Consider the following 55835-nt stretch of genomic DNA (forward strand, 5'->3'; position numbering starts at 1 on the left):
GTGGGTCGACGCGTTGCGCAGCAAACCCTCCACCTGCATCCCGTATTTGAGAAGCCGGTCGACAACTTCCTCGTTGCGGGCTTCCTCGCGCAACCGTGGCTCTTCCTTCAAGGAATCCGCAATCGACATCGGCTTCACGCCCTCAACAGGGATCAGCTTACTCAGCCGGTCCACCTGCCCATAAGGCATCTGCAAAACCCGCCCGATGTCACGCACAGCCGCTTTGGACAAAAGCGCACCAAACGTAATGATTTGCCCGACTTTGTCGCGCCCGTATTTCTCCTGCACATAGCGGATCACTTCTTCGCGGCGATCCATGCAAAAGTCGATGTCAAAGTCCGGCATCGACACACGTTCAGGATTCAAAAACCGCTCAAACAGCAAGTTGTACCGCAGTGGGTCAAGGTCGGTGATCGTCAGCGCATAGGCCACCAGCGACCCCGCACCCGAGCCCCGCCCCGGCCCCACCGGAATATCTTGATCCTTGCCCCATTGGATAAAGTCCGCAACGATCAGAAAGTAGCCGGGAAACCCCATGCCTTCGATAATATCCAGCTCGAAATCAAGCCGTTCCTGATAGGCTTCAATGCTCACCGCATGCGGGATCACCGCCAAACGCGCCTGCAGGCCCTCGTTGGCAATCCGGCGCAATTCAGCAACTTCATCATCGGCAAATTTCGGCAGGATCGGGTCACGGCGATACGTGGCAAATGCACAGCGTTTTGCAATCTCGACTGTATTCTCAATCGCTTCCGGCAAATCGGCAAACAGCGTGACCATCTCTTCGGGTGACTTGAAATAGTGCTGCGCCGTCAACCTGCGCCGCCCATCTTGCTGATCAACATAAGCGCCTTCGGAAATACAGATCAGCGCGTCATGCGCCTCATACATCTCCGTTTTGGGAAAGTAGACGTCGTTAGTGGCCACCAACGGGATATCCATCGCATAGGCCATCTCGACAAACCCGCGCTCTGTCAGCCGCTCGGCTTCTGGCTGCCCCGCCTCGCCGGGGTGCCGCTGCATCTCGACATAAAGCCGGTCGCCATAAATGGCTTTGAAACCCGCCATCATCTCTTCGGCCGCGGGACGCTGCCCCAGCTGCAACAGGCGCCCAACCGGTCCCTCAGGCCCGCCGGTTAGACAAATCAATCCCGCGCTATGCGCCTCAAGCTGCTCGATTGTGACCTGCGGCAACTCACCCCCATCCTTGTCCACATAAAGACAAGAACTCAGCTTCATCAGGTTCTCATAGCCTTCTTCCCGTTGGCTCAACAAAACCACCGGCGCGGGCGTGGGCGCTGCCGTGCGCCCTGACGGGTCGTCATGTGGCATCTTCACAGACACCTGACAGCCCACAATCGGCTGAATCCCCGCACCCTGCGCGCCAACCGAGAACTCCAACGCGGCAAACAGGCTGTTTGTGTCGGTGATCGCCACCGCAGGCATGCCCATTTCGGCACACATGCCGGGCAATTTCTTGGTCCGAACAGCCCCTTCCAAAAGGGAATATTCGGTGTGAACGCGGAGATGAATGAATCGGGCTTGGCTGCTCATGGGCCCAAGCTATCGCAGCCCACGCGACGAGGAAACGCCCCATTCACCGCAAAGCGCGGCAACCGGACTTTTTGTTCGCCAAAATGCCTTGGGGTGAATGCGCCGAAGTCACAAAGGGGGTAAGCGCCCACCCCAACTGCCGCACCTGTTGCTCCGGTTAAGGTGAATCAGTTCAGGACCACCCTGTCGTAACTTCTGCAACAAAAGGAAACGCCAGGGATTTGCCAGCACCAACACCATCCGCCCAAAAATTATGCACAACGTCACCGCTAAACCCTGCAAGACTTTCAACACTTCATTGATAATTATCCACAACCGCATCTGCTTAACCCCTTGTTTTGCATACCTCGGCACACCGACAACCTTGCGCCCCATTTGCACTGCCCCCCTTTCCTTCGCCAAGTTTATCTTGCAGGAACGCCATGACGCTCCCTAGGGTGAATGCGCTCAAAGAAGCGGCAGTTCATGCCAGAGAGCAACCAACGCCGCCACATTCGCGGCACGCAGGGGGACCACATGACCACACCGCTCTTGTCGATCAAGGGACTGACCAAAGCCTATCCGGGCGTGGTCGCCAACGACGACGTCTCCTTTGACATTGGCCCCTCCGAAGTCCACGCGCTTTTGGGCGAAAACGGCGCCGGCAAATCCACCTTGGTCAAAATGATCTACGGCCTCGTGAAACCTGACAGCGGCCAAATGTTGTGGCAGGGCACTCCTTTCACGCCCTCAGATCCCAAAACCGCCCGCGCGTCTGGCGTGGCTATGGTGTTTCAACACTTCTCGTTATTTGACGCCCTCAAGGTTTCTGAAAACGTCGCGCTCGGCATGGAAAATCCGCCGCCGATGCGTGACCTCGCCCGCCAGATCCGCCGCGTGTCCGAAACCTACGGCCTGCCGCTTGATCCAAACCGCACCGTCGGTGATCTGTCCGCTGGTGAGCGCCAACGCGTCGAAATCATTCGCTGCCTGCTGCAAGATCCCAAGCTCTTGATCATGGACGAGCCAACCTCGGTTCTGACACCGCAAGAGGTCGAAATCCTCTTCAAAACGCTCAACAAGCTGCGCGATGAAGGCACCTCGATCCTGTATATTTCTCACAAGCTCGAAGAGATCCGCAAACTCTGCGATCACGCCACAATCCTGCGTCTGGGCAAAAACGTCGGAGAATGCATTCCCGCCGAAACCTCAGCCCGCGATATGGCGGAAATGATGGTCGGCGACACGCTGCAAACACCGACCCGCACCACCGAGCAAACCGGCGACGTGGTGCTGGACGTTTCCGGCCTGACGCTTGAGCCGACCAACCCTTTTGGCACCACGCTCAAAAACGTGCATTTCACCGTGCGCGCCGGCGAAATCCTTGGCATTGGCGGCGTTGCCGGCAATGGTCAGGACGAATTGCTCGCCGCCCTGTCGGGTGAATCTCTGACATGGCCGGACGCGGTCAAAGTCAAAGGTCAGGATGTGGCCAACCTCGGCCCCAACGCCCGTCGCGAACGCGGCATCCTCTGCGCCCCCGAAGAGCGTCTTGGCCATGCCGCCGCGCCTGACATGAGCCTAACAGAGAACGCGCTGTTGACCGGATCCATCCGCGAAGGTCTCACCAACCGCGGCTTCGTGAACTGGACCGCTGCCAACGATTTCGCCAAATCCATCATCGAACGTTTCGACGTCCGCACTCCCGGAACCCATGTGGCGGCGCGAGCGCTCTCGGGCGGCAATCTGCAGAAATTCGTGATCGGTCGCGAAGTGCTGCAACGTCCCGAAGTTCTGGTGGTCAACCAACCCACTTGGGGCGTGGATGCCGCCGCTGCGGCTGCCATCCGCCAGTCCCTGCTTGATCTTGCCGCCGAAGGTGCCGCGATCGTGGTGATCAGCCAAGACCTTGACGAACTTATGGAAATCTCTGACCGCTTTGGCGCGTTGAACGAAGGCCGCCTCTCAGACATCCGCCCCGCTGCTGGCCTGACGGTTGACGAGATCGGCCTGATGATGGGCGGCGCACATGGCATGGAAGTCGCCAGCGTCGGAGACCAGGAACAAGAAGGAGCAAGCGCATGATCGCGCTTCAGAAACGCCCCACACCGTCCCGCGCCCTGTCTCTCGCGACCCCGTTGATCGCCGTCTTGATCACAATGATCGCTGGCGGCCTGCTCTTTGCGGTGCTCGGCGAAAACCCGTTTGAGGCAATCCGCACCATCTTCTGGGATCCGGTCTTTGGCGAATTCGCCTTCTACTACCGCCCCCAGCTTCTGGTCAAAGCCGCGCCGCTGATCCTGATCGCCATTGGCCTGTCACTTGGTTTCAAGGCCGGTATCTGGAACATTGGTGCCGAAGGCCAATACATCATGGGCGCCATCGTCGGTGCTGGTGTGGGCCTCGCGTTTTATCCCACCGAAAGCCGTCTGGTTCTCCCGCTCATGATCCTCGCAGGCGCATTTGGCGGCTGGGTCTGGGCGATGATCCCCGCCTTTCTCAAAGTGCGGTTTGGCACCAACGAAATCCTTGTTTCGCTGATGCTGGTCTATGTGGCGGAACAATTCCTTGCTTCCATGTCGCTGGGGCTGCTCAGAAACCCCGAGGGCATGGGCTTCCCCGGTTCGCGCAACTTCTCCGACTACCCGGCGGCCAACAGCTGGATCAACGAGGCCGCAGGCCTGCACTGGGGCATGGCATTTGCCTTTATCGCCGTGATCTTTGCCTATGTGCTGCTCAACCGCCACATCCTCGGCTTCAACATCCGCCTGACGGGGGACTCGCCCCACGCCGCCCGTTTCGCAGGCGTGAACCCCACCCGCCTGATCCTGTTCTGCCTCGGCACGTCTGGCGCGCTGGCTGGCATGGCGGGTCTCTTTGAAGTCTCCGGCCCCTCCGGCCAGATCAACATCGACTTCGCCTCAGGCTACGGCTTCACCGCCATCATCGTCGCCTTCTTAGGCCGCCTGCACCCCGTCGGCATCCTGCTCGCAGCTCTGCTGATGGCGCTGACGTACGTTGGCGGCGACTTGGCCCAAGGCAACCTCGGCCTGCCCTCCGCCGCCATTCAGGTTTTTCAGGGTATGCTCCTGTTCTTCCTGCTGGCTCTGGACCTCCTGACCAACTACCGCGTTGTGCTTAAGAAGAGGGGGGCGGCGTGATGCTCGCGCAGGAAGTGAAATTCAGTCCAAGGGACATCCTTGTCTGCGGCGGCTCGTATTGCTTTTGGCTCTTGGTGGGGTGGTTCTGGACGTGGCTCTTTCTTGGAGCAAGCAGCTTCAACGCGTTACTCTTGCTCGTTTGTCTTGCGATTTTTTTTGGACTGTCGGCCATCCCCGCGGGATTTCTCGGTTTATTCCTGCGTCGCTGGACTGAGAAACGCAAACGCGAGGAGACTTCCAACTCCGAAAACGCGGCGCTTTGTGAAAGCCATCGAGCTAATGAAAAATCCCAGAAAAAGCTGGTCGCCGAGCTCTCCAAGATCGGCTTCACTCTCGGTATGATTGGGGCAACAGCCCGCGCCTTTTACACAAATTTCTTCGGAGGAGCCTTCTAATGGACCTTTCCGCAATCAACCCTGTCCTGCTGATCGCTTCCTTGATGGTCGCAGCCACCCCGCTTCTCCTCGCCGCGATCGGTGAGCTTGTAGTGGAACGCTCCGGCGTTCTAAACCTTGGTGTCGAAGGTCTGATGATCACCGGCGCCATCTGCGGCTTTGCAATCTCGGTGGAAACCACTTCGCCCATGCTCGGCCTTTTGGCCGCCATGCTCGGCGGCGCGGTGCTCTCGTTGCTCTTTGCCTTCCTGACCCAATTTGCGCTGGCAAACCAAGTCGCATCCGGCCTCGCCCTGACCCTCTTCGGCCTTGGCCTCTCCGCCCTCATGGGGCGCTCTTACGTGGGCGTCAAACCACCCGCTATGGCAAAACTTGACTTGCCCATCCTGTCTGACATCCCCGTGCTCGGCCCGATCTTCTTCAGCCACGACCCCGTGCTTTATTTCGGCATCGCGCTGACGGCAGCCGTCTATTGGTTCCTCAAAAAATCCCGCGCCGGTCTGATCCTACGCGCGGTGGGCGAAAGCCACGACGCCGCACACGCGCTTGGCTACAACGTGATCCGGGTCCGCGTGCTCGCCATCATGTTCGGCGGTGCCTGCGCGGGTCTTGGTGGCGCCTACATCAGCCTCATTCGCGTGCCGCAATGGACCGAAGGCATGACCGCGGGAATCGGCTGGATCGCCCTCGCTTTGGTTGTCTTCGCCAGCTGGAAACCCTGGCGTGTCCTGCTTGGCGCCTATCTTTTTGGCGGTATCAACGTCTTGCAGCTTAATTTGCAGGCGGCAGGCATTGCCATACCGGTCGAATACTTGGCAATGTCACCGTATCTGATAACCATCCTCGTTCTGGTTATCATGTCGGCCGACAAAAGCGGTGCACCCGCCGCGCTTGGCCGCACATTCCACGCTTCGCAATGAGGCACCAACTAAAAAACTGCCACTAACAGGGGGACTTCCCGATATGAAACTGACCAAACTGTTCACAAGCGCCGCAGTGGCGCTGGGTCTGGCGACCACCGCCATGGCCGACACCACCAAAGTGGGCTTTGTCTACGTTGGCCCAGTGGGCGACGGCGGCTGGACCTATGAGCACGACAAAGGCCGTCAGGCTGTCGAAGCTGCCTTTGGCGACAAGGTTGAAACCACCTTTGTTGAAAGCGTTCCAGAAGGTGCCGACGCCGAGCGCGTGATCACTCAGATGGCCCTGCAAGGTGCTGACCTGATCTTCACCACCTCTTTTGGCTACATGGATCCAACTATCAACGTTGCCAAAAAATTCCCGAACGTGAAGTTCGAGCACGCGACCGGCTACAAGCAAGCTGACAACGTGTCCGTTTACTCCGCACGTTTCTACGAAGGTCGCGCCGTTCAGGGTCACATTGCCGGTCACATGACCAAGACCAACAAAATTGGCTACATCGCGTCTTTCCCGATCCCCGAAGTTATCCGTGGCATCAACTCCGCGTATATCCACGCCAAGAAAGTGAACCCCGACGTCGAGTTCTCGATCATCTGGGCCTACACATGGTTTGATCCGGCCAAAGAAGCTGACGCAGCCAAAGCTCTGATCGAGCAAGGCGCCGACGTGATCCTGCAGCACACCGACTCCACCGCACCACAAGCCGCCGCTCAGGCCGCTGGCAACGTTGTGACATTTGGTCAGGCGTCTGACATGGGCGAATATGCTCCATTCCCTCGCGTGTCCTCCATCATCGATGACTGGGCGCCTTACTACGTGGCCCGTACCCAAGCTGTCATGGACGGCACATGGGAATCGGTCTCCACATGGGACGGTATCGGCGCTGGCATGGTTGGCATCGGTGAAATCTCTGACGCTGTTCCAGCCGACGTGAAAGCCTCCGCAATGGAAATGGTTGCGGCACTGGCCGACGGTTCCTACCACGCGTTCACCGGCCCGCTGAACAAGCAGGACGGCTCCGCATGGTTGGCCGAAGGCGAAACTGCACCTGACTTCGGTGACGACGGTCTGGCAGGCATGAACTTCTACCTCGAAGGTCTGACCGCTCAGATCCCGAACTGATCTTAAGCGATCCGAGAGACACGAAAGGCCCGCCAAACGGCGGGCCTTTTTCTTTGGCGGTTGCTTTTCTGGTGAGTTACTTAAAGGAGAAACTCTTCCCCTTATTGCGGCCACTCACGTAGCGGAAGGACTTCACGCCATTCTCGTCCTCGACAACAAAAGAATAATAGGGTTTGCCGTTCTTTTTGTAGCAGGTCACAACCCCGTTTTCTGCCACGCTATACGTGCCTTTCTCGCGTGAGCTTCCGTGGTTGAACGTGAAGCTGCCACCAGCGTCCCCACCCCCGCCAAAACTCGCAACCGAGCCGGCGTCAAATTCGAGTTTTCCAGATTGCAACGTTGTCAGAACTGCCTGCTGACCAAGTGTCCCGGCAATGGCCCCTGATGCCATCGCAACCGCCCCAATAACAGCGGCACCAATAGTCCTTCGAATGCTTTTCATATCATCACCTAAATCAATAATTACGTATTGAATCAGTAGCCTGCCAAAACCCACCCGACAACCCTGACGGGTCTCATGCCTTAAGAAATCGGGCCGCTTCCCTGTGGCAAACAAACCTTTTTGCCGCCGTCGGACAAAACCCTGCTAGCATTTCAGCATTTCAGCATCAAAACAGGATAGGGGCTCATGTCCGCGGCGCGTTTTTTCCTCATTCTTCCTGCACTGGCTTTCTTTTGCTCGATGGCGTCTGCACAAGACGCGAGGCCCTTCAACGGCCACTGGCAAGGCGTGTGGAAAGACAATAGCCGCACCGCCGTATCCGTGTTCATCCACATCCAATCAGGACAGGTGCGCGAATATGTCTGGGACGGGCGGCCGGTCGACGTCAGCACATCAGAGATGCGCAACGGAGATCCTCACCCGAATGGCGACACCACAAAAAACGTAAACCCGGACCCGCTTTTCGTCGGATGTTTCGGAACGTCTTTGCCAAACCAGCAAAAACTGGAACTCACTTATCCGGTGTTATGCAAATCTTCGTCCTATCGCGTGCGCTGACCGGCTAGACCCTGTCCTCCGCCGCCATTGCGCCGCCGCTTAGAGCATCCAGTAACAGCGCGCCCATCAGCCGGACCAACACGTCTTGTGCCCGCGCCTCGCCAACGATTTCGGCAACCATGCCTTCATAGGTCTCAAGTGCCACGCCCATCGCCGCATCCTCGCGCACGGCCTCACACGACTTGCCTCGCAGATAGTCAAACACCAGCGCCATTTCCGCGCCAAAATCCGCCTTCATCGCCACGGCCAGCGCTCGCAACCGGTCGGCCTCGCTGCCCTCTTCCGACAAGCGCACCTCCGGTTCCCGCGCCATCATCGCCTCGGTCGCCGCGAGAAACAGCGCCTGTTTGGTGGGGAAATAGTGATAGAGCGCACTCTTGCTCACCCCCAGCTCCGCGGCCATCTCCCGCATGCCCACGGCGCCATACCCCTTGGCCGAAAACACGCCTGCCGCCTTCTCCGCCAACGTGCGCCGATGCGCCTCGTGATCCACAATCTTGGGCATTTTCGTTTCCGTCCAACTGGTCGAAAACCTTTGACACATCTCCCCGACTCAGTCTAGGACGATTTTTATCGTCCACTTGGTCCACAAAGAAGGCACCCATGTCCACTGCACCCAATGGCGGCGTTGACCGCAGCCACGCGCCGTCCATCGCGCCAAAACTCACCTTCGCGGCCCTGCACGCTGCCATCCTCGCCGTCTGCGCATATCTCGCCTTTGCCCTGCCGTGGCCCGACGCCACCCGCGCAGCATTGCTGTTTGCCGCCGCCGCGCTCTACTTTGTCCGTCATCTGATCACGCTGTTTGTGCTGCTCAAACGAAACGTCGCCTTTTCCGAAGCGCTGGGCCTCGCCGCTTTCATGGCTCTGTTTGAAATTGGCTTCCTGCTTCTTGGTGCGGGCGCCCTCTCTGGAACCGCCACGCCGCTCGGCCCGCTCGACGCGCTGGCCATCGCCATGATCCTCGTTGGCTCCTACCTGAACACCGGCTCCGAAATGCAGCGGCACCGATGGAAAAAACACGCCGCCCACAAAGGTCAGTGTTACACTCAAGGCCTCTTTGCCCATTCGATGCACATTAACTATTTTGGCGACACAGTGCTCTTTTCCGGCTGGGCGCTGCTCACCGCCTCATGGCTCGCCGCCCCCATCCCGCTGTTCATCACTGCCGGGTTTGTCTTCTTCCACATCCCCGGTTTGGACACCTATCTTGCGCAACGCTACGGCGACACCTTCAAGGCCTACGCCGCCCGCACCGCAAAATTCGTGCCATACCTCTACTAAGACACCCCTACGAGGCACCACGCCCTTGCGCTTTTGCAAAAATGCACACCGACGCAATACCGACGTAAAGCAGCCGCGGTACCGCGGTGTAAAATCTCGCGATGCCATCGCCTTACCTCGCTCTGAGCGCTGACGCACATTGACTGCGTGTGCAAATCCCATTCGCAAGGCAGGGCCCGCGCGCTACACTTTCCCAAACAGGAGAAAGCCCATGCGCAAAATTCAGGCCCAAGGCGTGCACCACATCACCCTCACAGGGGCGGACCGCCAAACCTCCATCGACTTCTGGGAAGGCCTTTTGGGCATGCCCTTTATCTTTGACCAACCCAACCTCGACGACCCCAATGAAGGTCACCTTTACTTCGATCCCGGCGACGGCCGTCTGATCACCATCTTCACAAATGAAACCCGCCAACCCGACCCACGCCGCACCCCAACCGATCCGGGCTGCGTGCATCATCTCGCCTTCAACCTCAGCCGCGCTAGTTTCCTGCAAGCCGTTGCAAAGCTTGATGAAAGAGGCATCAGCCATTCCGGCACCAAAGACCGCGGCTTTATGGACTCGCTCTATTTCACCGACCCGATGGGCCTTCTGATCGAACTCGCATGCTACAAATTTGAGCCCCCTTTTGGCTGCTCACACGCCGACGTGATGATCCACGCCCACCGCCTGCGTGTCGCTGCGGGAGACTACAATATCCAAGAATCCCACCTTGCCGACGCCATCGAGCATCTGGTGCAATCCCGCCAAGACTCCCTGTCCACCACGCGCGGACCGGCCAATCCCTATTAGGCCACCCAACAGAGAGAAGGTGAGCGTTGGGGTATTCCACCCCGAGTTTAGCTGACCTGAAGGGGCCTTTTGGCACAGCGCTCCAAAGCCCCTTTCCCCGCTCGTTGAACCGTGGCAACGTCACCGCCATGACACAGCAGATTTCCAGCCCCAACGGCACCCCCGCCCGCCACTTTGCCTTTGGTTGCATGCAGTTCGGCGGCACCGCCGACGCCCGCGCCTCGCAAGAGATGTTTGAGGCCTGCCTCGCCGCTGGCATCACCCATTTCGACACCGCACACGGTTATACAGACGGCCAAAGTGAAGAAATTCTCGGCGGCATGATTGCCCCCCATCGCGACGGCCTCGTGATTGCCACCAAGGCGGGCTACACGGGCGGTGCTGGCACCGAAAACCTACGGGCGCAATTTGACATCTCCCGCAAGCGGCTGGGCATGGATCACGTGGATATCCTCTATCTTCACCGCTTTGATCCCAACACCGACCTCAACGCAACGCTCGACTGTTTCGCTGCTTTGAAAAGCGAGGGCAAAATTTCGCATGTTGGCCTGTCCAACTTCGCCGCGTGGCAAGTGGTCAAAGCGTCTTGGCTGGCCGAAAAACGCGATCTGACCATCGATGTCCTGCAACCGATGTACAATCTGGTGAAGCGCCAGGCCGAGGTCGAAATCCTGCCTATGTGCGCTGATCTCGACATCTTGCCCGCGACCTATTCGCCGCTTGGCGGCGGGCTGCTGACTGGCAAATACGCCGCCCAAGCACCGAGCGGACGCCTCGCCACCGATGACCGATACGCGGCGCGCTACGGGCTTGACTGGATGCACAATGCGGCCACGCAACTCTTTGATATTGCGTCCGAATTGGGCATGCATCCCGCCACTTTGGCGGTCGCGTGGGCCGCGCGTCACACCAGCCAGCCCTGCCCGATCCTGTCGGCACGCAGTGCCGCACAACTCGCGCCTTCTCTTGACGCGCTGTCCTTTGATATGGACGACACGCTCTACAACCGCCTCACCGCCCTCACGCCCACGCCGCCCCCGGCCACAGACCGTCTGGAAGAAGCATGACCGACTTCATCGTCATCGGAGGCGGCATCGCCGGCACCTCCGCCGCAGCCCGTCTTTCCGAGCTGGGACAAACCTTGCTATTGGAACGCGAAACCGCGCTTGGCTATCATGCTTCAGGTCGGTCCGCCGCGCTTTATGAAAGCAACTACGGCCTTGCCAGCACAGTCGCCCTGTCCAAAGCCAGCAGCGACTTTTTCCACCACGCCCACGGCGGTTTCCTAGGCCCGCGCGGCCTGATGTTTATCGCCGGTCACGGCCAGCAGGACGCCTTTGCCAAGGCCTGCGATGACTTCCATGTGGACCCGATCGACATGGACACCGCGCTCGCCAAAGTCCCGATCCTGAACCTGGACACCGTCGGTCAGGCCGCCTACCACGACGCGGCCTTCGACATCGACACCGACCGCATGATCCAGACATTTGCCAAGACTGTCCGCGACATCGGCGGCACCGTAAAAACCGGACAGGACGTCACCGCAATCACCCGCACGCCACACGGCTGGCAGGTCACGGCAAACGGCGAAACCCACAGCGCAAAAATGCTGTTCAATGCGGCTGGCGCTTGGGCCGACCCCATTGCCGAGATGGCGGGTATCGCCCCACTAGGCTTCACGCCCATGCGCCGCTCCATGGCGCGCATCCCTGCGCCTGGCGGTCACGACGTCTCTGGCTGGCCAATGATCCTCGACATCAACGAAACGTGGTATGCCAAACCCGACGCCGGAAGCCTGCTGGTCTCCCCCGCCGAAGAAGACCCGATGCAACCTTTTGATGCTTGGCCCGATGACATGGTTCTGGCCGAAGGCATTGCCCGTTATCAGGAATTTGTCACCGAAGAAGTCACCCAACTCACCAGCAGCTGGGCTGGCTTGCGCACCTTCTCGCCGGATCGCAACCTTGTGCTTGGCCCCGCCACGGACGACCCATCGTTCTTCTGGGTGGCCGGTCAGGGCGGATACGGCTTCCAATCAGCACCCGCCGCCAGCCAATTCGTCGCCGATCAGGTCGCGGGTCGCGCCTCTGAACTCGACCAAGCAACCCGCGACGCGCTTAACCCACAAAGGTTCGCCTGATGCCCCGCCGCCTCAACCTTCCCGACAGCGCCTCGGTCGCCACGCCGGGCGAGGGTGGCAAACTCTTCGCCCCCTCTGCAGCGCGCAACGTCGACGCCATCGCAAACTTGCTGACCGAAATCGCGCCTCCGACGGGTCATGCGCTCGAGATTGCCAGCGGCACCGGCCAGCACGTCGTTCATTTCGCTGCTGTCCTGCCTGGTCTCAACTGGCAACCCACCGAAATCGACGCCTCGCGCCGCGCCAGCATCATGGCCCATCTGGCGGAGGCCGATCTGCCAAACGTGGCGACGCCGATCCCGCTTGATGCCACCGCCGCAGGCTGGGGCGGGCGCCATGCAGGCAAAAACCTGATCACCCTGTCCAACTTGCTGCACTTGGTCAGCGCCTCCGAAGCCCAAACCCTTGTCACCGAAGCTGCACAGGCCTTGGCACCCGATGGTATCCTTATGATCTACGGCCCGTTCAAGCGCGGCGAAGCGCTGATCAGCGAGGGCGACAAATCCTTTGACGACAGCCTTCGCGCTCAGGATCCGGAGATCGGTTACAAGTCCGATGCAACTGTGCTGGGGTGGGGCAAAGCCGCGGGACTGATCCCACGCACGCCCCGCGAAATGCCCGCCAACAACCTCGCGCTTATCTGGCAAAAACCCTCATAACCGCAAATTCTCCAGCTTTTTTGCGGTTTTCCCGCCTTGATATGATCTGGGTCAATTTCATATTCGCCAAATAGAATACGAAACACACAAACCACAGACATCAAGGAGCCCGACATGAGCTGGAGCGACAAACTGAACGACACCCGCGGACAATTGCGTGGCCTGAACAAAGCCATCCCCGATACCACCCGCGCCTTTGGCGCCCTTGGAAAATCGGTCAAGGAAGGCGGCGTTCTGGACTTCAAAACCAAAGAATTCATCGCCCTTGGGATCGCTGTGGCCATGCGCTGCGAAGCCTGCATCGTGCTGCACTGCGAAACACTCGTGAAAGCAGGCGCCACCAAAGAAGAGATCGGCGACGTATTGGCCATGACCATCCAGATGGGTGGCGGCCCTTCGATGATGTATGCGGCCAAGGCACAAGAGTGCTTTGAGGAGCTATCTGTGGGCTGACAAGCCCCATCATGACGCATAAGGTTGGTCTAACATTTAGAAAAATTGGACCTCCTCATGCTTCGATCTATTTTGTCCAGCTGCCTCGTCGCTGGCGCTTTGGCCGGCCCCGTTCTGGCCGAAGACCTGTCCCAATGGAGCTTTGGCGCCGACGGAACCATCACCTTGGGCGACATTCAAGACCTGCGCACCCGCATCTTTGAAACCTTTGACGCGGATGGCGACGGCGCTCTCAACACCACCGAATACACCGCTTTTGATAAGGCCCGCGCCGAGGCGGCCGAACAATCGCAGTCCTCTTTCCTCTTGCGCTCGGTCGGCGGTATGAGCCGCCAGCATATCGATACAAATCTTGACGGCATGGTCACCCGTTCCGAGATGGATGCCGCATTGCTGGGCTGGTTTAATTCGGTGGACAAAAACGGAGACGGGTTGATTGCCAAAGGCGAATACTGATCTGGCGAAGTACTCTTGCCTTACAGCAAAAAAATTTCGAACTACTCGGACCACAGATAACGGGTTGCCCGACCTTGGCCGGAGCAAATAGCTAATCGCCTGCAGCCGATAACCACTGGGTTATGGCAAAACCTGCGCGTGCTCCGCCATCACCTATAGCGGACCTGGAAACCCGTCGCGGAAGACAGAATTCTAAAGGCTAAACCCGAAATGAATAAGTGACCCGAAAATTGCCGTTTAGAGGAGTTTCCAAACCCCAATCAAAGTTGAGAACACCCTCAAGAATTGAGTGGCAACGTCTGATCGAGACTATCCAGATGGGGCGACCTTACTTTGTCACAAACAGCTAAAAAAGGGGTTTCTGGAACGCATCGAGGCGCGCCGGTCTTCCAAAATACCAAGGTCAACGCGCAACTTGCAAAAAACCCCCGCCGCCCCTTAAGGTTGTTTCATTATCAAACCAGCAGCCCCTGGGGGGGGAACCAATGAAATTATGCAAAACAATTTTAAGCTTAGCACTCGCATTCACGGTGTCGGCGTGCGGCAAGCAAGCGACAATTTCTTTGCAAAATGCCACGGCCGACATAGGAATTCAGAATGCATCAAGAGATCCACTTGGACGCGTCTATGAGTGGGTTCCGGGATCAAGGCCAGCCTCGAGAGCCGCGCTGTTTCCGCAGATCACCGACGGAACCAAGCCGCCAAACGTCTATATTCGTAATTACCCCGAAGGCAAAACCGTAGCTTCACAGGTCAAAGGGTTCGTATCAGGCGCGAATTTCGCAATTTCTGACGCGCAAGTATTGGAGCTAGAAACTGAATCCACAAAATCCACGAGCATCGAGTACAGCAACTTCAAAATTATGGAGTTGGACAAAACCGTGACTGCCATGAACAACTACATTAATGCAGACCCGGATACCGCAAGGGACGAATGGGCGTTGGACAGCGCCATAGCATCACACAAAGATGACGACCCCACAAACGACGTATATTACGTTGTCGTTTACCAGAGCATGCTCGCAAACGAGAGCAAATTGGCATCTGGAAACATAACCGGAGGAGGCGTCAAAGTCCCCGTCAAGGGAGTCAAATCAGACGTTTCAGTGAAATTTACGAACGCTTCGTCGGTCCAGTGCGATGGTTTTCAACCGTGCTTTGTGAAGGTGCGGATTTTCAAACCCATTCTTACCCAAAACAATACGTATAGCTTTACAACTCGCGGTGTGCCCTATGATGATCGCGCGTTTGCACGCGCATTGTCCCAAAAATGAGAAGTGCCCCTGCCACTTAGGCAGGGGTCCCCAATTCACCCGTTTTGGCGAATGGTCTCGTTCTTCGGATCATATGGGCTGTCACAGGTCACCGTGGCCTCCCACAGCTTGTCCTGCATCTTGACCTTCAACTTGGTGCCTTCCACCGCCAGATCAGGCCGCACATAGCCCATGCCGATGGATTTCTCGAACGCCACCGAATAGCCGCCCGAAGTCAAACGCCCCACGCGCGATCCATCCTCCGCATATAGAACCTCACGGCCCCACGGATCGGCATCGTCTGGCCCATCAATCAACACGGTCACGCATTTGCTGCGGATGCCTTTGGCTTCCATCTCGGCTTTGCCGTGAAACTCTTTGGACAGATCGATAAAGCGTGGCAAGTCTGCTTCGGCTGGGGTCGCATCGCGGCCAAGCTCGTTGCCAAACGCACGATAGCTCTTTTCCTGCCGCAACCAGTTCTGCGCCCGCGCGCCCACCAGTTTCATGTCGAATTCAGCACCGGCTTCCACCAACAAATCCCACAGATAGTTCTGCATCTCGATCGGGTGGTGCAACTCCCAGCCCAGCTCACCGGTATAGGCCACACGGATCGCATTCACAGGACACATGCCCAACTCGATCTGACGCGCCGACAACCACGGGAACCGCTTGTTGGTCAGCGCTGTCGCGGGATCAGCATCCTTGATCACCTTGTTCAACACATCACGGGTTTTGGGGCCGGCAATCGCAAACACGCCCCACTGCGTGGTCACGTCCTGAATTTCGATATAGCCGAATTCTTCCATCTTATCTTCGGCCGCTTTGCGCAGGTAATCTGCGTCATATTCCGTCCAAGCGCCCGCCGACACGAGGTAATAGTTGTTCTCGCCATTGCGCACGATGGTGTATTCCGTGCGCGTGGTGCCATGGCTGGTCAGCGCATAAGTCAAATTGATGCGCCCGATCTTCGGCAACTTGTTGCAGGTGAACCAATCCAGGAACGCCGTCGCACCGGGTCCTTTGACCACATGTTTGGTGAACGCCGTCGCATCAATCAGACCAACACCTTCACGGATCGCTTTGGCCTCATCAACGGCGTGCTGCCACCAGCCGCCACGGCGGAAGCTGCGCGCGTCATGGTCAAAATTGTCGGGTGCATCCAGCGGCCCGTAATAGTTCGGACGCTCCCAGCCGTTCACCCACCCAAACTGCGCACCCTTTGCCTTTTGGCGATCAAACGCCGGCGCTGTCCGCAACGGCCGTGCCGCAGGGCGCTCCTCATCAGGGTGGTGCAGAATATAAACGTGCTCATAGCACTCTTCGTTTTTGCGTGCTGCAAACTCGGTGGTCATCCAGTTCTGCGAATACCGCTTTGGATCAAGGCTCGCCATGTCGATCTCGGCCTCGCCATCGACCATCATCTGCGCGAGGTAGTAGCCCGTGCCACCAGCAGCCGTGATGCCAAACGAGAACCCCTCCGCCAGCCACATGTTCCGCAAGCCCGGCGCAGGGCCGACCAACGGGTTGCCATCGGGCGTGTAACAGATCGGGCCGTTGAAATCGTCTTTCAGACCGCTGTCGGCACAAGACGGAACACGTTCGGCCATCGCCATATACTGATCCGCAATCCGGTCCAGATCGAGCGGGAACAGATCAGCCCGGAAACTGTCCGGCACACCATGTTCAAACCGTGCAGGCGCACCTTTCTCGTAGATCCCCAAAATCCAACCGCCACGCTCTTCGCGGGCATAGGATTCATTGTCGGCATCGCGCACCACAGGATGCTCCGGATTGCCCGCCTCGCGCCATTTCACCAACTCAGGGTCCTGATCCATGACAATAAATGTGTGCTCGACAGGAATCGCCGGCATCTTGATGCCCAACATCTTCGCCGTGCGCTGCGCGTGGTTGCCGGATGCGGTCACAACATGCTCGGCGGTCACCACAACCTGCTCATCGCTCGCGATCAGGTTGCCGCCCTTTTCGACCATCTTGGTCAGGGTCACTTCCCAAGCATCGCCGTTCCAATGGAACCCGTCCGCCTGCCACTTGCGCTCGATCATCACGCCCCGCTGGCGCGCGCCTTTGGCCATCGCCTGTGTCACGTCGGCGGGGTTAATGTAGCCATCCTCGGTGTGATAAATCGCACCCTTCAGATCACCGGTCTCAATCAGCGGCCAGCGCGTCTTGATGTCATCCGGCGACAACCATTCATAGGCCACGCCACAGGTCTCGGCGGTCGAGGCATAGAGCATATACTCGTCCATCCGCTCTTGCGTCTGCGCCATACGCAGGTTGCCCACCACAGCAAAGCCCGCATTCAATCCGGTCTCTTCTTCCAACTGTTTGTAGAAATCGACGGAGTACTGGTGAATGTGGGTTGTCGCATAAGACATGTTAAAGAGCGGCAGCAACCCCGCCGCATGCCACGTCGAACCGGACGTCAACTCGTCGCGCTCGATCAACATCACATCGTCCCAGCCCGCCTTGGCAAGGTGATAGGCAATCGACGTGCCAACGGCACCGCCACCGACAACAAGGGCTTTTACATTGGTTTTCATCGCTCCGGCGACTCCCTGCAAACTGGTCTTTGGCGCAACTCTATCGAACTGGCGCAAAATCGCAGGGTCCAGCCGACGCTTGATATCGCAATTGCGACGCCACGTTGCGGCAAAAAGCCTTGCTGCATCGCGGCGTGGACGGTAGACCCCGAAACCAACTTTCAGGGAGACAGGCGAGAATGCTGATTTGCCGCTCTGTAGCAGACTGTCGCGCCGCCATCGCGGATGTGCGCGCCAAAGGCCAGATCATCGGCATGGTGCCCACTATGGGGTTCCTGCATGAAGGCCACATGCGCCTTGTGGCCACAGCGCAAGACAATGCCGACGCCGTAGTTGTGTCGATCTTCGTGAACCCCAGCCAATTTGGCGACGCCAGCGATCTTGACGCCTATCCCCGCAATGAGGCCCGCGATCTGGCGATGCTAAAGGACGCCGGCGTCGCGCTGGTCTTTATGCCAGACGTCGAAACCATGTATCCGGCGGGTGATGAAACCATCGTCGAAACCACCCGCATGGCCAACATGCTGCATGGCCTCGTGCGTCCCGGCCACTTTCGCGGCGTGGCCACTGTTGTGACGCGGCTCTTCAACATCGTGACGCCTGATGTCGCCGCGTTTGGCGAAAAAGACTACCAGCAGCTGCAGATCATCAAACGCATGGTTGCGGACCTGCACATGCCGCTCACAATCATCGGCGCCCCAACGGTGCGCGAGGCCGACGGCCTCGCCATGTCGTCGCGCAACGTGCGCCTCTCTCCTCAAGACCGCGCTGCGGCGTCTGTGATTTCCCGCGCCTTGACCGCCGCCGAGACCGCAGCTTCCGGCGCAACGGTGGACGATCTGCACGGGTTGATCTCAGACACCATCAGCACAGAGCCGCGCGCTTCTCTCAAAGGGCTGGACATTGTCGAGGCCGAAACGCTGAATGCCATCGACGGGCCCCTCCAGGGCCCCACCGCCATCATGATCTCCGTCGCATTTGGCGACATTCTCTTGATTGACCAAAGGGTTGTCACACCATGAGCACACAGACCCCCATTCGCCGTACCACGGTCCCGCAAATCGCCAACCGCAAAGGTGGCGAACCGATTGTCTCGCTGACTTCCTATCACGCGCACACCGCAGCCATCGTCGACAAATATGCGGATTTCATCCTTGTGGGTGACAGCCTCGGCATGGTGATGCACGGTATGGAAAGCACCGTTGGCGTGCCGCTTGATCTGATGATCATGCACGGCAAGGCCGTTGTGCGCGGCACCAAGAAAGCGCTTGTGGTCGTGGACATGCCCTTTGGCACCTACGAGGAAAGCCCTGCCGTGGCCTTCCGCAATGCCGCCAAAATCATGAAAGAAACCGGCTGCGGCGCGGTGAAACTCGAAGGCGGCAAACGCATGGCGGAAACCATCCGCTTCCTGACCGAGCGCGGCATTCCTGTGATGGCCCACATCGGCCTCACCCCACAATCCAGCCACGTCATGGGCGGCTTCAAAACACAGGGCCGCGACGAGGACACATGGGCGATCCACGAAGAGGACGCGCAAGCCGTATCCGAGGCCGGCGCTTTTGCTATCGTGCTTGAGGGCATGGTCGAGCCGCTCGCCGCCAAAATCACCAAACAGGTCGCCATCCCGACCATCGGAATCGGCGCCTCAGCTGATTGCGACGGTCAAATTCTGGTGCTCGAAGACATGCTCGGTCTGAACGAATGGACTCCGAAGTTTGTCAAAGTCTACGGCGACCTCGGCCCCGCCATCGAACGCGCGGTGGATCAATACGCCAAAGACGTCAAGGACCGCTCTTTCCCGGGCGAGGATGAGGTGTATCGCTAAATACGCGTACCCCTGCGTAACCTTCAGCACACACGTAAAAAGTGTTTTGAAATCCGCGCCTTTCATCTAGTGTCTCAAAAAATCGAGGCAGGGAAAGAACATGCGTGGATTTCTGAACGGCGAAAGCTCTGTGGCAAAAGTCTACTGGCTGGGCTTTGTGCTCACCGGCTTCGCCTTTACAGCTCTCTATCGTTACATAAATTACCTCTATCTAACATCGGCAGAAACCGGCTTTGAATGGGTCGAGCTGGCGCATAACGTCCTCATCGCATTCAATGTAGTCTGGATTGCGGCCCTGCTGCGCGCCGTTGTTAAATCCGCATACAACAACAGGACGCCCGGTGGTTGGGGTTGGACGGCCATTGTCATCATGAGCCTGAACCTAGCCTACACATCCTATGTCGGGTGCACGCTCTTCTTCCCCAAAACCTACACGCCTTTGTTTGTGCTCAAGCTAGAGATCCATGAGCTCAACAAGCAACTCCCACAACGTATCGACGAAGAAAACGTCCTGACCCGCATGTTCCTCGAAAACAAGGTTCTGATCACCCACACGAAGGTAGACTACGAAGCCGACGACCTAATGCAGGAACATCTGGATTGGGAATTCTCAACCGAGGTCGAAAGCAGTCAGGAGCTTTGCGAAGACTTGGAAGGGTATTTTCGTGCCGGTCTCAAAGCAAGTCGGGCCGTTTACTTCTTTACAAACACAACACTCTCGACGGAGTTGACCGCCGAAGAATGCACAGCCTACCTCGCAACCCGAAACTAGTGGGAGACCCGCGCTGGAACGCACGGGTTTTCCACTCAAAAATCAACGAGTGCAGGGCAAGTCGGCGTTTTTGTGTTCTGTGCCGGCTGCGCCATTCAAAAAATCTTGCCCGGGTTCATGATCCCATCCGGGTCGATCGCTGCCTTCACCGCCGCCATCACGTCCACAGCGCCGCCAAGCTCCTTGCGCAGATAAGGCTTCTTGCCCTGCCCGATGCCATGCTCGCCCGTACAGGTGCCACCCATGGAAATCGCCAATTCATTGAGCCAACTGACATAGCTTTGCGCGTTCGCCACTTCCTCGGCGTTGTCCATATCCACAAGCGGCAGCATATGGAAATTGCCGTCTCCGACGTGGCCCACCACGGTCGAGATCAACCCCAGCTCGTCGGCCTTGTCTTTCGCCGCCGTCACGCATTCCGCCAACCGCGAAATCGGCACGCAAACATCGGTGGAAATGCCCTTCGCACCGGGGCGCAACGCCAAAGCCGCCCAATACATGTCGTGGCGCGCCTGCCACAGCTTGTTGCGATCCTCCGCCTTGGTGGTCCATTCAAACCCGCTGCCGCCAAATTCCTCGGCAATCGATCCAAACATTTCCGCCTGTTCTGCCACGCCAGTCTCCGATCCGTGGAATTCCAGCAGCAACAAATGTTCCTCAGGCAAATCCAATTTGGAATAGGCATTGGCCGCCTGCACCGCCAGCGTGTCCAGCAATTCAATCCGCGCCACTGGAATGCCGTATTGGATTGTCATCATCACCGCCTGACAGGCCGCATCGATGGTTTCAAACGAACAACGCGCCGACGACATCGCCTCTGGAATACCCTGCAGCTTCAATGTGATCTCGGTGATCACCCCAAGCGTGCCCTCTGCCCCAATCAGCAGGCGGGTCAAATCATAGCCCGCGCTTGATTTCTTGGCCCGTGTGCCGGTGCGGATCACCTCACCGCTGGGAAGCACCACTTCAAGCGCCAGAACGTTGTCTTTCATCGTGCCATAGCGCACCGCATTTGTGCCGCTGGCCCGCGTCGCGGCCATACCGCCCAACGACGCATTGGCACCCGGATCAATCGGGAAAAACAGCCCCTGATCGCGCAGATGGGTGTTCAACTGCTCGCGCGTCACACCGGGCTGGATCACACAATCCAGATCCTCGGCGTGCACTTCTTTGATGGCGTTCATCTCGGTCAAGTCGATGCAAATCCCGCCAGCGGGCGCATTCACATGCCCCTCCAGCGACGTGCCCGTGCCATAGGCAATCACCGGCACCTTGTGAGTAGCGCAGACTTTCACAATCGAGGCGACCTCTTCGGTCGACTTGGCAAAGACCACCGCATCCGGCGCCTGTGTCTCAATCCAGGTGGTCGTGTGCCCATGTTGTTCGCGGATCGACTGGCCGGTTTGAAAGGCCTCGCCAAACTGTTGTTTCAACACGCCCAAAGCGGCAGTGATGCCTTCTTCGTTCCGCGGCAAATTCCCTGCAGCCCCCATGACCGACCTCCCCTTTCGATATCTCATCGAAAGGGGTAAGCCTCCACTCACGCAGGGTCAAGCGGGCTACTCTCCAAAGGCAAGACCTTCGCGGCGATTATCAGCGCCGCCTTGCAAAGTTTCGCCAATCGAAATCGCATGCACACCGCTGTTCAACCCACGCACTTTGACCTCATAACCGGCCTCTTCCAGCGCGGCTTTCATCGCCTCATCTTCAAGGTCATATGTGCCAAACCGATTTACCCGATTGGGCAAGTCAATCGCGGCCTGCACATCCATGCCCCAATCCAGATGGGCGATAATTGTCTTGGCGACATAGCCGATGATCCGACTACCACCGGGGCTTCCGACTACCAGCACCGGCTTGTTGTTTTTTAAGACAATTGTCGGCGCCATTGACGATCGTGGCCGCTTGCCCGGCTCAACGCGGTTGGCAATCGGCACACCATTCATGTGGGACCGGAACGAGAAATCCGTGAGTTCGTTATTGAGCAGGAACCCACGCGCCATCACGCGGCTGCCAAACCCGTTCTCGATGGTGGTCGTCATCGACAACGCGTTGCCATAGCTGTCCACAATAGAGATGTGCGAGGTCGACGGCTGCTCAAACGTTGGACCATCGGCAAAGTTCAAGGCGTGATCAAACTCTGGCATCCCCGCCTCGACCTTCTCCAAAGCTTTCGGCTGTTTCAGCAGCTCGGCCCGGCTTCTGAGATACTCTTCCGCCAACAAACCATTCACCGGAACCGGTACATAGTCGCTATCAGCAATGTAGCGGCCGCGATCCGCAAACGCCAAACGCGACGCATCCCCGATCAACCGCCACGCCTTGGCGCTGTCCGGCCCCATCTTTGCCAGATTGAAACTGTCCAGCGTGCCCAGAATTTGCCCAACGGTCAGGCCGCCAGACGAGGGTGGCCCCATGCCGCACACGTCATGCCTGCGATAGGTCGCACAGACCGCCGGACGTTCCTTGACCCGATAGAGCGCAAGATCCACCGCGCTCAGCACGCCCGGATTGTTGGCCTCCTGCACCGCGTCCACAATGTCGGCGGCAATCTCGCCGGTATAAAAAGGCGCCGCGCCTTCATTTGCCAAAATGCGCAAGCTCTCGGCATAGTCCAGATTGAACAATGTTTCGCCCTGCGCCAATGGCGTGCCACTTGGGAGGAAATAGGCCGCCGTCACCGGATGTGACGCCAGCCGCTCCGCATCCCGCGCCACCGAGGCCGCCATCCGACGCGACACCGGAAAGCCCTTCTCGGCATGACGAATGGCTGGTGTAAACAGGCTTGGCCACGCGCTGCGCCCCCATTTGCGGTGCGCTTCCTGCATCAACATCGGCGTGCCCGGAACACCAACACTGCGCCCGCCAACCACGGCCTCAAAAAATTTCAGCCGCTCGCCATTGTCGTCCTGAAACAGGCGCGGCGTGGCCGCCAACGGCGCGGTTTCGCGTCCGTCCAGCGTGGTCACTTCGCCCGTGGCCGCGTCATACCAGACCAGAAACGCCCCGCCGCCAAGGCCCGAGCTTTGCGGTTCCACCAAACCCAAAACAGCCTGTGCGGCCACCATCGCGTCCGCCGCGCTGCCACCTTTCTCCAAGACCTTGGATCCTGCCCGAACGGCCAGCGGATGCGCCGCGGAAATCATCCACTTGTCGGCACTCTTCGGCTGGCCCTTTAGCTTGCGCTCCGCCGAGCCTCTGAGCATTGGCGGCACATTGGCCCCCAATTGGGTCGACACTTCCGGCGCAACACCGTCGGCTGCCTCTTGGGCCCACGCGCCGGTGGTCGCCACCGCACCCATCGCCAGCGCCGCAGCAATTGCTGAAATTCGTGAAAACATGACAAAGCTCCTGAAGACTACCTGACCAGCTTAGATCAGGATCAGCCGTCTTCAAAACCTTCATTCTCAAACGACAAAAGCGGGTAGTCACACAGCACTTCATGCACCGCACCCGACGGGGTGAGTGTCGAGCGGAACAGCGAAAACTGCGTGATGTCCAGCGGCCCGATCTGCGCTGTGGCCCCGCGCGAAATGGCGGCCTGAAGCCGCTCGGGGGACTGTCCGCCGTCTTTGAGTCGGCTCAGCGTGACATGCGGACGCCACCGACGCGATGCAGACGCGATACCGACGCGATGCAGACAGCGCTTTACGGCCGCTTGCAGGTCTCGCAAAACCGGGTCCGGCTCAGCCAATACCGCTAAGGCGCGGGTGCGCACCCCGCCAAATAGGTCCACGCCTTTAAACCTCAATTCAAACACAGGGTGTCGCAGGTCCTCAAGTTCTTCATGCAGCGCGTGAAGAAGGTCCTCGGGCTGCTCGTCAAGGAAAGCCAGCGTCAAATGCAAATTGGAAACCGGCACCGCGCGCCCTACTGCCATCCGCTCCTGCAAATCCAGAAACGCATCTGCTTCCGGCCCGCTCAGATCAATGGCTACAAAGGCCCTCAAAGGCTCAGAGCATGGCCGGCACAACCAGGTCCGGCGGGCGATGCCCATCATCGAAGGTCTTGATATTGATGAGAACTTTCTCACCCATCTCGATCCGCCCCTCTATCGTGGCAGACCCCATATGCGGCATCAAAACCACGTTGGGCAGCCCGCGTAAGTCGGGATGAATTTCCGCACCATGTTCATAGACATCCAGTCCCGCACCCGCGATCTCACCGGATTTGAGCAGGCGCACCATGGCATTTTCGTCAATCACTTCACCGCGGGAGGTGTTGATGATCACCGAGCCGGGTTTCATCAACTTCAACCGCCGCGCATTCAGCAGGTGGAAGGTCGACGGCGTGTGCGGACAATTGACCGAAATCACATCCATCCGCGCCAGCATCTGGTCAAGGCTTTCCCAGTAGGTGGCCTCAAATTGTTCTTCAATTTCAGGACGTAAGCGCCGCCGGTTGTGGTAATGAATTTGCATCCCACACGCCTGAGCGCGCCGCGCAACGGCGGTGCCAATACGCCCCATACCAAGGATACCCAACCGCATGCCGCTGACACGGCCGCCCAGCAATGCCGTTGGCGCCCAGCCATCCCATTCGCCGGTCTGCATCCGCAACAGGCCCTCACCAATCCGCCGCGTGACCCCAAGGATCAACGCCAGCGCCATGTCCGCCGTGTCATCCGCCGAGACCCCCGGCGTGTTGGACACAAGAACCCCACGTTGCCGAGCCGAAGCCACATCGATGTGATCCACCCCGGCGCCATAGTTGGCAATCAGCTTGAGCCGCTCTCCGGCCTGCGCGATCAGATTTGCGTCGATCTTGTCGCTCAGTGTCGGAACCAACACATCCGTCTGGCGCATGGCCTCGGCCAACTCTTCGCGGCTCATCGGTGTATCGTCATCGCGCAATTGCACGTCAAAGAGCTCACTCAGCCGCGTTTCAACCGCTTCCGGCAAGCGTCGCGTCACGACAACACTCAGACGTTGCTTGGGCATAGATTGGCCTCCCGGTCTTTCCAAATCAGCGCGTTGCTGTCACAGTGCCCCACACATCGACGGGGCACAAGAACCCCCGCGAGGTCCAGAGCAGAAAATGTCAGGCAAGATGGTCTTGTTAGGTCGAAAATTGCGCATAATTCTAAGCGCGGCGCTGATTGCAGCGCTTTCAACTGCCGTGGCGGCAGAAGAAAAACGTGGGCCGGTCACAAACCTGCCCTTGCCGCGCTATGTGTCGCTCAAGGCGCCCAAAGCCAACGTGCGCCGCGGTCCCTCCAGCACGCACCGCATCGACTGGGTGTTTACCCGCCGCAACATGCCGCTACAGATCACCGCTGAATATGAACATTGGCGCCGAGTACGCGACATCGAAGGCGCGGGCGGCTGGGTGCACTATTCGCTCCTGTCAGGCGTGCGCACTGTCATCGTGCAAACTGATTTGCTGCCGCTGATGGCGCGCCCGGCGGAAAACACACCCGTCACGGTCAACTTGGAGCTGGGTGTGATCGCCCGACTGGAAGAATGCACCATCGACTGGTGCAAGCTCAACGCAGGCGGCTACAAAGGTTGGACACCCAAGGATCATCTTTGGGGTGTTATGCCTGACGAAATCCGCGACTAAGCGCGGCCTTTCGACAGGCGGATTTCATCAGCTGGAAATGCTGTCGCGGATCGCTTGCATGTTTGCGCCGTAAACCTCGGCAGCTTGCACCGATCCCCCCTTGAACACAGCGGACCCCGCCACCAGCACATCCGCGCCCGCTTCGGCCACCAAAGGTGCGGTCTGGGGCGTCACACCGCCGTCAATCTGGATATGAATTTCACGATCCCCGATCATCTCACGCACTCGGCGGGTTTTCTCAACGCCGGAGTGGATGAATTTTTGCCCGCCAAAGCCAGGGTTCACAGTCATCACCAACACCATGTCAGCCAGATCAAGCACGTCAGAAATGGCTTCAACCGGCGTGCCGGGGTTCAGCGCAACACCCGCTTTCACGCCCTGCGCTTTGATCGCCTGCAATGTGCGGTGAATGTGCGGACCGGCCTCGACATGCGCGGTGATCATGTCCGCGCCTGCCTCTGCATAGGCTTCAATGTAGGGATCCACAGGCGAAATCATCAGGTGCACATCCATGAAGGTTTTCACGTGCGGGCGGAACGCTTTCACAGCCGGTGGGCCAAACGTGAGGTTCGGCACAAAATGCCCGTCCATCACATCTACATGCACCCAATCCGCGCCCTGATCTTCGATCGCACGGATTTCCTCGCCAAAGTTGGCAAAATCCGCCGATAGGATCGACGGGGCAATTTTGATGGAACGGTCAAAGGACATGGATGTTTCCCCTCGGTGAGGCAAGAATTTAAAGACCCAGCAAACCGCAAAAGCGACACGATTCGACAGTGGTGGGAAAATGCGGCGTGCCACGTCAAAGTGCAACGGCCTTTGGCAAGATTGGCAAAATCTCAAACAGCCTAATTTTTCACCACAACATCATCTATTGCCAAAATTTTAACCAAGTCACTCCACCTCCTCCCCCGTTTCAGGCACGGAACGCCGGTGGTTGCCTGTTCATTGGGCAATTGCACCTCCACGATCCCGTCAAACCGACTGGAGAGCACCATTCCGGCACTTGCCACCATACCGATAGAGACCCAGCCGCGCGCCGTGGGCACCGCTTTGGTGCGCAGCAAGTGTCGCGACGGGCAAACCGTGCTTGACGATTTCCGCTTGTCCGGCTCTTCCCGCGTGCTATTCCCGCGCGGCCGCAGCAGCCTTGAGGCCGTCTTGCTGAACACATCCGGTGGGCTGACGGGCGGCGACCAGTTTGACACTGAAATCGTCGCAGGCATCAAAAGCCAAGTGACCGTGACCACACAGGCGGCAGAGCGCGCTTATCGCAGCATCGATCGCAAACCCGCGCGGGTGCAAACGTGCCTCACCGTCGAAACTGGCGCCAAACTCAATTGGTTGCCTCAGGAAACCATCGTTTTTGAGGGCGCGCATCTTGACCGGTCTCTTGACATCTCGCTCGCATCAGGCGCCGACTTTCTGATGGTGGAACCGATGGTCTTTGGCCGCACCGCAATGGGTGAAACCATTCACAACGCCACTCTGTCAGACCGGATCACGCTTCGGCGTGACGGGCGCTTGCTGTTTGCCGACCGCGTCGCGCTATCGGGCGACGTGCAAACCCATTTGGATCGCCCGACCATCGCAGGCGGTGCGCGCGCCATGGCGGCGCTGCTGTATGCGACACCGGATGCCGAGCGCTTCCTTGCCCCGTTGCGCGATCTGCTGCCGTCCAACTGTGGTGTCAGCCTAATCCGCGACGGCCTGATTTTTGCGCGCCTGCTGGCCGACGACGGCCACGCTTTGCGTCAAACCCTGATACCTGCCCTGCGCCTTTTGCGCGGCGGCGACCTACCTCGAACCTGGATGCTCTGAACACATGCAACTCACGCCAAGAGAAAAAGACAAACTGCTGATTGCCATGGCCGCCGAAGTGGCCCGCAAGCGCCTTGCACGGGGCGTCAAGCTCAACCACCCCGAAGCGATTGCGCTGATCACGGACGCCGTGGTCGAAGGCGCGCGCGATGGCCGCTCGGTGGCTGACATGATGCAGGCGGGAGCCCAGATCATCACCCGCGACCAATGCATGGAGGGCATCCCCGAGATGATCCACGAAGTGCAGGTCGAAGCCACATTTCCCGACGGCACCAAACTTGTGACCGTCCACAACCCCATTCGCTGAACGCAGGAGACCCCTATGCAACGTTTTGCCATCGCCACTTTCGCCCTGACCGCCGCATCGCCTGCTGTCGCCCACGAAGGGCTGCACCTGCACCCCCACGCTGAAAACCCAGTTTGGCTTGGCCTGATGGTCGGCGGGCTTTTGGTTGGCGGCTTCGCACTCTGGATGGGCACCGGCAAATGATCCCCGGAGAGCTGCTCCCAGCCGAAGGCGACCTGACACTGAACGACGGGGCAGAAGTGACCACGTTGATGGTCGCCAACACCGGCGACCGGCCAATTCAGGTGGGAAGCCACTATCATTTTGCCGAAACCAATCCGGCGTTGGATTTTGACCGTGCCGCCGCGCATGGCCAGCGCCTTGATATCGCGGCGGGCACCGCCGTGCGGTTTGAACCGGGCCAGCGCCGCGAAGTGCCACTGATCCCCATCAGTGGCGCGCGCCGTATCTTCGGGTTCAACCAAAAGGTCATGGGACCTCTTTCCTGACCTGATGTTCAACAAAGGAGACTTCAATGACGACTTTTGTGAAAGCCCCGATTACTGCTTCGCTCAGCGGCTACATTTTGATGTCGCGCATTATGGAACGCCAAATGCGCGCATCCCACGCCGTGACCCGCGCTATGATCTCTCCGTTTGCCGCGCCCCGCGTCACGCCTAAACCAGCTGCGAAACCAGCGCCCGTGCGCAAGGCCGCGGCCAAACGGCCGCCAGCCGTAAAAAAGACCATCGTGGCAGCCAAGCCCGCGCCCAAACCCGTCGCGAAACCGACCGCTGTCGCAGAGGCGCCGCAAAAGCCCGTCTTCAAGGCCGCTGCCCGCACCGCCAAACCTGCGGCGCCCGAAAAAACCGCCAAGGTCGCAAAACCCGTTACCAAAGAAAAACCTGTGGCTACCTTAAAATCAGCCGCCACGGCAAAACCACGTCGGAAAGTGGCCAAGGGTGTCGTCACTGAGGTGCCGAAACCAGAGCCAAAAGCCTCCATGCCAACAATGGACGCCAAGAAAACAAAGGCAGCAAAGGCGCAAAGTACGCCCGCCAAGCCCGACACAGCCACACCGGCGCCACGTAAGCGCGCACGCCAGCCTTCGTCACCGCCGGCCATGCCAACGTCCGCAAAACCTAAGAAGAAAACATAAGGGCGGCGCGCCTGCGCCAACCCTTCCAAACAACGAGACGCACCTGATGCCCGCAAAAATCTCACGCTCCGACTATGCCGCCATGTTCGGCCCCACTGTGGGCGACAAGCTTCGGCTTGCAGACACGGATCTCATCATCGAGGTCGAACGCGACTTGACCGCCGAACGCGCCAGCGCCGGAAACGCGCTGGCCTATGGCGAAGAGGTGAAATTCGGCGGTGGCAAAGTTATTCGCGATGGCATGGGACAGGCTCAAACCACCCGCGCCGAAGGTGCCGTGGACACAGTCATCACCAACGCGCTGATTGTGGACCACTCCGGCATTTATAAAGCGGACGTTGGCCTGCGCGACGGGCGCATCGCCAAAATCGGTAAGGCTGGCAACCCGGACACACAGCCCGGCGTCGACATCATCGTTGGCCCCGGCACCGAAGCCATCGCAGGCGAAGGCAAAATCCTGACAGCTGGCGGTTTTGACAGCCACATCCACTTTATCTGCCCGCAACAGATCGAGGATGCGCTGCACTCCGGCCTGACCACCATGCTCGGCGGTGGCACCGGCCCTGCGCACGGCACGCTCGCCACGACCTGCACACCGGGGCCTTGGCACATTGGCCGCATGTTGCAATCAGCGGACGCATTTCCAATGAACCTCGCCTTCGCAGGCAAAGGCAACGCGTCCTTGCCAGCAGCCCTTGAGGAACAGGTAAAAGGCGGCGCCTGCGCGCTGAAACTGCACGAGGATTGGGGCACCACGCCCGCCGCGATTGATTGCTGCCTGACGGTCGCCGACGCGATGGACGTACAGGTAATGATCCACACCGACACGCTCAATGAAAGCGGGTTTGTCGAAAACACTGTTGCGGCCATGAAAGGCCGCACCATCCACGCTTTCCACACCGAAGGCGCAGGCGGCGGACACGCCCCGGACATCATCAAAATATGCGGCGAAGAGCACGTGCTGCCGTCCTCCACCAACCCGACACGGCCCTTCACGGTCAACACGGTGGACGAACACCTCGACATGCTGATGGTCTGCCACCACCTCGACAAATCCATCCCCGAAGACGTGGCTTTCGCAGAAAGCCGCATCCGCCGCGAGACGATTGCGGCCGAAGACATCCTGCACGACATGGGCGCGTTTTCGATCATCGCGTCCGACAGCCAAGCCATGGGTCGCGTCGGTGAAGTCCTGATCCGCACATGGCAAACCGCCGACAAGATGAAAAAACAACGCGGGCGTCTGGCCGAAGAAACCGGCGAGAACGACAATTTCCGTGTGCGCCGCTATATTGCGAAATACACCATCAATCCGGCCATTGCCCACGGCATCAGCCAACACATCGGCTCGATCGAGGAAGGCAAACGCGCCGACCTCGTGCTATGGGATCCGGCTTTCTTTGGGGTAAAACCCGAAATGGTGCTGATCGGCGGCTCGATTGTCTGTGCGCAAATGGGCGACCCGAACGCATCGATTCCGACGCCGCAGCCGGTCTACTCCCGTCCGATGTTTGGCGCCTATGGGCGCGCGGTGGAAAACGCTGCCGTAGTGTTTGTGTCGGAAGCCGCACAGGCCGAGGGCATCGGCGCGTCACTTGGTTTGGCAAAACAAACGCTGGCTGTGGAAAACACCCGCAATATCGGCAAGTCACACCTCAAATTGAACGACGCCACCCCTGACATCGAAGTACACCCGGAAACCTATGAAGTGCGCGCCAATGGCGAATTGTTGACATGTCAGCCCGCCGAAGTGTTGCCTATGGCGCAGCGCTATTTCATGTTCTGAGGCGCTGAAATGAACCTCGTTAACCCTTTGAGAATGCTGCATTGCAGCGGACGCAAGACAGCTATGACAAAAGCAACCCTACACATGGCAACGAACCTGACGCATATTTACACCCAAGGGAGGACCAAAGTTTTTACAAACGAGGTTCGAAATGGCACTGACAGATACAACTCACACTACCGCCCCGATTTCTCTGGGCAAAATCTTCGCTGCACCATTCCAGGCAATCGGCCGCTTCTTCGTGGCGATCATGGAAAGCAACAGCCGCATCCAACGCGTCGATGCTCTGAACGCGATGACCGACGAGCAGCTGGCAGCACGCGGCCTGCGTCGCGAAGACATCGTACGCCACGTATTCGGCGACTACATGCACGTTTGATCGACTCGGGCCTTGGGGGTGTCGCATGACGTCAATCCCCACCGCCCGCGCCTATCACGGCCACGCACATGCCCCGTCATCGGGGCGTGTGGCTTTGACTTACGAAGACCGCTTCCTCCGCCGCAAAACCTTGTTGCTTGAGGACGGCACCCGCATCCTTGTTGATCTGCCCAAAACCACCTCGCTTGATCATGGCGGGGTTCTTGTGTTGACGGATGGCGCGGAAATCACCGTGACCGCCGCACCCGAAGCGTTGATGCAGGTCACCGCCGCTGATCTCACCCGCATTGCCTGGCACATCGGCAACCGCCACACCCCGTGCCAGATCGAAACTGATCGCCTGTTGCTGCAACCCGATCACGTGATCCGCGACATGCTGGCACTTTTGGGAGCGACCGTCACCGACGTGATAGAGCCTTTCACACCCGAAGGTGGCGCATATGGCCACGGTCGCACCCACGGCCACGACCACAGCCACCCTCATGCGCATGATCACACACACGATCACGGTCCTTCTCACGATCATGACCACTGATCCAATCCTGACCCTGACTCAATGGCTCTCGCCCGCCTTTCCGGTCGGCGCGTTCACCTACAGTCATGGCTTGGAAGATCTTGTTGCCACCGATGTTGTGACAAACGCCGACACCTTCGAGAACTGGTTGACGGACACGCTGTCTTTTGGCGCTGGCCGCAACGACACGATCCTGCTTGTAGCGGCCTACAACGCGGATGTAGCCGACCTTCAGGAAATCGACGACCTCGCCCGCGCCCTCGCGCCAAGTGCAGAGCGCCTGCTTGAAACGGATCAACAAGGCGGCGCCTTTGCCCGCACCATTGCAGCCATCCATAACCTTGATCTTGCCGCCCTGACCTATCCGGTGGCCGTCGGCCACGCCGCCCGCTTGCAAGACCTGCCACTAAGGGACACCGCCCGCCTGTTCTTGCACGCGTTTGCGGCCAACCTGACCTCGGCAGCCACGCGCCTTGTGCCTTTGGGTCAGACCGAAGCACAGACCGTCCTGCTGAAAACCGCCCCGCTGTGCCAACAGATTGCCGACAAAGCGCTCACTGAGACAATCAACGACATTGCCTCAACCACATTTGCCTCCGACATTGCGTCCATGAACCATGAAACGCAGTACTCAAGGCTTTTCCGATCATGACTTTTCTTGCGACGCTTTTGACCATCACCCTTCTCATACCCGCGGCCCTGCATTTGCTCTGGGCCATCGGCTACTGGACCCCGATCAAGGACGAGACCGCCCTCGCCCGCGCCACAGTCGGGGCCAAAGACATCACCCGCATGCCACCGGCCGTCCCCTGCGCCGTGGTAGCGATGGCACTTCTGTTTGCAGCGATCTTGCCGCATATTCCCGCCTTCCCGCTGCACAACCTTCTGATGAGCGGCGCCGCTGTTGTCTTTCTGTTGCGCGGTGCCATTGCCTACACCCCGTTCTGGCGCAAAATCTTCTGCGAAGACCCCTTCGTCACGCTTGACCGCCGCCTCTACAGCCCGATGATCCTTGCGATTGGTGCGGTCTTCCTCATTTTACGCCTACAAGGAGCCTGACATGGCATCTCCAAATGGTCCTCTTCGCATTGGCATCGGCGGCCCCGTCGGAGCGGGCAAAACCACGCTCACTGCCAACCTCTGCCGCGCGCTGCGTGACAAGCTCTCGATCGCTGTCGTGACCAACGACATCTACACCCGCGAAGACGCCGAGGAACTCATGCGCCAACAAGTTCTGCCGCTGGAGCGGATCAAAGGCGTGGAAACCGGCGGCTGCCCACACACAGCCATCCGCGAAGACGCCTCAATCAACCTCGCCGCCATTGACGAGCTGAACAAAGCCATTCCCGATCTCGATGTGATCTTGATCGAAAGCGGCGGCGACAACCTGTCCGCCACCTTCAGCCCCGAGCTCGCCGATCTGACGATCTATGTGATCGACACCGCGGCCGGCGAAGAAATCCCGCGCAAAGGCGGGCCTGCGATCACCCGTTCCGATATTCTCGTCATCAACAAGACCGATCTCGCCCCCTATGTCGGCGCCTCACTCGACGTGATGGAACGCGACGCCACCAAAATGCGCGGCGACCGGCCATTCGTTTTTGCGTCCCTGCGCCAAGGCAAAGGCTTCGACGCGATCCTGCCCTTGATCGGCGAAATCGGCGGCATTCCAGAGCTAACCGCCCAATAACAAGGCACAACTGAACTAAATCGCCTACCGACTATTACGGACTATCCACGGTGATGCCCGTGCGGTAACCTCTCGCTTGAAATGGCACCGAAGCCATTCAATGGGAGGATATCATGAAGAAATTTTTGGGCCGCACTGCTGCGGCTGCACTCACCTTGGCATTTGCAACCGAAGCTATGGCCACCGAATGGAATGTCTCTGTCTGGGGCAAACGCCGCGCCTTCACCGAGCACGTTGAAAAACTGGCTGAACTCGTCAGCGAAAAAACCGGCGGCGATTTCACGCTGAACATCTCTTACGGCGGCCTGTCCAAGAACCGCGAAAACCTCGACGGCATCTCGATTGGCGCGTTTGAAATGGCTCAGTTCTGCGCCGGCTACCACCGCGACAAAAACCGCGTTGTGACCGTGCTGGAACTACCGTTCCTCGGCGTGGCCAACCTGGCCGAAGAAGTTGCCGTATCCAAAGCTGTCTATGCACACCCTGCAGCGGCTGAGGAAATGGAACAGTGGAACGCAATGCTGCTGATGACCTCCCCGATGCCACAGTACAACTTGGTTGGTACTGGCGAGCCGCGCGACACGCTGGCAGACTTTGACGGCATGCGCGTCCGCGCAACCGGCGGTCTGGGCAAAGCGTTTGAGGCTGTCGGCGGTGTTCCCACATCCGTGACCGCAACCGAAGCCTATCAGGCGATGGAAAGCGGCGTGGTCGACACAGTGGCGTTTGCCCAGCACGCCCACCTTGCATTTGGCACCATCAACCAAGCCGAGTGGTGGACAGCGAACCTCAACCCCGGCACCGTGAACTGCCCGGTTGTTGTGAACATCGACGCATATGACATGCTGTCAGACGAGCACCGCGCTGCACTGGACAGCTCGGTTGACGAAGCACTGGACCACTATGTCGCCAACTACGGCACCCTGCTTGAGAAGTGGGACAGCGTTCTGGCTGAAAAAGGCGTCGAAAAAGTCATGATCGACGACGCTGTTCTGGCCGAATTCCGCGCCAAGGCTGCTGATCCGATCCGCGACGCTTGGATTGCTGACATGGAAGGCCAAGGCCTGCCGGGTCAGGAACTCTATGACCTCGTCGTCAAGACTTTGGCTGACCACCGCGCCAGCAACTAAGTCGACCAAAATCTGAAACGGCCCCGACATCGCGCGGGGCCGTTTTGCATACATACAAGGGGACATAATATGGCCGGTGCATCTGCCGTGCTTGAGGACAACAGCCTGCTTTCGCGGCTGGATCGCAACCTTCTCAAGCTGGAAACCTTTTTCGCGCTGCTCAGCGGCCTTGCCGTCTTCAGCCTTATGTTCCTTGCCGCCTATTCGGTGGGTGGCCGCAAATTCTTTGCCTCGCCCCTCTCAGGCTATGTGGACTACATCGAAGTCCTGATGCCGCTGATTGCGGTCATGGGCATCGCCTATGTGCAACGTGACGGCAGCCACATCCGCATGGATATGTTGATTGGCCAACTGCGCGGCCGTGCTCTCTGGGGTGCTGAGCTTCTGTCGGTTGTGCTCATCCTGCTTTTGATGATCGCGCTGACGATGGGAGCATGGGCACACTTTGAACGCTCGTTTGACTGCGCCCGCCCACTGTGTTCGCGCGACAGCTCCATCGACATCGGCCTGCCGATCTGGCCCTCCAAACTGATTGTACCTCTGGCGTTTGGCGTCATGTGCCTGCGCCTGATGATTCAGGTCTGGGGCTACGGACGCGCATTCGTGCTCAACATCCCAAATCCGGTTGCCGTTCCTTTGGTTCAATCCATCGAAGAACAAGCCCGCGCCGAAGTCGAACAGCTCGGAGGCAGCGACAATGGATAATATCACCATCGGCCTCTGGGTCACCGGCGGCATGCTGGTGCTTGTGGTTCTCGGCATGCGCGTGGCCTTTGCCGCCGCCCTTGCTGGCTTTATTGGCATCGTCTGGATTTTCTGGGCCAAGTTCGGCTACGCGCCGGACAAATTGCTCTACTGGAACGAACGCCGCGAAATCTGGGACGGCGCGCTTGGCAAATCCATCGCCATCGCCGGCTCTGTGCCGCATTCCAAGGTCTCTTCCCAAGCGCTCAGCCTGATCCCGACGTTTATCCTGATCGGCTACCTCGCCTATCACGCCAAGCTGACCACGGCGCTGTTTGAGGCAGCCAAACGCTGGATAGCCTGGGTGCCGGGCGGTCTGGCAGTCTCCACAGTCTTTGCCACCGCAGGCTTTGCCGCCGTGTCCGGCGCGTCCGTGGCCACCGCCGCAGTTTTCGCCCGCATTGCCATCCCCGAGATGCTCAAGGCGGGCTATAACAAACAATTCGCGGCTGGCGTAGTTGCGGCTGGCGGTACTCTTGCATCTCTTATCCCGCCCAGCGCGATCCTCGTGATCTATGCCATCATCGTGGAACAAGACGTGGGCAAGCTCTTGCTCGCGGGCTTCATTCCTGGCGCGTTCTCAGCAATCATCTATGCCGGTATGATCATCGGTATCGCCGTGGTGTTCAAAACCGTCGGCCCACCGGTAACCGGCTTCACGTGGCGCGAACGCTTTGCATCCCTGCCGCCAGCGTTGCCGATCGTGGCGGTGGTCGTGATCATCATCTTCTTTGTCTACAACCCGTTTGGCGATGCGTGGGGCACCCCGACCGAAGGCGGCGCCGTCGGCGCCTTCATCGTCTTCCTGCTCGCGCTCATCCGTGGCATGCGCTGGCCTGAATTAAAAATGGCCCTGCTGGACACAGCCAAGCTCACCGTAATGATCTTCACCATTATCTGGGGCGTTCTGATCTATGTGCGCTTCTTGGGCTTTGCCGACCTTCCCGGCGCGTTTTCCGACTGGATCACCGCGCTGGACATGTCCCCTTGGTTGATCCTCGTGTGCATCCTTCTGGCCTACGCAGTGCTTGGCATGTTTATGGACGCGATCGGCATGCTGCTCTTGACCCTGCCGGTGGTGTACCCCGCGGTCATGGCCCTCAATGGTGGCGAAGCCGTGACAGCGGCCGAAAGCACATTTGGCATGAGCGGCACCATGTGCGCGATCTGGTTCGGCATTCTGGTGGTGAAAATGGCCGAGTTCTGCCTGATCACCCCGCCCATCGGCCTCAACTGTTTTGTGGTCGCGGGGGTCCGCGATGATCTGACTGTGCAAGACGTGTTCAAAGGCGTGACACCGTTTTTCCTTGCGGACGCTGTGACCATCGCGCTGCTGGTGGCCTTCCCGTCAATTGTGCTCTGGCTGCCATCCCTAGCGTGAATTTGACAAAAGTCATGAACTCCTGAGTTGAGCCGCGCCCGGCGCGGCTCTATTCATTTGGCATGATTAAGAAATACGCGCTGCGCTCCGCCATTGTCGGCCTCCTGTCTGTTGGCCTTTTGACCCTATCTACCACCGCGTCTGAGGCACGGTGCAAAGGTACAGATTTGCGCAAAGGCATCAGCGCGCAGGACCGCGCGAAATTCGCGCAACAAGCCGCCCGTATCCCCTTTGCCGAAGGCATCATATGGGAAGCCCGCAAAGGCGAACAGACCATCCACGTCGTGGGCACCCACCATTCCGGTGACGGGCGTCACCGCAAAGTTGTCGCTGACGCCTCCAAATTCCTAAAAGACGCTGACCTGCTGATGCTCGAAATCCGCACCAAGGAAATCGAACCGCAATGGGACGCCGTCTTTAAAAAGCCCGGTGTTTTGTTGCGCCAACGCGGCCCGTACATGAGCCAACTGCTGCGCAAAGACCTGTGGGAACAACTCAGCTTGCGCATGCAACTGCACGGCTTCAGCCCTGACGAGCTCAACCGCATTCAACCCTGGTTCATCACCGGCTCGGTTGTGCACGGTGACTGCGATCCCTTCGCCTGGAACCGCTCCAAAGGCGTGGACGCGCGGCTTGAACGGGTCGCCCGCACCAAACGCGTGCCCACCATGTCTCTGGAGACCGTCGAGGAAAGCCTGCGCACCATTTCGGCGGAGCCAATCCGCAATCAGGTCAAAATGCTGGAGTGGGATATGCTCAGCAAAGCCGAAATCGCCAACGCTACCGTCACACTGCGCAACGGCTATTTTGAAGACAAACTGGCTGAAGCCATGCTGATCAACGAAGCCTTCAGTTACCGCGATTTGAATGTCTCTCGCTCCGAGGTCTCCCGCCTGATGCGCAGTCGGGACAAATACATCCTGGATGAGCGCAACAAAAACTGGATGCCACGCATCCTGTCGCGCAAAGAAAAGCGCATCATGGTGGCCGTGGGCGCGGCCCATCTTCCCGGCAAATATGGCGTGCTCAACCTGCTCAAGAACAAGGGCTATACTCTGACGATGGTGAAACGCTGACGCTTGGGCAGCACCGTCTCGCCCCGGATCCTCCCCCGCGCTCAGCTTGCAGGCCATAGGCTTCTGTGATCTATTTGCGAAGGTGGGGGCTCGGGACAGAAGGCTGAAATGCAGGTTTTTCAAAGTGTTGCTGCAGAGCTCCCCGAAGGCGTCCGTTTTCTGGAATATGACAAAATCGCCGACGCGCGTGGTGCGCTGATCCCGTTTGACATGAACAAACTGCCGTTTTCGCCACAAAGGTTTTTTCTCGTGGAAGGCTCGCAAGGCGGCTCCGTGCGCGGCCAACACGCGCACCGCAGTGCCCAACAGCTGTTCTGCTGCGTCTCGGGCCGCGTTGGCATTCAGGTGCGCAATGGCCCGCAAACCACCCGGTTTGATCTGAGTCCCAATGGCGTGGTCGCGATCATCGAGGCCGGAACATGGAGCGCGCAGACCTACCGGTCCGAGGCGGACCGGCTACTTGTTCTGAGCAGTGAACCGTACTCCAAAGACAGCTATTTGGACTAACCTAAGGTCCAAACGGAAAAGGACACAAATCATTGGCACCCCAAGACATGGCGGATCCTGAGGTCACGATCTGCATCCCGACATACGAGGCGGAGGCCTTTATTGGGCGGACGCTGGGATTTGCCACGGGCCAAACGCTGCCCAACATCCGCATCCTGATTTCGGTGGACCAGTCCACCGACACCACCGCCGCCGTTTGCCGCGAGATCGCCGCAACTGATCCGCGCATCGAGGTCTTTGAACACAGCACGCGGGTTGGATGGGCCGAAAACGTCGCGGGCCTTGTCCGGCGCGTAAAAACACCGTTTTTCTTCGTCTATTTTCACGACGACTTTGTCTCCCCGCACTACTGCATGCACATGGTTCAGGCCCTCAAATCCGCGCCAGACGCTGCCAGCGCAAACTGCAGTCTCGATCTGATTGGCCGCGCCCAAAGACGCGTACCCGCCCACAGCTATGACCTCGACCCAGCGAACCGGATGCTGACAATGCTGGCCAATCATCAGGTGCCGGGCGCCCCGCTCAGAAGCATGATCCGCACATCGGCCCTTGATATTGCCGACTTGCTGCGCCCCGGCGTTGGACCCGGAGAGATGTTTCAGGCTTATGGCCTGCACACTGCCATTATGCTGGCAGGCCCCGCCATCGGTGTGGATGAGCCGCTTTACACTCGCTGGATCCGCGACAATGCTTTAACCACCGGCGCAAAAAGGCCCGGCTGTCGCGATCTTCGCAACGTATGGGTTGCCAATCTGGACCGCCTTTGGCCTTATCTCGAAGCCCGCATAGCTGACCCGCAGGCGCTTGCCCTCATAAAACACAGCTTTGTGCTGCGCGCAGCCTGGCAGATCCTGAACGCACAAGATGTGTCCCACGCATGCCTGCAAGAAATCTGGCACCAGCGCCCGATGCTGCCAGACCTTCAGGACACACCATCGACGGACTGCGTCAACGCCACAGTGTCACGAAGCGTTCTTGCCTTTCGCACCCAAGTGTCAGACCGCATTGATCGCCTACCCGAGGCTCAGGCGTCATGACAAAGTCTGTCGCCGTATTAGGGGCGGGCATCATGGGCATTGCCACCGCGCTCCATCTGGCACGTCGCGGCGCCAAAGTCTGTCTGTTTGACCAGCAATCCACCATGATCAACGGGGCCAGCCGGTGGAACGAGGGCAAAATTCATCTGGGCTATCTCTATTCCGGCGACCAAACCGGCAACTCTGCGCGCGCAATGCTCGCTGCCGGACTGGCGTTTCGCCCGTTGATCGAGGACCTTGTCGCAACGTCGGTCGCCGGACATGTCACACAGCATTCCGACACCTATATCGTCCACCCCGACTCCGTCGTGCCGCCCGCAGCAGTGGCCGCGCATTTTGCGAATGTAGATGAAATGATCAGCGATCAGGACACATCCCGCGGCCTCGGCGCTCAGCACCCCACGCGACGGGTGTCCCGATCGACTTTGGACCAACTCTCAGGCGGAGCTGGCTTGGATGGCTTTGAGGTTCCCGAATACTCGGTCGACACCCAATGGCTTGCCGACCGGCTGATCGACGCTGTTGCCGCCACGCCAGCCATAGAGCCGATCCTTGGCGCCAAAGTGGACCGCGCGACGCCGACAACGTCTGGGCTTTGTGGACCTTGGACCGTGCACACAAGCGATCAAAACAGCCACGGTCCCTTTGATATTGTGGTAAACGCTCTCTGGGAAGGCCGTCCCGGTCTGGATCACGCCTTGGGCCTGCCCGTCGCGAAAGAAGGCCTGCACCGCTTTCGCAAATCCCTTTTTGTCACCACCAAACATCCCTTGGACGTGCCAAGTCGCGTGTTTGTCGTGGGTCCCTTTGGTGATCTGAAAAACTATGACGGCACGCGGTATTACGTGTCGTGGTATCCCGCTGGCCTTGTGGCGCAAGGAGAGGGCATTGCCCCGCCCTGCATAGGGCAAGACAGATCCGATCAGGACATCATTGACCAAACCCGTACACAGATTGAACACCTCGCGCCGGACATGTCGCAGGTCTTTAACGCCGCCAGCGACATCAGGGTCGAAGGTGGCTGGGTTTACGCGCAAGGGCGCGGACGATTGGATCAGGCCTCTGCGAGCATCCACCGCCGCGACAAATACGGCATCACAAAAACCGGTGACTACATCAGCGTCGACACCGGCAAATATTCGGTTGCACCTTTTATGGCGCAAAAGATCGCCACGATGATCCTTTCCTGACGCGAAATTCCCACCCAACCGCGCCTTTAAAATGCCTCAAATATTGCGCGGCAGGCATCCCACCGCTTCAACCGACGCGGCATTTGCGTTATGAGCGCCCAAACCGCCGTCAGGGACAGCCATGATTCAGCTCACCAATGTCAGCCTCGCCTTTGGCGACCATCCCGTGCTGCACGACATTTCCCTGACCCTGACTGAACGCCGCATCGCGGTGATCGGCGCCAACGGCTCCGGCAAATCTTCCTTCGCGCGGCTGCTCAATGGCCTTGCTTTGCCGACCTCAGGCACCGTCACAATCGAAGGTTTTGACACCGCCAAGAAAGGCAAAGACGTGCGCGCCCGCGTTGGGTTTGTTTTTCAAAACCCCGACAACCAGATCGTCTTTCCCGTGGTCGAAGAAGACCTTGCGTTTGGCATGAAAAACCTCGGGCTGGACAAAGCCACCATCGACGCGCGTATCACAGAAATCCTCGCGCGATACGACATGACCGACATGCGCGAACATCCCGCGCACCTTTTGTCGGGCGGGCAGAAACAGCTTTTGGCGATCTCTGGCGTGCTTGTCATGGACCCCGCCTATGTGGTGCTGGATGAACCCACCACGCTTCTTGACCTGCGCAACAAGCGCCGCGTGACGCGGGCTCTGAACGCGCTTGATCAAACCCTAATCCACGTCACCCATGACCTCGATCAGATCACCGATTATGACCGCGTAATCGTCATCGACGAAGGCCGCGTGGTCTGTGACGATGTCCCTTCAAAAGCGATCCCCTTCTATCAGGAGCTCATGGCCTGATGCTGGATCTCTATTCCCCCGGAAAATCGATCCTGCACCGGATGACTCCGGGGCCAAAGATGCTGCTGATGATGGCGTCGGCAACGGCTCTGTTCATCAACGAGAGCCTCCCACTCACCGCCGCCGCCCTTATCGCCACCCTGCTGCTTTACCGTGTCGCCGGCCTGCCTCTGAAAACCGCCCTGGCGCAGGTCCGCCCGCTGCTTTGGATCTTCGTGCTGTTTTTTGCCATTCAATGGTATTTCTCCGGCCTTGAATTGGCGGCCTATGTTGTGCTGCGCCTCGCCGCACTGATCCTTCTGGCCAGCCTCGTGACCCTGACGACCCGCGCCAGCGACATGATCGACACCATGACCCGCGCCCTCACCCTGCTGAAACCGCTTGGCGTGAACCCTGACAAAGTCAGCCTCGCGATCTCCCTCGCCCTGCGGTTCATTCCGGTGCTTGGCCGGATCAGCGCCGAAGTGCGCGAAGCGCAAAAAGTGCGTGGTCTGGAGCGCTCCGTGATCGCCGTCGCCATGCCCATGGCGATCCGCGCCATTAAGATAGCGGACGATGTTTCGGATGCCATCGATTCTCGGGGATATCGTTCCTGAGTTGCGCTAACATCAGCAGCCGCGCTTGAGCCCACTGGCGCCCCTTCCCTATCGGTCCTGACAAACGAACAAGACTAAAGGGACACACCCCATGGATTCCACTATGACCCGTGGCCTCGCCACCAAAGACATCGTCTATATTGCCCTTTTTGCGGCACTGACTGCGGCGCTTGGCCTGATGCCACCGATCCACTTCGCTGGCGCGGCGCTGCCGCCGATTTCGGCACAATCGCTGGGTGTGATGCTGGCAGGCGCCGTTCTGGGCGCAAAACGTGGCGGCCTTGCGCTGCTGCTCTTTATCGGACTTGTTGCTGTTGGCCTGCCCCTCCTTTCCGGCGGCCGCGGTGGAATGGGCGTTTTGCTGGGCACCTCCGGCGGTTTCCTTCTCGCTTGGCCGCTCTGCGCCTTCATCATTGGCTATTTCGTGCAAAAAGACGCCACCGCAAACACCCTCAAACTTGGCCTTTACGTGGCTTTTGGCGGCATCGTCGTGATGTATGCGGCCGGTATTCCTTGGATGGCTTTCGTCGGCAAACTGGGCATGAGCAAAGTCCTCACCATCATGGTGGCCTATATCCCCGGCGATCTGGTAAAGGTGGTTCTGGCGACAATCGTCGCCCGCGGTCTGCGCCGCGCCTACCCCAACCTCTAGAGGACGCGCTTGCCGCTACGCCACGCCATAGACCATCACGCCCGCCAGCGCCCAGACGCGCTGGCGGTCTCTATTTCCGGCACCAACCTGAGCTACGGCGCCCTGTTTGAGCGCCTCAAACGCCTGCATGCCGCACTCATAGAGCTGCCACACCGCCCGCGCAGCGACCTGTCGCTGCCGCCAGAGGCCCGGCTCTTTGCCGTCGCCATCGGCAACCACCCCGCCGCCGCCACCCTTCTGCCCGCAGCCCTTGCCACGCCCCACACGGTCATGCTGCTTGACCCGCAATGGCCTGCCGCCCTGCACCAGCGCATGCTGGCCAAGCTGCCGCCCGACGTGATTTTTTGCCTGTCCTCGCAAACCGCACTGATTGAGGCCGCCCAACGGTTGAACATCCCCGCCATCACGGTTGACACGGATGCCTTCGAGACCTTTCTCGTGGCGCCCGCCGATCTGCCGCTGACCAGCCCGCGCGACATGTTCATGGTGGGCTTCACCTCCGGCACCACCTCACAACCAAAGGCCTTCGCCCGCGCCCGTCACAGCTGGCGCGCCTCGTTGGATGCCTCCCGCCTTGCCTTTGCCCTCTCCGAGCAAAGCCACACGTTTTCCCCCGGCCCGTTGGCCCACGGCATTTCGCTCTATGCGCTGGCTGAAACGCTGGAGCTCGGCGCCGCCTTTCACGCCATCACCCGCTTTGACCTTGCCGACGCGCATCACGCAATGGCCACCACCCGTCGCATCGTCGCCGTGCCCTCCCTTCTGGCGGCCCTCTGTCACGGCACGCCACAAGAGCAGGTTGTCGAGATCACCACCGCAGGCGCCAAGCTCGACCCCGCCCTGCTCGCAAAGGCCCGTGATTTCTTCCCACGCGCCCGCATCCACGAATACTACGGCGCCTCCGAACTCGGCTTTGTCAGCCTCAACACCCATGGCCGCAGCAGCTCTTCAGCGCCTGCAAACTCCGTCGGCCACCCTTTCCCGCATGTTGCGCTTTCGATCCGCGAGAACGGCGTCGAGGTTGCCCAAGGCCAACCCGGCACCATCTTTGTGCGCGGCGATCTGGCTATCGAGGGCTACCTGTGGGGCGGCCGCAAGTCCGGTTTCCGGCGCGAAGGTCCTTGGGCCACTGTTGGCGATCTCGGCAAACTCAACTTCGACGGCTCCCTCACGCTCTTGGGCCGCGAGGGCGGCATGGTCATCACCGCGGGCCACAACGTCTATCCGCAGGAAATCGAAACTGCGCTCTCTGAAATTCCCGGCATCACGACGGCGCTGGTCCTTGGCCGAACGCACCCATCGCGAGGTCAGGAACTCGTCGCATTGCTGCAAGGTGACACGCCGCTTGAGGAAATCCGCAGCCAGCTAGCAATCCGCCTGCCACGCTACAAATTGCCCCGCCGCTTCTTTCGCGCCTCCCAATGGCCCCTGACAAGCAGCGGCAAACCCGACCGCGCCACGCTACTCCGCTGGCTCGAAGAAAAGGACGGCCGCCTTGTCCCGCTTCACCCTGCCAGCTGACCGCCAACCCGTCATCATCGCCGCAAGGCGCAGCGCCCTTGGCCGTGCAGGGGGTATGTTTGCCTCGCTCGAAGTCGAAGACCTCGCCGCGCCCGTGATGCAGGCCGCGCTCACAGACGCCCGCCTCGCCCCTGACCAACTCGACGAGGTCATCCTTGGTAACGCCGCCGGCCCCGGTGGCAACGTCGCGCGCCTTGCAGCGCTGCACGCCGGCCTACCCGCGGCCATCCCTGCCGTAACAGTCGACCGCCAATGTGGCTCCGGTCTTGAAGCGGTTTGGCAGGCCTGCTTGCGCATCGCATCCGGCTCCGCGACTTGTGTTCTCGCGGGCGGTGTAGAAAGCCAAAGCCGCGCACCTCTTCGCAGCCTCCCCGCCAGCGGCACACTCCCCGCGCTCAGCTACGCACGCGCCCGCTTTGCACCCGACGCTATTGGCGATCCCGACATGGGCGAAGCCGCCGAAAACGTCGCGACAGCCCACAACATCGCCCGCGCCCGCCAAGACACGTTTGCCGAACGCTCCCAAGCCCGCGCAGCCGAGGCGCAGACCGCTGGTGCCTTCAGCGCCGAAATCGTCGCCATCGCGGGCCGAGCGCAAGACGAATGCATCCGCACTGGCATGACCGCGACCCGCCTCGCCCGCCTGCGGCCCGCTTTCCGCAAGGGCGGCACCGTCACCGTTGGCAATGCCTGCCCGCTCAACGACGGAGCCTGTATGGTGATCGTCACGTCGGCTGCCAGCGCCAAATCCTTGGGTCACACAAATGTGCTGGCCTATCTGGACGCCGCTGCAGCAGGCGTCGACCCGAACCTGCTCGGCATCGGCCCCGTCGCGTCCACCCAAAAACTGCTGGCGCGCAACCCCGACCTGTCGATTGATGCACTCACACATCTCGAATTCAACGAAGCCTTCGCCGCCCAAACCCTCGCCTGCCTCGACGCCCTCGACATCGACGAAACGCTCCCGAATTCCCAAGGCGGCGCCATCGCGCTTGGCCATCCCTTTGGCGCGTCCGGCGCAATCCTCGTCACACGGCTATTCTCTCAACTGATCCGCACCCCCACCCACCAAGATGCGCTTGCCATGGCCATGATCGGCATCGGCGGCGGCCAAGGCATCACGGCGGCGTTTTCACCCCTCAATTTGTGATCCCGCTTGCACGGACAGCACCACCGTCACACAGTGGGGCAAAAGGACCCTGCACGTGGCAAATTCCCTGATCTCATCCGAAGTCCCATTTGACACAGACGGCAAACACACGGGCTTTCTGCGCCTGCCCCACTCCACGCATCAGTCAGCCTACGGCTGGATTCCGATCCCGATCTGCGTTCTGAAAAACGGCGAAGGTCCGACAATTCTGATCTCGGCTGGCAATCACGGCGACGAATACGAAGGCCAGATCGCTGTCACTCACCTGATCCGCACCCTAACCGCGAACGACATAAGGGGCCGCGTGATCCTGATGCCAACCGTCAACGCCCCCGCAGCCGGGGCGGGCACACGCACCTCGCCAATTGACGGCGGCAACCTCAACCGCGGCTTTCCCGGCGACGCCGCAGGCACCCCCACCCAGATGATCGCGCATTATCTGGAATCCGTGCTTTTGCCGATGTGCGACTACGCCGTTGATCTGCACTCCGGTGGCACCTCGCTGGTGTATCCCGCCACAACCCTGCGCGGCCCAGCGCATTCGCCCCAAGAAGAAACAGGGCTTTCCCTGCTCTATGACGCCTTTGATTTACCTTATGCGTGGGTCTTCACTGGTGGGGGCGGAACCGGCTCGACAGCCCGCACGGCAATGGGCGCGGCAAACCGAAACGGGGTGATCAATGTTATGGCCGAGCTTGGCGGCGGTGGCACCGTTGATCGCGATGTTCTCGCCCTGACCGCCCGCGGTTTGCGCCGCATTCTGCACGCTGTTGGCTGTCTGCCAGACTATACGCCTGACGCAAAACGCGGCACCCGCGCGCTGCATGTGCAGGGCTCCGTCTATGCCTATGATACCGGTCTGTTTGAACCCACTCGCGACATCGGCGACGACGTTCAGCAAGGCGACATCCTCGGCCTGATCCACGATCCCGCCACGCCATGGCGGAACGCCATCGAAGTCACCTCACCCTACACGGGGATCATACTCGCAAAACGCCACCTCGGGCAGGTAAGGCGCGGCGACGCAATCGCTCAGATCGCGCAGGACGCCGACCGGTAACGCACCCGCCATCAGAAACTGCCCCCTCGCGACACCTTCTTTCTGGCCCTAAATACCCAAATGCAAAACGGGGCCGCACCGCGACCCCGTCTCAAATTCACACGCTGATCAAAGCGATCAATCTTCTTCAGGCGGCAGTCGCACGGCTCCCAGCGATGCGTTCGCCACATGCGCCGCATAAACTTTCAACGCGGTCGACACAGCCCGCGGCCGCCCCTCAGCTTTCCACGATTTCTTGTCTGCCTGCGGATGCGCCGCACGACGGCGCGCGATTTCCTCATCCGACACATCCAGATGGATCGAACGCTCAGGAATCGAGATGGTGATCCGGTCGCCATCCTCCACCAAAGCAATCAAGCCTTTCTCAGCCGCTTCCGGCGAGGCGTGGCCAATCGACAAACCAGCCGTCCCGCCCGAGAACCGCCCATCCGTCAAAAGCGCACAGGTGGTATCCAGCTTTTTCGACTTCAGATACGCAGTTGGATACAGCATCTCCTGCATGCCCGGCCCGCCTTTGGGGCCTTCATAGCGAATGACCACAACCGAGTTCGGCTTCACTTTGCCGCCCAGAATGCCGTGCATACTGTCTTCCATGCTTTCAAAGACCACAGCCGTGCCCTCGAATTCATACATCTCTTTCACAACGCCAGCCGTTTTCACGATACAGCCCTGCTCCGCCAGGTTCCCTGACAACACGCAAAGCCCACCTTCTTCGGAATAGGCGTTGGCATAGTCGCGCACACAGCCGTCCTCAACATCGACATCAAGCTCGGTATACATGCGCGATTGGCTAAACGCCTGCGTTGTGCGCACACCACCGGGGGCGGCGATAAACATGTCATGCGCCTCATTGCCCGCGCTTTCACGCCGCACATCCCACTTGTCGAGGAATTCGCCAACGGTCCGCTCATGCACTGTCGAACAATCGCGGTGAATTTTGCCTTCGCGGTCCAGCTCGCCCATGATCCGCGCGATACCGCCCGCGCGGTGCACGTCTTCCATGTGATATTTCGGCGTCGATGGCGCTACTTTACACAGGTGCGGCACTTCGCGGCTCAACCGATCCATATCGGCCATGGTGAAATCAATCTCACCCTCATGGGCAATTGCCAAAAGGTGCAGCACCGTGTTGGTGGACCCACCCATTGCAATGTCCAACGCCATCGCGTTTTCAAACGCTTTAAAATTGGCAATGCCACGCGGCAACGCAGTCTCGTCACCATCTTTGTACCACCGCTCACACAGCTCGACGATCTTGTGGCCTGCCTCTTCAAACAGCCCACGGCGTTTGGAGTGCGTCGCCAAAAGCGACCCGTTGCCCGGCAGCGCCAGCCCCAGCGCTTCGGCCAAACAGTTCATCGAGTTGGCGGTGAACATGCCCGAGCACGACCCACAGGTCGGACAGGCCGAGCGTTCCAGCTTATCAACTTCTTCCTGCGACCGGTCTTCATCGGTCGCGCCAACAATCGCGGTCACCAGATCGGCTTTGTGCTCGCCATCGGCCAAGATCACCTTGCCCGCTTCCATCGGTCCGCCTGACACAAAGATCGCCGGAATGTTCAGACGCATCGCCGCCATCAACATGCCGGGCGTGATCTTGTCACAGTTGGAAATACACACCAGCGCGTCAGCGCAATGCGCGTTCGCCATATATTCCACGCTGTCGGCAATCACTTCGCGCGACGGCAACGAATACAACATCCCGTCGTGGCCCATCGCAATGCCATCATCCACGGCAATGGTATTCATCTCTTTGGCAACACCGCCGGCTTTTTCGATCTCACGCGCCACCAACTGGCCCATATCCTTGAGGTGCACGTGACCGGGGACAAATTCGGTGAACGAGTTGACCACCGCCACAATCGGTTTGCCAAAGTCCTCGGTTTTCATACCAGTCGCACGCCACAGCGCGCGGGCAGCGGCCATACGGCGGCCAAAAGTAGAGGTCTTGGAACGAAGATCGGGCATCTTTTGCTCTCCTGCGGATGGCGAGGGCGCCCTTTCGGCACCCGTTGCATGTCTGGTCAGAACGGGTGCCATTCAAAAAGCGGATTTGCAAGTGGTGGCGGAAATTTTGTTGCCCAAGATTGGCCAAAACGCTTTCACAAAGAACGCCGTCGATCACATTCACGCAATCGACCTGCAAAATTCAGACTTGCGCCACCCCCTGCGCCAGAAATCCGGCCACATCTTTGCTCGCCACATCACCCACATCGCGCAACTTCACATGCCGCCGCGCTTTGCCTTTGCCCTCCAAGTACCCGTGAGGGTCGGCAAACCCCGCGCCATGGGAAAACTCGAACGACACATGTGCTTTATAGACGAAATATCCGCCCACCAGAGTCGCCGCCACGCCTGCCTCTCGCTCCAGCACCTGTCCGCCGTACATGCCGCGCCCGTGTAACTCGGGCGCGACCTCAGCGATCATTTGCTCTAGCGCGGCTACGATCTCTGCGGTGTCCATCAATCCCGCACCTGGTCTATCGGTGATGCGATTTCCACGATGCAACCATTCATATCCCGTACATAGGCCACAACCTGACCCCAAGGTTTTGTCTCGGGCGCCGTCACAGGTGTGCAGCCTTCCTCGACAGCTTTGGCGAAACCTCCCGCCACGTCGTCAGTGACGAAACAGATCTCCCACCCCGCAGGCACTGCCGCCTTTTCATTGGGCGCAAAGGCCAGCCCATTCATCTCCGCCGCGCTGTCGGCGGCAAATGCCAGTGCGGTATCCCCTGTGTCCATCTCTGCATAAAGGTTGCTCTCATGCACAAAGCGCTGCGTCAGGCCAAATGCGGTTTCGTAGAATGCGACCGTCGCGGGCACATCAGCTACATAAATGATTGTGTATCCAAGTTTCATGCCCTCACCGTACCGTGGCCCATGTCTCCGATCTTGAACAAATCGGACATCATCAAAATTGACCTGCCGCGCCAAACAATCCCTGCCCAGATCCGGCCACATCCGGCAAAATCAACTCCGGTGGCACGCGTCCGGGCGAAATCCCTCCAAACCGCCGCACCGCACGGCTCAGATGCGCCTGATCGGCAAAGCCCGCTTCAAACGCCACCTCGCTCAGCGCCACACCGCCCCGCGCCGCCAACCGCAACGCGCGATGAAAGCGCACCAATCCGATGTATGTCTTCACCCCAAGCCCGACTGAGCTTTGAAACAGTCGGCCCAAATGCCGCGCCGTGACACCAACCCGCGCCGCCAACTCCACAACACTGACCCGTCCGCCAGTCAGGTGTATCTGCTGTACCGTCCGTGCAACGCGAGCATCCACATCCTGATGCGCCAAGACATCTGGCACATCCAATAATCCCGCGCGCAGCTCTGCTTCACAGGGTGCCATATCCACCAATTCCGCCAAGGCCGGCACCAATGTCACAGCCTCTGCCCCGCGCCGCACCTGATCCTTTGCCGTTCCTATTGCGTTGCCCCACACCGCGATCCCGCGCTCTGGCCGCATCCGCACACCAACCCAGCCATCGCCCGCCGCATAGCGTATTTCATAAGGCTGCGTCGCTGGCCCCGTAACCACTGGCTGAACCGTGCCCCTTTGGTCTTCACGAAACCGCAAAATCAAATCACACCGCCCGTCTGGCAGGATAACTCCACGGCCCGAAGATGTGGCAACATAGGACCACACCGCCTCGACCGAACGCGACTGTTGTGGAGTGACAATCGCCTCTGAATATCCTCTTGGTATCGGCAAATCTGCGCCCTTTCTTGGTCACCTTGCCATCTTGGCGCGGCTGTCCCAAAGGTCAAATCCCAAGTTTCACCAACAGCTTGCCCGCCCGCAGTCGTCGCCCTAGGGTGGCGGAAACTGCAACAGGATAAATCCAATCTCCGCCCAGCCAAACATTCCCCGTTCGATCTTTCAAACTTGGAAGACCAAAGACGTCACCGCAATGGACCGCCCGATGCAGCGATGGATTCTGTCGTGGGAAAAACAAAACCCCGACTGGCATGTGAACTTCAACGATGATCAGGACTGTCTGGCCCTCGTGAGCGACGTGTTCCCCGAACATCTCGACACCTACATGGCCCTCAATCCGGTGGAGCGGTCCGACTTCTGGCGCGTTCTTGTCCTGCTGCACCACGGCGGACTTTACTCCGATGCAGACACAATCTGCCGCACACCGCTCTCAAGCTGGATCGATCCGCGTGACGAAGCAGTGATCGGCATCGACGGTGACTACCTTAACAAATTCCCCAACTGGCAGCCCACCGGTCACGTGGCATCCGGCGGCGCCTACAACCTTGATCTGTGGTGGCGCGACAACGTCGTGGCTTTCTCCAACTGGACCTTCGCTTTCAAACCCGGCCACGAAATCCTGGCCGAAACCGCGCGCCGCATTGCAATCAACGCGCATGACCCGTTTTTCACCCGCGACCATCCCGACTGGACCATCAAGAAAACCGGCCCCGGTGTGCTGACGGATGTGATCTACGACTGGCTTTCCGAGCGCGGCCATTCTGCCCCCGATCTGGTGCGCCACTTGCGCAAAGAGCGGTCCATCCTGATCGACGGCGTGCGGTTTGTGGACCGCCCCGCCCTGCATTGGCGCGAGGTCAAACATTTCGGCATGGGCAGCTGGAAACCCATGTCGATTGTGGTCGCTTGGCGCAAACTGTCCCGTCACTGGCAATAAACCCCGCCGCGCGGCACCTAGCTGCCAATCGTCAAATGCGCCAACAATTCCGCCGCATTCCTGACCTCAAAGCGCTTGAGCAACCGCGCCCGCACGTCCTCAACAGTTCGCGGGCTTAACCCCAACTCCCGCGCGATCTCCTTGCTGGTCATCCCGCGTCCCAAGCCGCCAACCACCTGCCGCTCCCGCTGGCTTAGCGACACAGGCGGGCCGTCGTGAATGACCGCAAAGCTCATCACCAGTCTCGCGAGAGGCTCCGCGGGAGTCAGCGTTTGCGCCCGAAACCGGCACCAGATCTGGCCGCCATCAGCCCGCCGCATCATGCGCTCATCGCTATAGGCATTGTCGCGCCGCAACGGCGCCATCCCAATATCGCGTACCTGCTCAAACTCGGCTGTGCTGTCATACAGCAGCCGAAACGATTGCCCCACCAACGCGTGTCGCGCATAGCCCAACATCTCGGCAAAGCTGCGGTTACAGGCCCTGATCACCCGATGTTCGGTCACCACTATCCCCACCGGCGCGGCCTCATAGGCCAGCATATCCCAATCCATGACCATCCCCTTCTCAGACCGTAATCCTACGGTATTGATACCGTAGCCCTGCGCAAGCCATGCTGTCCTATCTTTTGTTCATAGCTTTCTCGGGGTCCCACATGCCAATTGACACCGACCGCCTGATGATCCGCATTCAATCCATGCGTGACGAGTTGACCCAACTCACCCAAGACCTGATCCGCATCCCAACGCTCAACCCACCGGGCGACTGCTACCGCGACATCTGCGACTATCTCGACACGCGGCTGACCCGCCACGGCTTTGACACCCAACTGATCCGCGCCCACGGCGCCCCGGGCGACAGCGACAAATATCCCCGCTGGAACATCGTCGCCCGCAAGACGGGCCGCCATCCTGGCGACTGCGTGCATTTCAACAGCCACACCGACGTGGTCGAGGTCGGCCACGGCTGGACCTTTGACCCCTTTGGTGGCGAGGTTCACGACGGCAAAATCTACGGGCGCGGCGCCTGTGACATGAAGGGCGGACTTGCCGCCTCCATCATCGCTGCCGAAGCTTTCATTGCGGAATTCCCGGACTTCTCGGGCGCCATCGAAATCTCCGGCACCGCGGACGAAGAATCCGGCGGGTACGGCGGCGTGGCGCATCTTGCAGAAAAAGGCTTCTTTGCCCCCGAACGTGTGCAGCACGTGATCATCCCCGAGCCATTGAACAAAGACCGCATCTGCCTTGGCCATCGCGGCGGCTGGTGGGCGGAAATCGAAACCTTCGGTGAAATCGCCCATGGTTCCATGCCCTTCCTAGGGGACTGCGCTGTGCGCCATATGGGCGCTGTCTTGGACAAATTTGAAACCGATCTCTTCCCCGCCATGGCCGCCCGCCACACCGACATGCCGGTGGTGCCCGAAGGCGCGCGGTCTTCGACCATGAACATCAATTCGATCCACGGCGGCCAACCCGAACAGCCCGCAGACTACACCGGTCTGCCCGCCCACTGCGTGCCTGACAGTTGTCGCATCGTCATCGACCGCCGCTATCTGGCCGAGGAAAACCACGCGCAAGTCTCGGGCGAAGTGCAAAAGCTGTTGCAAGACCTCGCGGAAAACCGCCAAAACTTCCGCTTTGAAATGCGCGAAATTAACCACGTCGCGCCCTCTATGACGGACCGTGCCGCGCCTGTGGTCTCCACTGTGGACCGCGCCATTCATGACGTTCTGGGCAAGGCGCCCGACTATGTCGCAAGCCCCGGAACCTACGACCAAAAGCACATCGACCGCATCGGCAAACTGAAGAATTGCATCGCTTATGGTCCCGGAATCCTTGAGTTGGCGCACAAACCGGACGAATATATCGGAATAGACGACATGATCGACAGCGCCAAAGTCATGGCCCACAGCCTGACTCAGCTGCTTTTGCCACAAACAGAATAAAAATAACGATTAGGGAGAGAGACAATGAAACATCGCACGTTCCTGCTGGCCAGCGCCTTGCCACTCGCGCTCGCCACCGCCGTTTCGGCCCAGACCGACATCACTGTCGCGCTTCAGCTTGAGCCACCCCACCTCGACCCAACCTCCGCCGCCGCGGGCGCCATCGACTCGGTGCTTTATTCCAACGTGTTCGAAGGCCTCACCCGCTTTGCCTCTGACGGCGCGGTCATTCCGGGCCTCGCCAAAAGCTGGGACATCTCTGATGACGGGTTGACCTACACTTTCATGCTCAACGACGGCGTGACTTTCCACGATGGCAGCGCCATGGACGGCGACGACGTCAAATTCTCGCTGGACCGCGCCCGCGCCGAGGACAGCGTGAACGCGCAAAAGGCACTTTTTGCCGGCATCTCTGACGTGTCCGTCATGGATCCGATGACGGTCAAAGTCACTCTGTCCGAGCCAAACGGCAATTTCCTCTTCAACATGGCATGGGGTGATGCGGTGATCGTCGCACCCGAAAGCATCGAGGGCATCAAATCCACGCCCATCGGCACCGGCGCGTTCAAATTCACCAACTGGGTGCAGGGTGACAAAATTGAACTGACCCGCAACGACGCCTATTGGGGCACACCGGCTGTGCTGACGGATGTCACGTTCAAATTCATCTCCGATCCTACGGCGGCGATGTCGGCAGTTATGGCCGAGGACGTTGACGTTTTTGCCGGTTTCCCAACCCCCGAGGCGCTGCCTCAGTTTGAGGCAGACCCGCGCTTTCAGGTGATCGTCGGCAACTCCGAAGGCGAAACCATCCTGTCGACCAACAACAAGATGCCGCCGCTGGACAACGTCAAAGTGCGCAAGGCCATCGCCCACGCGATTGACCGTCAGGCAATCATCGACGGCGCCATGTTTGGCCTTGGAACTCCGATTGGCACGCATTTCGCCCCCCATCACCCGGACTACGTCGACCTGACCGGATCGTCGAATTATGACCCGGCGCTCGCTGTGAAACTACTGGCCGAGGCAGGCTTTCCGGACGGGTTCACCACGACGCTGAAGCTGCCGCCGCCCTCCTATGCCCGTCGCGGCGGCGAAATCATCGCGGCTCAGTTGCGCTCTGTCGGCATTGAGACCGAAATCAGCAATCTGGAGTGGGCGCAGTGGCTTGAACAAGTGTTCCGTGGCAAGGACTTCGGCCTGACCATTGTCAGCCACACCGAACCCTTTGACATCGGCATCTACGCGCGGCCCGATTACTATTTCCAGTACGACAACCCCGAGTTCCAGCAGGTCATGGAAACCCTGAACAAGGCGACCAAACCCGCGGAACGCTCCGCTTTGCTGGTCATCGCGCAAAAAATGATCTCGCAGGACTACGTGAACGGATACTTGTTCCAGCTCGCCTTCCCAACTGTCGCAAAGGCAGATGTTCAAGGCCTTTGGGAAAACGCACCCACACAGGCCACAGACCTGACAGCCGTTAGCTGGGCTGACTAACACTCCCGGCGTCGGCGGTGTTCGGGACCCTTCCCCCGACCCGCCGGCGTTTTTACTTCTCAAAGGTGCGACTATGCTTGAACTGACCCCTGCCGGTGCCACACCGACCCGCACAGGCCCCGCCGACTATTTCACCGGCAATGTGCGCCTTGATGTAATCACCGAAAGCCGCCCACCGTCACAGGTTTTCGCCGCCCGCGTCACCTTTGACCCGGGCGCGCGCACCGCGTGGCACACCCATCCCGTCGGGCAAATCCTGCATGTTGTGTCAGGGTGCGGTCTGATTGCGCTGCGCGGCGAAGCCCCCCGCGTGATCCGTCCCGGCGACAGCATCTGGATCGAACCCGGTGTTGAGCACTGGCACGGCGCAGGGCCTGAAACCGGCATGTGCCACATCGCCATTCAAGACGTTTTAGACGGGTCCGGCGCTGATTGGCTCGACCATGTCAGCGACGACGATTACCTCACACCGCCTGCCTGACATGCGGGTGCCGTCAAGGATAGCTGACTCCCAGCGACCCGATATCGATCACGTCAGCGACGGTGACCCCAAAGGGCGGCAATTCCTCTTGGAGGAACTCGTCACCAAAAATCGACCCGTACCGCGCCTCCCATTGCGCCCACAGCTTGTCCATCGCACAATTGTGCGCCAGCGTGAGCGGATCAACCACCCCCACGCCAATGCCGCGATCATACTCCGCCAGCATCGCGCCAAGTCGTGCCCGCGACAGGTTCACGACTTTGTCGGCGAAACTCGCGAAATTCGATTCCCGAAGCAAGGATTGCGCGATGTCACCACTGACCTCGGCGGCAAACCCTTTCTGAGCATAGGGATTGGCTTGCAAAGCGACCTGAACCTGCGGCTTCAAAATCTTCAAAGTCGGGTTCGACCCCAGACCAACATACAGCGGATTGGCGGCCCCGTTCACCGTCTCCTCTCCATAGATCAGCGGCACCGTGACCGGTGTTTCAAAGTCCCAACAGGCCATGGCAAAATCCGGCACCTGCGCCCGGATGATGTCTTCAGACGCCGACAAAAAGGCGCGGTTCCAAGCCAGTTCCATCATTGGCGTGCTTGCACGGCGCGATTTCTGAATGCCGCGCAGGTGTTCCATGATGCCAATGCCGCCTTCCAGTTCGACCGAGAAGCCTGCGCGCAACAGACCCACATCGTCCGCATTCAGCGACGACACGGGCCGGCGTGCCAACAAGCTGCGCACGGAAGTATCCGCCTGTTTAGCCACAAAGGTCGCCTTGGCGTCGCGTTCCGCTTGAAGATCCGCGACCACAGCCTCCAGCCTGCGCACCACCAAAGCGTCCTGATCCCTGGTTGGCAATTCCCGCACCAGGGC

General features: G+C 59.4%; 61 protein-coding genes (2 of these 61 cut by a window edge). 45 read left to right on the forward strand and 16 right to left on the reverse strand.

The annotated features are described in order from the left end of the window. Window positions 1–1554 carry the 5' end (the start) of a DNA polymerase III subunit alpha gene (gene dnaE, locus PG871_RS17520; RefSeq protein ID WP_270731693.1) on the reverse strand. The gene continues 1968 nt to the left of window position 1, outside the view, so only the first 1554 of its 3522 coding nucleotides appear in the window; its start codon is at window positions 1552–1554; its stop codon lies beyond the left edge, outside the window. A 516-nt stretch (window positions 1555–2070) separates the two neighbouring features. Here dnaE and PG871_RS17525 point away from each other — a divergent pair. Genes PG871_RS17525 through PG871_RS17545 form a run of 5 tightly spaced genes read left to right on the forward strand, consistent with a single transcriptional unit; the run spans window position 2071 to window position 7132 of the window. Then, complete coding sequence (locus PG871_RS17525) at window positions 2071–3618, forward strand: ABC transporter ATP-binding protein (protein ID WP_270732733.1); 1548 nt, start codon at window positions 2071–2073, stop codon at window positions 3616–3618. Next, window positions 3615–4694, forward strand: coding sequence for an ABC transporter permease (locus PG871_RS17530; RefSeq protein WP_270731695.1), 1080 nt, complete (start codon window positions 3615–3617; stop codon window positions 4692–4694). The genes PG871_RS17525 and PG871_RS17530 overlap by 4 nt, the downstream gene beginning before the upstream one ends. After that, complete coding sequence (locus PG871_RS17535) at window positions 4691–5089, forward strand: hypothetical protein (protein WP_270731696.1); 399 nt, start codon at window positions 4691–4693, stop codon at window positions 5087–5089. The genes PG871_RS17530 and PG871_RS17535 overlap by 4 nt, the downstream gene beginning before the upstream one ends. Then, entirely contained in the window at window positions 5089–6009 is a 921-nt protein-coding gene (locus PG871_RS17540) for an ABC transporter permease (RefSeq protein WP_270731697.1), read from the forward strand. The genes PG871_RS17535 and PG871_RS17540 overlap by 1 nt, the downstream gene beginning before the upstream one ends. 43 nt (window positions 6010–6052) lie before the next feature. Continuing rightward, entirely contained in the window at window positions 6053–7132 is a 1080-nt protein-coding gene (locus tag PG871_RS17545) for a BMP family ABC transporter substrate-binding protein (RefSeq protein ID WP_270731698.1), read from the forward strand. Window positions 7133–7208: 76 nt separating this feature from the next. Here PG871_RS17545 and PG871_RS17550 read toward each other — a convergent pair whose 3' ends face one another. Then, on the reverse strand, window positions 7209–7628 hold the full coding sequence (locus PG871_RS17550; RefSeq protein WP_270731702.1) for a hypothetical protein: 420 nt from the start codon (window positions 7626–7628) through the stop codon (window positions 7209–7211). A 132-nt stretch (window positions 7629–7760) separates the two neighbouring features. On the opposite strand from PG871_RS17550, the gene PG871_RS17555 reads away from it, so the two are divergent. Next, complete coding sequence (locus PG871_RS17555; RefSeq protein WP_270731704.1) at window positions 7761–8132, forward strand: hypothetical protein; 372 nt, start codon at window positions 7761–7763, stop codon at window positions 8130–8132. A 4-nt stretch (window positions 8133–8136) separates the two neighbouring features. On the opposite strand, the gene PG871_RS17560 is transcribed toward PG871_RS17555, so the two are convergent. Then, window positions 8137–8637 (reverse strand): TetR/AcrR family transcriptional regulator, encoded by a 501-nt coding sequence (locus tag PG871_RS17560; protein WP_270731706.1) that lies wholly within the window; start codon window positions 8635–8637, stop codon window positions 8137–8139. A 98-nt stretch (window positions 8638–8735) separates the two neighbouring features. Here PG871_RS17560 and PG871_RS17565 point away from each other — a divergent pair, with 98 nt between their 5' ends. The 8 genes from PG871_RS17565 (at window position 8736) to PG871_RS17600 (ending at window position 15191) form a co-directional block, all read left to right on the forward strand. Then, window positions 8736–9416 (forward strand): DUF1295 domain-containing protein, encoded by a 681-nt coding sequence (locus PG871_RS17565; RefSeq protein WP_270731708.1) that lies wholly within the window; start codon window positions 8736–8738, stop codon window positions 9414–9416. Between the two features lie 211 nt (window positions 9417–9627). After that, complete coding sequence (locus PG871_RS17570) at window positions 9628–10209, forward strand: VOC family protein (protein WP_270731710.1); 582 nt, start codon at window positions 9628–9630, stop codon at window positions 10207–10209. A gap of 128 nt (window positions 10210–10337) precedes the next feature. After that, window positions 10338–11276 carry an aldo/keto reductase gene (locus PG871_RS17575; RefSeq protein WP_270731712.1) on the forward strand — a complete coding sequence of 313 codons (939 nt, stop codon included), beginning with the start codon at window positions 10338–10340 and terminating at the stop codon, window positions 11274–11276. Beyond that, window positions 11273–12349 carry an NAD(P)/FAD-dependent oxidoreductase gene (locus tag PG871_RS17580; protein ID WP_270731714.1) on the forward strand — a complete coding sequence of 359 codons (1077 nt, stop codon included), beginning with the start codon at window positions 11273–11275 and terminating at the stop codon, window positions 12347–12349. Before PG871_RS17575 ends, PG871_RS17580 begins: the two co-directional genes overlap by 4 nt. Next, complete coding sequence (locus tag PG871_RS17585) at window positions 12349–13008, forward strand: DUF938 domain-containing protein (protein WP_270731715.1); 660 nt, start codon at window positions 12349–12351, stop codon at window positions 13006–13008. Before PG871_RS17580 ends, PG871_RS17585 begins: the two co-directional genes overlap by 1 nt. Before the next feature lie 114 nt (window positions 13009–13122). Next, window positions 13123–13461: a carboxymuconolactone decarboxylase family protein gene (locus PG871_RS17590; protein ID WP_270731716.1), complete on the forward strand. Its 339-nt coding sequence runs from the start codon at window positions 13123–13125 to the stop codon at window positions 13459–13461. Between the two features lie 57 nt (window positions 13462–13518). Beyond that, a complete protein-coding gene (locus PG871_RS17595) occupies window positions 13519–13917 on the forward strand; it encodes a hypothetical protein (protein ID WP_270731718.1) in 399 nt (132 codons plus the stop codon). Between the two features lie 485 nt (window positions 13918–14402). Next, the gene (locus PG871_RS17600) at window positions 14403–15191 is read left to right on the forward strand and encodes a hypothetical protein (RefSeq protein WP_270731721.1); all 789 of its coding nucleotides are present in this window, start codon (window positions 14403–14405) and stop codon (window positions 15189–15191) included. 35 nt (window positions 15192–15226) lie between these two features. Here PG871_RS17600 and PG871_RS17605 read toward each other — a convergent pair whose 3' ends face one another. Further along, a complete protein-coding gene (locus PG871_RS17605; RefSeq protein WP_270731722.1) occupies window positions 15227–17734 on the reverse strand; it encodes a GcvT family protein in 2508 nt (835 codons plus the stop codon). Between the two features lie 179 nt (window positions 17735–17913). Here PG871_RS17605 and panC point away from each other — a divergent pair, with 179 nt between their 5' ends. The 3 genes from panC to PG871_RS17620 all read left to right on the forward strand — a co-directional run bounded on the left by panC (window position 17914) and on the right by PG871_RS17620 (window position 20334). Next, on the forward strand, window positions 17914–18756 hold the full coding sequence (panC, locus tag PG871_RS17610) for a pantoate--beta-alanine ligase (protein WP_270731724.1): 843 nt from the start codon (window positions 17914–17916) through the stop codon (window positions 18754–18756). Then, on the forward strand, window positions 18753–19562 hold the full coding sequence (gene panB / locus PG871_RS17615; protein ID WP_270731725.1) for a 3-methyl-2-oxobutanoate hydroxymethyltransferase: 810 nt from the start codon (window positions 18753–18755) through the stop codon (window positions 19560–19562). Before panC ends, panB begins: the two co-directional genes overlap by 4 nt. Before the next feature lie 100 nt (window positions 19563–19662). Continuing rightward, window positions 19663–20334 carry a hypothetical protein gene (locus PG871_RS17620; RefSeq protein WP_270731728.1) on the forward strand — a complete coding sequence of 224 codons (672 nt, stop codon included), beginning with the start codon at window positions 19663–19665 and terminating at the stop codon, window positions 20332–20334. 95 nt (window positions 20335–20429) lie between these two features. On the opposite strand, the gene PG871_RS17625 is transcribed toward PG871_RS17620, so the two are convergent. The 4 genes from PG871_RS17625 to PG871_RS17640 all read right to left on the reverse strand — a co-directional run bounded on the left by PG871_RS17625 (window position 20430) and on the right by PG871_RS17640 (window position 25274). Next, window positions 20430–21827 (reverse strand): FAD-binding oxidoreductase, encoded by a 1398-nt coding sequence (locus tag PG871_RS17625; protein WP_270731731.1) that lies wholly within the window; start codon window positions 21825–21827, stop codon window positions 20430–20432. Window positions 21828–21893: 66 nt separating this feature from the next. Beyond that, entirely contained in the window at window positions 21894–23675 is a 1782-nt protein-coding gene (gene ggt / locus PG871_RS17630; protein WP_270731733.1) for a gamma-glutamyltransferase, read from the reverse strand. A gap of 41 nt (window positions 23676–23716) precedes the next feature. Then, on the reverse strand, window positions 23717–24283 hold the full coding sequence (gene thpR / locus PG871_RS17635; protein WP_270731735.1) for an RNA 2',3'-cyclic phosphodiesterase: 567 nt from the start codon (window positions 24281–24283) through the stop codon (window positions 23717–23719). Between the two features lie 4 nt (window positions 24284–24287). Then, complete coding sequence (locus tag PG871_RS17640; protein WP_270731737.1) at window positions 24288–25274, reverse strand: 2-hydroxyacid dehydrogenase; 987 nt, start codon at window positions 25272–25274, stop codon at window positions 24288–24290. A gap of 97 nt (window positions 25275–25371) precedes the next feature. On the opposite strand from PG871_RS17640, the gene PG871_RS17645 reads away from it, so the two are divergent. Beyond that, window positions 25372–25896: an SH3 domain-containing protein gene (locus tag PG871_RS17645; protein WP_270731739.1), complete on the forward strand. Its 525-nt coding sequence runs from the start codon at window positions 25372–25374 to the stop codon at window positions 25894–25896. Between the two features lie 27 nt (window positions 25897–25923). Here PG871_RS17645 and rpe read toward each other — a convergent pair whose 3' ends face one another. Further along, window positions 25924–26607, reverse strand: a complete 684-nt coding sequence (gene rpe, locus PG871_RS17650; protein WP_270731741.1) for a ribulose-phosphate 3-epimerase — start codon at window positions 26605–26607, stop codon at window positions 25924–25926. 240 nt (window positions 26608–26847) lie between these two features. On the opposite strand from rpe, the gene PG871_RS17655 reads away from it, so the two are divergent. From PG871_RS17655 to PG871_RS17670, 4 genes are read left to right on the forward strand one after another with little or no spacing between them, the layout of a single operon-like run. Further along, entirely contained in the window at window positions 26848–27720 is an 873-nt protein-coding gene (locus PG871_RS17655) for an urease accessory protein UreD (RefSeq protein ID WP_270731744.1), read from the forward strand. 4 nt (window positions 27721–27724) lie between these two features. Then, window positions 27725–28027: an urease subunit gamma gene (locus tag PG871_RS17660; RefSeq protein ID WP_054000779.1), complete on the forward strand. Its 303-nt coding sequence runs from the start codon at window positions 27725–27727 to the stop codon at window positions 28025–28027. Window positions 28028–28042: 15 nt separating this feature from the next. Then, complete coding sequence (locus PG871_RS17665) at window positions 28043–28210, forward strand: hypothetical protein (protein ID WP_270731747.1); 168 nt, start codon at window positions 28043–28045, stop codon at window positions 28208–28210. After that, a complete protein-coding gene (locus PG871_RS17670) occupies window positions 28207–28515 on the forward strand; it encodes an urease subunit beta (protein ID WP_270731748.1) in 309 nt (102 codons plus the stop codon). Before PG871_RS17665 ends, PG871_RS17670 begins: the two co-directional genes overlap by 4 nt. Window positions 28516–28585: 70 nt before the next feature. Here PG871_RS17670 and PG871_RS17675 read toward each other — a convergent pair whose 3' ends face one another. Next, window positions 28586–29131, reverse strand: coding sequence for a hypothetical protein (locus tag PG871_RS17675; protein WP_270731749.1), 546 nt, complete (start codon window positions 29129–29131; stop codon window positions 28586–28588). A gap of 80 nt (window positions 29132–29211) precedes the next feature. Here PG871_RS17675 and ureC point away from each other — a divergent pair, with 80 nt between their 5' ends. The 19 genes from ureC (at window position 29212) to PG871_RS17770 (ending at window position 46374) form a co-directional block, all read left to right on the forward strand. Continuing rightward, the gene (ureC, locus tag PG871_RS17680; protein WP_270731752.1) at window positions 29212–30951 is read left to right on the forward strand and encodes an urease subunit alpha; all 1740 of its coding nucleotides are present in this window, start codon (window positions 29212–29214) and stop codon (window positions 30949–30951) included. Between the two features lie 151 nt (window positions 30952–31102). Beyond that, entirely contained in the window at window positions 31103–31330 is a 228-nt protein-coding gene (locus PG871_RS17685) for a DUF1127 domain-containing protein (protein WP_270731755.1), read from the forward strand. A 25-nt stretch (window positions 31331–31355) separates the two neighbouring features. Continuing rightward, window positions 31356–31865, forward strand: coding sequence for an urease accessory protein UreE (ureE, locus tag PG871_RS17690; RefSeq protein ID WP_270731759.1), 510 nt, complete (start codon window positions 31356–31358; stop codon window positions 31863–31865). Continuing rightward, window positions 31771–32496: an urease accessory protein UreF gene (locus PG871_RS17695; RefSeq protein ID WP_443020508.1), complete on the forward strand. Its 726-nt coding sequence runs from the start codon at window positions 31771–31773 to the stop codon at window positions 32494–32496. The genes ureE and PG871_RS17695 overlap by 95 nt, the downstream gene beginning before the upstream one ends. Continuing rightward, window positions 32493–32903 carry a DUF3995 domain-containing protein gene (locus PG871_RS17700; RefSeq protein WP_270731762.1) on the forward strand — a complete coding sequence of 137 codons (411 nt, stop codon included), beginning with the start codon at window positions 32493–32495 and terminating at the stop codon, window positions 32901–32903. The genes PG871_RS17695 and PG871_RS17700 overlap by 4 nt, the downstream gene beginning before the upstream one ends. A 1-nt stretch (window position 32904) precedes the next feature. Continuing rightward, a complete protein-coding gene (ureG, locus tag PG871_RS17705; protein ID WP_270731764.1) occupies window positions 32905–33534 on the forward strand; it encodes an urease accessory protein UreG in 630 nt (209 codons plus the stop codon). Between the two features lie 113 nt (window positions 33535–33647). Then, window positions 33648–34664, forward strand: a complete 1017-nt coding sequence (locus PG871_RS17710) for a C4-dicarboxylate TRAP transporter substrate-binding protein (protein WP_270731767.1) — start codon at window positions 33648–33650, stop codon at window positions 34662–34664. 69 nt (window positions 34665–34733) lie between these two features. Further along, window positions 34734–35369, forward strand: coding sequence for a TRAP transporter small permease subunit (locus PG871_RS17715; RefSeq protein ID WP_270731769.1), 636 nt, complete (start codon window positions 34734–34736; stop codon window positions 35367–35369). Continuing rightward, window positions 35362–36789, forward strand: a complete 1428-nt coding sequence (locus PG871_RS17720) for a TRAP transporter large permease (protein WP_270731772.1) — start codon at window positions 35362–35364, stop codon at window positions 36787–36789. The genes PG871_RS17715 and PG871_RS17720 overlap by 8 nt, the downstream gene beginning before the upstream one ends. 62 nt (window positions 36790–36851) lie before the next feature. Then, window positions 36852–37865, forward strand: a complete 1014-nt coding sequence (locus PG871_RS17725) for a TraB/GumN family protein (RefSeq protein ID WP_270731776.1) — start codon at window positions 36852–36854, stop codon at window positions 37863–37865. 108 nt (window positions 37866–37973) lie between these two features. After that, the gene (locus PG871_RS17730) at window positions 37974–38372 is read left to right on the forward strand and encodes a sugar 3,4-ketoisomerase (RefSeq protein ID WP_270731778.1); all 399 of its coding nucleotides are present in this window, start codon (window positions 37974–37976) and stop codon (window positions 38370–38372) included. Window positions 38373–38419: 47 nt separating this feature from the next. Next, a complete protein-coding gene (locus tag PG871_RS17735; RefSeq protein WP_270731781.1) occupies window positions 38420–39409 on the forward strand; it encodes a glycosyltransferase family 2 protein in 990 nt (329 codons plus the stop codon). Beyond that, window positions 39406–40599 (forward strand): FAD-dependent oxidoreductase, encoded by a 1194-nt coding sequence (locus tag PG871_RS17740; protein ID WP_270731782.1) that lies wholly within the window; start codon window positions 39406–39408, stop codon window positions 40597–40599. The genes PG871_RS17735 and PG871_RS17740 overlap by 4 nt, the downstream gene beginning before the upstream one ends. A gap of 121 nt (window positions 40600–40720) precedes the next feature. Continuing rightward, a complete protein-coding gene (locus PG871_RS17745) occupies window positions 40721–41395 on the forward strand; it encodes an energy-coupling factor ABC transporter ATP-binding protein (protein ID WP_270731785.1) in 675 nt (224 codons plus the stop codon). After that, window positions 41395–41991, forward strand: coding sequence for an energy-coupling factor transporter transmembrane component T family protein (locus PG871_RS17750; RefSeq protein WP_270731788.1), 597 nt, complete (start codon window positions 41395–41397; stop codon window positions 41989–41991). Before PG871_RS17745 ends, PG871_RS17750 begins: the two co-directional genes overlap by 1 nt. Before the next feature lie 91 nt (window positions 41992–42082). Beyond that, the gene (locus PG871_RS17755) at window positions 42083–42643 is read left to right on the forward strand and encodes a biotin transporter BioY (RefSeq protein WP_270731790.1); all 561 of its coding nucleotides are present in this window, start codon (window positions 42083–42085) and stop codon (window positions 42641–42643) included. Window positions 42644–42652: 9 nt separating this feature from the next. Continuing rightward, complete coding sequence (locus PG871_RS17760; protein ID WP_270731793.1) at window positions 42653–44164, forward strand: AMP-binding protein; 1512 nt, start codon at window positions 42653–42655, stop codon at window positions 44162–44164. After that, window positions 44139–45314 carry a thiolase family protein gene (locus tag PG871_RS17765; RefSeq protein WP_270731795.1) on the forward strand — a complete coding sequence of 392 codons (1176 nt, stop codon included), beginning with the start codon at window positions 44139–44141 and terminating at the stop codon, window positions 45312–45314. Before PG871_RS17760 ends, PG871_RS17765 begins: the two co-directional genes overlap by 26 nt. 55 nt (window positions 45315–45369) lie before the next feature. Beyond that, a complete protein-coding gene (locus PG871_RS17770) occupies window positions 45370–46374 on the forward strand; it encodes a succinylglutamate desuccinylase/aspartoacylase family protein (protein ID WP_270731797.1) in 1005 nt (334 codons plus the stop codon). Window positions 46375–46491: 117 nt separating this feature from the next. On the opposite strand, the gene ilvD is transcribed toward PG871_RS17770, so the two are convergent. The 4 genes from ilvD to PG871_RS17790 all read right to left on the reverse strand — a co-directional run bounded on the left by ilvD (window position 46492) and on the right by PG871_RS17790 (window position 50092). Further along, window positions 46492–48342 carry a dihydroxy-acid dehydratase gene (gene ilvD / locus PG871_RS17775; RefSeq protein ID WP_270731800.1) on the reverse strand — a complete coding sequence of 617 codons (1851 nt, stop codon included), beginning with the start codon at window positions 48340–48342 and terminating at the stop codon, window positions 46492–46494. Between the two features lie 181 nt (window positions 48343–48523). After that, a complete protein-coding gene (locus tag PG871_RS17780) occupies window positions 48524–48838 on the reverse strand; it encodes a DUF1801 domain-containing protein (RefSeq protein WP_270731803.1) in 315 nt (104 codons plus the stop codon). After that, complete coding sequence (locus PG871_RS17785) at window positions 48838–49236, reverse strand: VOC family protein (RefSeq protein WP_270731806.1); 399 nt, start codon at window positions 49234–49236, stop codon at window positions 48838–48840. The genes PG871_RS17780 and PG871_RS17785 overlap by 1 nt, the downstream gene beginning before the upstream one ends. A 52-nt stretch (window positions 49237–49288) precedes the next feature. After that, entirely contained in the window at window positions 49289–50092 is an 804-nt protein-coding gene (locus tag PG871_RS17790) for a helix-turn-helix domain-containing protein (RefSeq protein WP_270731808.1), read from the reverse strand. Window positions 50093–50303: 211 nt separating this feature from the next. Here PG871_RS17790 and PG871_RS17795 point away from each other — a divergent pair, with 211 nt between their 5' ends. Beyond that, window positions 50304–51035, forward strand: coding sequence for a glycosyltransferase family 32 protein (locus PG871_RS17795; RefSeq protein WP_270731811.1), 732 nt, complete (start codon window positions 50304–50306; stop codon window positions 51033–51035). A 17-nt stretch (window positions 51036–51052) separates the two neighbouring features. On the opposite strand, the gene PG871_RS17800 is transcribed toward PG871_RS17795, so the two are convergent. Beyond that, window positions 51053–51589 carry a PAS and helix-turn-helix domain-containing protein gene (locus PG871_RS17800; RefSeq protein WP_270731813.1) on the reverse strand — a complete coding sequence of 179 codons (537 nt, stop codon included), beginning with the start codon at window positions 51587–51589 and terminating at the stop codon, window positions 51053–51055. Window positions 51590–51690: 101 nt separating this feature from the next. Here PG871_RS17800 and PG871_RS17805 point away from each other — a divergent pair, with 101 nt between their 5' ends. From PG871_RS17805 to PG871_RS17815, 3 genes are all read left to right on the forward strand, one after another. Next, entirely contained in the window at window positions 51691–52983 is a 1293-nt protein-coding gene (locus tag PG871_RS17805; RefSeq protein WP_270731815.1) for an acetylornithine deacetylase/succinyl-diaminopimelate desuccinylase family protein, read from the forward strand. A 24-nt stretch (window positions 52984–53007) separates the two neighbouring features. Next, a complete protein-coding gene (locus PG871_RS17810) occupies window positions 53008–54483 on the forward strand; it encodes an ABC transporter substrate-binding protein (protein WP_270731818.1) in 1476 nt (491 codons plus the stop codon). Between the two features lie 73 nt (window positions 54484–54556). Continuing rightward, window positions 54557–54964, forward strand: coding sequence for a (R)-mandelonitrile lyase (locus PG871_RS17815; protein ID WP_270731820.1), 408 nt, complete (start codon window positions 54557–54559; stop codon window positions 54962–54964). A 13-nt stretch (window positions 54965–54977) separates the two neighbouring features. On the opposite strand, the gene PG871_RS17820 is transcribed toward PG871_RS17815, so the two are convergent. Continuing rightward, on the reverse strand, window positions 54978–55835 hold the 3' portion of the coding sequence (locus tag PG871_RS17820; protein ID WP_270731822.1) for a hypothetical protein. 1071 nt of this gene lie beyond the right edge of the window; only the last 858 of its 1929 coding nucleotides appear in the window; the start codon falls outside the window, past its right edge; the stop codon is at window positions 54978–54980.

This window comes from Shimia sp. Alg240-R146 (assembly GCF_947331465.1).
GTDB lineage: Bacteria > Pseudomonadota > Alphaproteobacteria > Rhodobacterales > Rhodobacteraceae > Shimia.

What these genes read in the sequence shown, in the direction of transcription:
- PG871_RS17525 (WP_270732733.1), top strand. Translation starts at nt 2,071, where the DNA reads ATGACCACACCGCTCTTGTCGATCAAGGGACTGACCAAAGCCTATCCG.
- PG871_RS17530 (WP_270731695.1), top strand. Translation starts at nt 3,615, where the DNA reads ATGATCGCGCTTCAGAAACGCCCCACACCGTCCCGCGCCCTGTCTCTC.
- PG871_RS17540 (WP_270731697.1), top strand. Translation starts at nt 5,089, where the DNA reads ATGGACCTTTCCGCAATCAACCCTGTCCTGCTGATCGCTTCCTTGATG.
- PG871_RS17545 (WP_270731698.1), top strand. Translation starts at nt 6,053, where the DNA reads ATGAAACTGACCAAACTGTTCACAAGCGCCGCAGTGGCGCTGGGTCTG.
- PG871_RS17555 (WP_270731704.1), top strand. Translation starts at nt 7,761, where the DNA reads ATGTCCGCGGCGCGTTTTTTCCTCATTCTTCCTGCACTGGCTTTCTTT.
- PG871_RS17560 (WP_270731706.1), bottom strand. Translation starts at nt 8,637, where the DNA reads ATGCCCAAGATTGTGGATCACGAGGCGCATCGGCGCACGTTGGCGGAG.
- PG871_RS17565 (WP_270731708.1), top strand. Translation starts at nt 8,736, where the DNA reads ATGTCCACTGCACCCAATGGCGGCGTTGACCGCAGCCACGCGCCGTCC.
- PG871_RS17570 (WP_270731710.1), top strand. Translation starts at nt 9,628, where the DNA reads ATGCGCAAAATTCAGGCCCAAGGCGTGCACCACATCACCCTCACAGGG.
- PG871_RS17575 (WP_270731712.1), top strand. Translation starts at nt 10,338, where the DNA reads ATGACACAGCAGATTTCCAGCCCCAACGGCACCCCCGCCCGCCACTTT.
- PG871_RS17580 (WP_270731714.1), top strand. Translation starts at nt 11,273, where the DNA reads ATGACCGACTTCATCGTCATCGGAGGCGGCATCGCCGGCACCTCCGCC.
- PG871_RS17585 (WP_270731715.1), top strand. Translation starts at nt 12,349, where the DNA reads ATGCCCCGCCGCCTCAACCTTCCCGACAGCGCCTCGGTCGCCACGCCG.
- PG871_RS17590 (WP_270731716.1), top strand. Translation starts at nt 13,123, where the DNA reads ATGAGCTGGAGCGACAAACTGAACGACACCCGCGGACAATTGCGTGGC.
- PG871_RS17595 (WP_270731718.1), top strand. Translation starts at nt 13,519, where the DNA reads ATGCTTCGATCTATTTTGTCCAGCTGCCTCGTCGCTGGCGCTTTGGCC.
- PG871_RS17600 (WP_270731721.1), top strand. Translation starts at nt 14,403, where the DNA reads ATGAAATTATGCAAAACAATTTTAAGCTTAGCACTCGCATTCACGGTG.
- PG871_RS17605 (WP_270731722.1), bottom strand. Translation starts at nt 17,734, where the DNA reads ATGAAAACCAATGTAAAAGCCCTTGTTGTCGGTGGCGGTGCCGTTGGC.
- panC (WP_270731724.1), top strand. Translation starts at nt 17,914, where the DNA reads ATGCTGATTTGCCGCTCTGTAGCAGACTGTCGCGCCGCCATCGCGGAT.
- panB (WP_270731725.1), top strand. Translation starts at nt 18,753, where the DNA reads ATGAGCACACAGACCCCCATTCGCCGTACCACGGTCCCGCAAATCGCC.
- PG871_RS17620 (WP_270731728.1), top strand. Translation starts at nt 19,663, where the DNA reads ATGCGTGGATTTCTGAACGGCGAAAGCTCTGTGGCAAAAGTCTACTGG.
- PG871_RS17625 (WP_270731731.1), bottom strand. Translation starts at nt 21,827, where the DNA reads ATGGGGGCTGCAGGGAATTTGCCGCGGAACGAAGAAGGCATCACTGCC.
- ggt (WP_270731733.1), bottom strand. Translation starts at nt 23,675, where the DNA reads ATGTTTTCACGAATTTCAGCAATTGCTGCGGCGCTGGCGATGGGTGCG.
- PG871_RS17640 (WP_270731737.1), bottom strand. Translation starts at nt 25,274, where the DNA reads ATGCCCAAGCAACGTCTGAGTGTTGTCGTGACGCGACGCTTGCCGGAA.
- PG871_RS17645 (WP_270731739.1), top strand. Translation starts at nt 25,372, where the DNA reads ATGTCAGGCAAGATGGTCTTGTTAGGTCGAAAATTGCGCATAATTCTA.
- rpe (WP_270731741.1), bottom strand. Translation starts at nt 26,607, where the DNA reads ATGTCCTTTGACCGTTCCATCAAAATTGCCCCGTCGATCCTATCGGCG.
- PG871_RS17660 (WP_054000779.1), top strand. Translation starts at nt 27,725, where the DNA reads ATGCAACTCACGCCAAGAGAAAAAGACAAACTGCTGATTGCCATGGCC.
- PG871_RS17665 (WP_270731747.1), top strand. Translation starts at nt 28,043, where the DNA reads ATGCAACGTTTTGCCATCGCCACTTTCGCCCTGACCGCCGCATCGCCT.
- PG871_RS17670 (WP_270731748.1), top strand. Translation starts at nt 28,207, where the DNA reads ATGATCCCCGGAGAGCTGCTCCCAGCCGAAGGCGACCTGACACTGAAC.
- PG871_RS17675 (WP_270731749.1), bottom strand. Translation starts at nt 29,131, where the DNA reads ATGGCCGGCGGTGACGAAGGCTGGCGTGCGCGCTTACGTGGCGCCGGT.
- ureC (WP_270731752.1), top strand. Translation starts at nt 29,212, where the DNA reads ATGCCCGCAAAAATCTCACGCTCCGACTATGCCGCCATGTTCGGCCCC.
- PG871_RS17685 (WP_270731755.1), top strand. Translation starts at nt 31,103, where the DNA reads ATGGCACTGACAGATACAACTCACACTACCGCCCCGATTTCTCTGGGC.
- ureE (WP_270731759.1), top strand. Translation starts at nt 31,356, where the DNA reads ATGACGTCAATCCCCACCGCCCGCGCCTATCACGGCCACGCACATGCC.
- PG871_RS17695 (WP_443020508.1), top strand. Translation starts at nt 31,771, where the DNA reads ATGGCCACGGTCGCACCCACGGCCACGACCACAGCCACCCTCATGCGC.
- PG871_RS17700 (WP_270731762.1), top strand. Translation starts at nt 32,493, where the DNA reads ATGACTTTTCTTGCGACGCTTTTGACCATCACCCTTCTCATACCCGCG.
- ureG (WP_270731764.1), top strand. Translation starts at nt 32,905, where the DNA reads ATGGCATCTCCAAATGGTCCTCTTCGCATTGGCATCGGCGGCCCCGTC.
- PG871_RS17710 (WP_270731767.1), top strand. Translation starts at nt 33,648, where the DNA reads ATGAAGAAATTTTTGGGCCGCACTGCTGCGGCTGCACTCACCTTGGCA.
- PG871_RS17715 (WP_270731769.1), top strand. Translation starts at nt 34,734, where the DNA reads ATGGCCGGTGCATCTGCCGTGCTTGAGGACAACAGCCTGCTTTCGCGG.
- PG871_RS17720 (WP_270731772.1), top strand. Translation starts at nt 35,362, where the DNA reads ATGGATAATATCACCATCGGCCTCTGGGTCACCGGCGGCATGCTGGTG.
- PG871_RS17725 (WP_270731776.1), top strand. Translation starts at nt 36,852, where the DNA reads ATGATTAAGAAATACGCGCTGCGCTCCGCCATTGTCGGCCTCCTGTCT.
- PG871_RS17730 (WP_270731778.1), top strand. Translation starts at nt 37,974, where the DNA reads ATGCAGGTTTTTCAAAGTGTTGCTGCAGAGCTCCCCGAAGGCGTCCGT.
- PG871_RS17735 (WP_270731781.1), top strand. Translation starts at nt 38,420, where the DNA reads ATGGCGGATCCTGAGGTCACGATCTGCATCCCGACATACGAGGCGGAG.
- PG871_RS17740 (WP_270731782.1), top strand. Translation starts at nt 39,406, where the DNA reads ATGACAAAGTCTGTCGCCGTATTAGGGGCGGGCATCATGGGCATTGCC.
- PG871_RS17745 (WP_270731785.1), top strand. Translation starts at nt 40,721, where the DNA reads ATGATTCAGCTCACCAATGTCAGCCTCGCCTTTGGCGACCATCCCGTG.
- PG871_RS17750 (WP_270731788.1), top strand. Translation starts at nt 41,395, where the DNA reads ATGCTGGATCTCTATTCCCCCGGAAAATCGATCCTGCACCGGATGACT.
- PG871_RS17755 (WP_270731790.1), top strand. Translation starts at nt 42,083, where the DNA reads ATGGATTCCACTATGACCCGTGGCCTCGCCACCAAAGACATCGTCTAT.
- ilvD (WP_270731800.1), bottom strand. Translation starts at nt 48,342, where the DNA reads ATGCCCGATCTTCGTTCCAAGACCTCTACTTTTGGCCGCCGTATGGCC.
- PG871_RS17780 (WP_270731803.1), bottom strand. Translation starts at nt 48,838, where the DNA reads ATGGACACCGCAGAGATCGTAGCCGCGCTAGAGCAAATGATCGCTGAG.
- PG871_RS17785 (WP_270731806.1), bottom strand. Translation starts at nt 49,236, where the DNA reads ATGAAACTTGGATACACAATCATTTATGTAGCTGATGTGCCCGCGACG.
- PG871_RS17795 (WP_270731811.1), top strand. Translation starts at nt 50,304, where the DNA reads ATGCAGCGATGGATTCTGTCGTGGGAAAAACAAAACCCCGACTGGCAT.
- PG871_RS17800 (WP_270731813.1), bottom strand. Translation starts at nt 51,589, where the DNA reads ATGGATTGGGATATGCTGGCCTATGAGGCCGCGCCGGTGGGGATAGTG.
- PG871_RS17805 (WP_270731815.1), top strand. Translation starts at nt 51,691, where the DNA reads ATGCCAATTGACACCGACCGCCTGATGATCCGCATTCAATCCATGCGT.
- PG871_RS17810 (WP_270731818.1), top strand. Translation starts at nt 53,008, where the DNA reads ATGAAACATCGCACGTTCCTGCTGGCCAGCGCCTTGCCACTCGCGCTC.
- PG871_RS17815 (WP_270731820.1), top strand. Translation starts at nt 54,557, where the DNA reads ATGCTTGAACTGACCCCTGCCGGTGCCACACCGACCCGCACAGGCCCC.